Origin of the sequence: Amycolatopsis sp. lyj-108 (assembly GCF_046549005.1) — a bacterium.
Classification (GTDB): Bacteria; Actinomycetota; Actinomycetes; order Mycobacteriales; family Pseudonocardiaceae; genus Amycolatopsis.
In genome coordinates this window covers 1-57189 of record NZ_JAJPWQ010000018.1, presented here as the reverse complement: position 1 = coordinate 57189, position 57189 = coordinate 1, and the positions used below count along the sequence as shown (strand labels likewise).

Here is a 57189-nt window from a genome sequence, read left to right as displayed (position 1 = left end):
CTGAAGCGCGACCGCGTATCCGATGTCCTGTGTGGACGGATACGGACTCTTCAGCCGCTCGGCGACCGAAGTCGGCAGAAGATGCTTCGTCGCCTGCCGCAACAGGCTCTTCTCCCTGCCGTCGAAGGTTTTGAACGCCCACGGAGTGTTGTAGACGTACTCGACGAGCCGGTGATCACAGAACGGGACCCGGACCTCCAGGCCGACCGCCATCGACATCCGGTCCTTGCGGTCGAGCAGCACCCGGACCCACCGGGTCAGGTTCTGGTGACAGATCACGCGCATCCGTTGTTCGAGGGCGTCGTCCCCCGGCATTTGCTCGACCTCCGCGACCGCGGAGGCGTACTCGTCGGCGGCGTAGGCCGGCACGTCGAGCGCCTCGCGGACGTCACGGCGGAGCAGGTTCTCCCGATCACTGGTGACCGCGTTGCGGAACACCAGCCACGGGAACATGTCGGTGGTCCGGGACTCCTCTTCGAAGAACCATCGGTAGCCGCCGAACACCTCGTCCGCCGCCTCCCCCGACAAGGCCACTGTGGACTGCTGCCGGATCGCCTTGAACAACAGATAGAGCGAGAGGTCGACGTCGCCGAGCCCGGACGGCATGTCCCGCGCCGCGACGCAGGCCCGGCGCACGTCGGGATCGGTGAGCTCGGCGGGATCCAACATGACGTTCTCGTGCACCGAGCCGACGAGATCGACGACGTCGCGGATGAACGGCGAATCCGGGGCGTCGCGCATCTCGTCCGGGCGGAAGTTCTCCTCCTGCCCGGCGTAATCGACCGAGAACGTGCGCAGCGGCTCCCCCGACTCCGCGAGCCGCGACGCCGCGATCCCGGTGACCGCGCTCGAATCCAGCCCGCCCGAGAGCAGGACGCACCTCGGCACGTCGGAGACCAGCTGGCGGTGCACGATGTCGGTCATCAGCTCGCCGACCCGCGCCACCGTCGCGTCCTGATCGTCGGTGTGCGGAGCCGTCCGCAGCCGCCAGTAGGTGTGCGAACGGATCCCACGGTCGTCGACGGTGACGATCGTGCCCGGCTCGACCTCGTGCATGTCCTTCCACAGCGACCAGCCGGGTTTCTTCGTGAAGGCGACCAGTTCGCGCAGGCCGTCCGCGTCGACGACACGCGGCGCCCGCGGGTTCGCCAGGATCGCCTTCGGCTCGGAACCGAACAGCACGCCACCGGAGGTCGCCTGGTAGTAAAGGGGTTTCACGCCCATGCGATCCCGGATCAGCACCAGCTTCGCGGTGCGGGAGTCCCAGACGGCGAAGGCGTACATGCCGTTCAGCCGTTCCGCGACCCCCTCTTCCCATTCCAGGTAACCGCGCAGGACCACTTCGGTGTCGCTGTCGGTGTGGAACCGATGCCCCTTGTCCCGCAGTTCCTTCCGGAGCTCGGTGTAGTTGTAGACCTCACCGCTGTAGACCAGCGCCACTTCACCGGCCGGGGTGCCCGCCGACATCGGCTGCACACCGCCGGGCAGGTCGATCACCGCGAGCCTGCGGTGCCCGAGCGCGGCGTGGCGGTCCAGCCAGACACCTCCGGCGTCGGGACCGCGGCAGGACATCGTGGCCGTCATCGCGTCGAGGATCGGGCGCTGGCTCCGCAGGTCGTCCTCGAACGACACCCAGCCGGTGATTCCGCACATTTCGCCTCCCAGTAACCGTGGTGTCAGCCGAAAACGGGTTCCGCGGTCCGCGTCCGCTTCAGCTCGAAGAAATACTCGAATCCGGTGAGTGCCCGGACGCCGTCGAAGATCCGGCCCGCGGCCTCACCGCGCGGGACCTCGGCGAGCACCGGGCCGAAACAGGCACTGCCGTCGATCCGCACGACCGGCGTGCCGAGGTCGGGCCCGATCGCGGTCATCGCCTCGTCGTGGCTCGTGCGGATCGTGGCGTCGAGTGTCGTGTCCGTTCCCGCGCCTGCCAGTCCGGCCGGGAGCCCGGCCGCTTCGAGGGCCAGACCGCTGACCTCGCGGTAGTCCTCGTTCCCGCCGGGATGGATGCGGGTGCCCATCTCGGTGTACAGGGGTTCGACGACCTTCTCGCCGTGGTCACGGGCGGCGGCCGCGATGACCCGCGAGAGGTACCAGCCTTCGCGCATCATCACTTCGTACTTTTCGGGCAACTGGTGGCCTTCGTTCAGCACGGCGAGGCTCATCAGGTGGAAACGCAGGTCGATCTCGCGTACTTCGGCCGCTTCGAGCAGCCACCGCGAGGTCTGCCACGCCCACGGGCAGATCGGGTCGAACCACAGGTCGGCCCGGACGGGGGACTCGGTCATCGCTGTCCTCGTTTCTGGAGACAAGGTGGTTTCGCGTGATTTGGAGACCGGACTGGCGGGGCATGCCGGCCGGGGTGGTCGTGGCCGTGGGGCGGCGGTGTCGCGAAAGCCACTTTCGGGACACCAAGCGTCGCGAAAGTGGCTTTCGCGACGCGCACCTCGACCACGGGTTCGGCGAGAGCCACCATCACTAGGCGAAGGTGGCCGGGGTGTACGCGCCTTCGGTCCGCGCGGCCTGCAGTACTTCCGGGTAGATGACCGACTTCGGGCGGTCTCCCGCCACGATGACGATCATCAGGCTCTCTTCCGCCCCGGGAGCGGCCGCCAGGTTGGTGAACCGGCGCTGGAGCCCGGCAGGCAGGGAGATCACGTCGAACGGGCCGAGGTCGACGTACAGGTCGTCCTCGTCGTTGCAGCGGAATCGCCAGGTGCCGCTCAAGGGGATGAACGTCTCGTTCGTGTCGTGGTTGTGCAGGATCGTGCCGTTCCCCGGCGTTGCCTTGATGTAGGCGAGGTTGAAGCCCTCGGCGATGTCGATCGGCGCGTTGCCCGAACTCTTCGCGCCGATCGGGGAGATCACCTGGTCGTCGTCGGCGCCGTTGCGCTCCGGCGGCCGGAAGCCGATCACGTTGAACATCACCCGCGCGCACCCCGCGAGCACCGTGTCCGGGGCGCCGCCGTCCGTTCCGGCCAGGTCGGTGAACCTGGCGACCCGGGCGCGGAGGTCATTCTCGCTGAACCGGATACTGGCCATGAGGTCGCTGGACATTCCCGTCTCCGATCTTCGAACGTCGGTCGATCACTGGGGTTTTCCCGTTGCTTCCGGATTCGATGGTGGTGAGCACGAGGCTGTGTGCGGGAACCACGACGCCGTCCCCGATGGTCACGGGGCCGAGCACCGTCGCTTTGGCGCCGACGACCACCCGGTCGCCGATACGCGGATGCCGGGCCTCGCCCTCGGCCCTGGCGTTGTCACGCCAGAAGCCGATGGCGCCCAGCGTCACCTGTTGATAGAGGGTCACGTCGTCGCCGATGACGGCGGTTTCGCCGATCACGACACCGTTCCCGTGGTCGATGAAGAAGCGCCTGCCGATCCGGGCACCGGGATGGATTTCCACCCCGGTCAGGATCTTCGCCGCGTTCGACAGCAGCCGGGCGAGGATCCGGTGGCCGCCGCGATGCAGCCGGTGCGCGATCCGGTGACTCCAGACCGCGGGCAGCGCGGGATGACAGAGCGCCTCCAGGCGGGAGGTCACCGACGGGTCTTTGTCCATTGTGGTCGCGAGATCCTCACGCAACCGGCTGAGGGACCGCCGCATGTCATCCGGCCGTCTGCTCGGCCTTGACCCAATCCTCCTCGGGACCGGCGTCGGCGAACAGGGTCACGACGACCTGCTCGGGCCCGAACCGTTCGGCGACCTTCTTCGCGCTCAGCCACGCGGCCGCGGCGGAGGCGCCGATCGAGGTGCCGGTGAGTTTCCGGTAGTCCACCATTCCCCGCAGGGATTCGGCATAGGTGACGTGCAGTTGTTCCGCCTCGGGGAGCTGGGTGTCGACGAACGGCTGACGCAGCCCGTTGCCGAACCCGCCCGCCCCGGCGAACCGGGGCTCGGAATGCGGTGCCCGCTCGGTGCCGTACGGCATTTCCGAGGGCGTGACCCCGGCGACCACGATGTCCGGCCACCGCGTACGCAGCGCACGGTGGACCCCGGCCAGGGTGCCGCCGGTCCCGATTGCACTGACCCAGGCGGCGGGCCGGTGCTCCCCGAGTTGGTCCAGGATCTCTTTGCCGGTACCGAATTCGTGGGCCGCGACGTTGGCCATGTTCCGGTGTTGCACGAGCGGGGTGAGCGAGGGGTCGCCGTCGGCGATCTTCTCGCACACCTTGATCATCCCGAGCAGACCGCCCGCCGCGTCGGCGAGTTCGATCTCCGCGCCCGTCTTCTCCATCGCGGTCAGCAGGCTCGGCGGGATGACGGACGGGACCACGAGCCGGGTGGGGATCCCCGCCAGTTCGCCTAGTCCGGCGAGCGCGCGGGCCATGTTCCCGGCCGAGGCGTCCAGCAGTTTCAGCGGCTCCGGCCCGGTGTGCGCGGCGATCGCCCGGCAGACCAGTGCGAACGCGGTGCGGTCCTTCACCGAACCGAACGGGTTGGCGAATTCGTACTTCGCCAGCACTTTCGCCCCGCCCGGCGGGCCGGGGACCTCGACCAGCGGGGTGTCGCCGAGCCGTCCGGCGAACTCCCGCAACCCGGGATGCCGGGTCAGCGCGACCGCCTGATCCGGTGCCGCGGCGAGTGGTTCTTCCACAGTGAGAGCGATCTCTGGCTGAGCGGTGTCGGTCATGCGAGTCCTTCCCCAGGCGCCACTCGAGCAGCGCGACGATCAGCGCGGCGTGGTGTTCGGGTGCGGATCCCCCTCGGCGGATCCGGATTCTCCGGTGGCGGAAAACGCTCGTACCGGTGGTCCGCGGGGACAGGGCCGCGCGCGGAACCTGGTTCAGGCTAGCAAGTAAACACCTGCTCTGTCGAACATCAGACGTTCAGTCATCCGCTTGCCCGATGGGCGACACGAACGGGTGGTCCGCCTCGCCTCAGTTGATCTCAACCCGGGTTGAGGGTCCAAGGTTAGGCTAACCACACCTGATGGATCGGAGGCGGACATCGGCACCACGTCCCTGCGCCCGCGCACCCTCACCGCCACGGCGGCGGCCCTGCGGGACGGCACGGTCACGAGCATCGGCCTGACCGAGGCGGCGATGGCCGCCGCGGATCGCGGTGACGCGATCTACGGCGCCTACTTGACCCGCCTCGACGAGACCGCGTTCACGGCGGCGAGACGGGCGGACGCCGAACTCGCCGCCGGACTGGACCGCGGGCCGCTGCACGGGATCCCGATCGGCGTCAAGGACATCATCGCCACCGCCGAAGCCGCGACGACGGCGCAGAGCCTCGTGCACGACCGCGGCTGGCTGGCGGGAACGGACGCGACGGTCGCCACCCGGCTCAAGGCGGCGGGCGCGGTGCTCACCGGCAAGACGACCACGATGGAGTTCGCCTGCGGGATGCCGGAACAGGAGCACCCCTTCCCGATCCCCCGCAATCCGTGGCGGACCGCACGCTGGGCGGGCGGTTCGAGTTCTGGCGCCGGGATCGGCGTCGCGACCGGGATGTTCCTCGCCGGGATCGGCTCGGACACCGCGGGCAGCATCCGGGTGCCCGCGGCGTTCTGCGGGGTCACCGGCCTGATGCCCGGATACGGCCGGGTGCCGAGAACCGGCTGTGTGCCACTGGGCTACAGCCTCGACCGGATCGGCCCGCTTGCCCGTTCCGTACGGGATTGCGCGGCGGTGCTCGAGGTGCTGGCCGGGCCGGATCCGGCCGATCCCGATTCCGCGACCGGGCCGGTGCGGCGCCCCGAATTCCGCGGCGATCTCACCGGGCTGCGGATCGGCGTCGTCCGCGACCACCACTTCCCGCCCGGACGCGATCCCGCGTTGGACGGCGTCTTCGCCGAGACACTCGCGGTGCTGGCCGGACTCGGCGCGCGGCTGAGCCGGATCACGCTGCCGTATCCGGCGGAACTGGTGACGGCCGTTCAGGTGACCGTCGCCAGTGAGGCGCTGGCCCACCACCGCGCGGAGCTGTGCCATCGGTGGCTCGACTTCAGCCGCGGGACGCGCGGGCTCCTCGCCACCGGCGCGCTCGTCACCGGCGCCGACTACGTCCAGGCCCAGCGCGTGCGGCGGGTCGCGCAGCGGGCGGTCGACGGACTCTTCACCGAAGTGGACCTCGTCGCCTGCCCGACGGCGTCCGTCGGCGCGCCCCGGTTCGAGTCGCTGCTCTCCCCCGCCGGGCTACCGGAGAACGAAGAACTCTTCGGCGTCATCCACACGCCGTACTGGAACGGGCTCGCCAATCCCGTTTTGGCGCTGCCCATGGGGTTCACCGCCGACGGGCTGCCGCTTTCGCTGCAGCTGGCCGGGCCGGTGCGCGGCGAAACGGAACTGCTGGAGGCGGGCGACGCGTTCCAGTCGGCCACCGGCTGGCATCTGCGGACCCCGCCGGAGCCGTCATGAGCGAGCCGGAGATCCGCGTACTGCTCGCGGCCGCGACCCTGCCCGCCACCGAACCCGAGATCGCCGGGCTGGCCGCGCGCTATTCGTGGCAGCGGGCGGCGATCGACGCGCTGTACGACCTCCCCGCGGCTCGTCACGCGCTGCCCGTCCTCGGCTTCCGGACGGGTGACGAAGAAGCAGCAGGAACAGGAAAGGTTTCATGAGCACGTCTTCTGCCGCCCGCCGCCGCGACCACCTGGTGCTCGCGCTGGCCTGTCTCGGGTCGTTCGTGGTGGTGCTGGACGCCACGATCGTCTCGGTCGCCCTGCCAAGGATCCGCGCCGATCTCGGCTTCTCCGCCGCGACGCTGCCGTGGGTGGTCAACGCGTACACGCTCGCGTTCGCGGGCTGTCTGCTGCTCGGCGGCCGATGCGCGGACGTCTTCGGACGGCGCCGGGTACTGCTGGCCGGGATGGGCCTGTTCGCGGGGGCGAGCCTCCTCGCCGGGCTGGCCACGGATCCGGCGCTTCTGCTGGCCGCGCGCGCCGGACAGGGTGTCGGCGGTGCGCTGCTGATGCCCGCGACGTTGTCCCTGCTGACCGACACCTTCCCGGCGGGGCCGAGGCGTGCCCGCGCGCTGAGCACGTGGAGCGCGATCGGTGCCGTCGGCGCCGCGTCCGGTCCGCTGACCGGCGGCCTCCTGACCGAGTTCGCGGGCTGGCGTTGGGTGTTCTTCGTCAACGTGCCGTTGGGACTCGTCGCGGTCGCCGGCACCTTGGCCCTGCTGCCCGGCGGTTCCCGGTCCGGATCGGCGTACCGGCTGGACGTCGTCGGCGCCGTCCTGGCGACGGCCGGGCTGACCGGCGTCGTGTACGCGGTGATGGAGTCGGAGACCGTGGGCTGGAGCGCGCCGGAGGTCTCCGGTCCGCTGATCGCGGGAATCGTGCTGTGCGGGCTGTTCCTGCTGCACCAGGGGCGCTGGGCGGCGGCCCCGCTGGTGCCGTTGAGCCTGTTCTCCCATCGCGCGGTGCGCGGCGCGAATCTGGTGATGTTCCTGCTGGGCCTGGGCTTCTTCGGCGCTCCGGTGCTGATCTCGTTCGTCCTGCAGTACGTGCACGGCGCCGGTCCGCTCGCCGCCGGGCTCGGTTTCCTGCCGGCGGGCCTGGCGATGTTCGCCGGTGCCAAGGCCGCCGGTCCGCTCACCATCCGGCTCGGTGCCCGTCGCGCGGCGGCACTGGGCTGCGTCCTCGGGGCGGCCGGCCTCGCCGGGGTGGCCGCCTCACTCGGCACCGGCGGTTCGTCCGTGGCGATGATCGTGCTGCCGAGCGTGGTGTTCGGTTTCGGTACCGCGTCGGCGTTCACCCCGTTGACGGTGGCGGCGACCAGCGGCGTGCCCACCACCTCGGGCGGGGTGGCAGCCGCCGTGCTCAACACCGTGCGGCAGACCAGTGGTGCGATCGGTTTGGCCGTGCTGACCACGATCGCCGCGGCCGCCGCGAGCGGGTCTTCGACGCAGGAAGGACTCGCGCACGGGTACGCCTTCGCGTTCGCCGTCTCGGCGGGCTGTGTGGCCGCCGCGGCGGTGGCCGGCATGCTCGTCCTGCCGCCGCGAACCGCGGAACGACTCGCGGCCGCCACCGGTCGGGTCCGGGGACTCGACGGCGACCCGGTGCCCGGCGCGGTGGTGCTGCTGGTGAATCCGGACGGCGGTCGCGTCGTCCGCACCGTCACCGACGAGACCGGCTGGTATCACGCGGCGCCGACGGCTCCGGGCCCGCATCTGGTCATCTGCACCGCGCCCAGCCATCAACCGTCGGTCGGCCGGATCATGGCCGACGACACGCCGGTTCGGCACGACGTCGTCGTCGGACAGGTGGGGTCGTGAACCGCGCGTCATCGTGCCGCCGCGGCGAGCCGCGGCACGATCCGCTCGGCGGTGTACGCGAGGGCGAGCGCGGACGGGAACGCCAGCGCCTGCGCTTCGGCCTTATCGATCGCGAGATAGGAACCCCGGCGTACGGCGGGAAGCCGCGCGAAAAGCGGCTCGGCTTCGAACGTCTGCCGCTGCTGGACCGATTCGTAACTGACCAGCATGATGTCCGCGTCGAGCAGGTCGAGCCGCTCCGGGCCGACCGCCGCGACGCCCTTCGTCGTCGTGGAGCGCAACTGGGTGACCGTCTCCGACAGGCGCAAACCGAACTGCGCCAACGAAACCGCCAGCACGTCCTCGGGTGTGTTCTTGGTGTACACCTGTCCCCCGCCGCTCACCGAGCTACAGCTGAAGGTCCTCCCCACGAGCCCCGCGGTGTCCCTTGCCGTCGCGATCTTGCCCAGCGTGCCGCTGATCAGCTGTTCCGCCGCGGAGTCCTTGCCGAGCGCCCGGCCGATCCGCCGGGTGGTCTCCTGCCACGGATCGAGGTTCGGACCGGCGACGTAGCCGAGCACGGGCGCGATCTCGGCGAGCCGCCGGTATCCGGTTTCGAGGTAGTAGTCGCCGGCGGCGAGGAACAGGTCCGGCCGCAGGGCGGCGAAGTGTTCCAGTGGGCGGTCCGGCCCCGTCCGCACCAGTTCGGGACGGGCGGCCCCGAGCAGCGGCACGATCCACGGCTGGATCCGGTCCGGCGTCGACGTTCCCTCCTGCATGGCCACCGGGATGACGCCGAGCGCCACGGCGGCGTCGGCGTCCTGCCCGAAACCGAGAGCGATCACCCTGGAGGGCAAGCGATCCAGCACGGTGGGGCCGAGTTTTCCGTCCAGCGTCACCGAAAACCCGCCCGTTGGGGCGGTGTCCCCCGCCCTTCCGGGCGTACATCCGGCGAGCACGAAACCGGCCGCACCCGCCAGGAAGAGACGGCGGCCTGGCCTGCCGGCTAGGTCCATCAGCTGCATCTGCGCACTCCACGAAGTCGGACACCGAACGGAGGTTTCCCGGATCACACCGACGCGGCACCGAGGCGACGGGCAAGCGCGACCTACTTAGGTAAGGCTGCCAAAACATCGGTTGTTGCGCTAGTCATACGTCTGCTGTTAGGTTGAATCCTGCCCGCAATCGGGCGTGCTTCCCTTGCGAAAGGCTCACTGTTCGAGCCGATGCAGCGACGGTCGGGTTCCGAGCTTCGGCGGCTGCATGTTTTCGACGTTCGTCATCCACGCACTTGGGGGTGCAAGTGAACGAGGCCGCCGAAAGTACCAAGCCCCGATATCAGATTCCGTCCGCACGACGGGGATCCGTTGTCGACGAAGAAGATTTCGCAGTACTCAGAACGGTTCTGCAGAACGACCTCGCGTTGACGGCGGGGCCCTGGCGAGACCGGTTCGAAGCCCAGTTCGCCGCGTACACCGGCTCTCGTTACGCGTTGTCGGTGACCAGCGGCACGGTCGCGCTGGAGATCGCCATCCGGCTGCTCGACCTCCGGCCCGGCGACGAGGTGATCGCGACCACCCAGACGTTCCAGGCGTCGATCCAGCCACTGCTGGATTCGCCGGCGATCGTCCGGTTCTGTGACATCGATCCCGAAACGCTCAACCTCGATCCCCGCAGGCTCGAGGCGCTGATCACCCCGCGGACCAGGGCGATCATCCTGGTGCACTACGGCGGGAATCCGGCCGACATGGCGAAGATCTGCGCGATCGCGGCGCGGCACGACGTACTGGTGCTCGAAGACTGCGCGCACGCGCTCGGCTCGGCCTATCGCGGACGGCGACCCGGTTCCCTCGGCGACATCGGCACGTTCAGTTTCCATTCCTCCAAGAACATCACCACCCTCGGCGAAGGCGGAATGATCACCTTCGACCGCGACGACTGGGCCGTCCGGGTGGACCGGATCCGGTCGAACGAGGTCGACATGGTCGCCGGCCCGGTCAGCGGGATTCTCGGTTCCCCGCCGGAAACCCTGCCCTGGATGAAATTCTCCGAAGCGGTGTACCGGGAATCGGTCGCCGGGATCCACGGCGCGGGAACGAACGCGACACTTTCCGAGGTCGCCTGCGCCGTCGGCACCGTACAGCTGCGGAAGCTGCCGTCACTGGTGCGAAGGCGGCGCGAGATCGCGGCCAAACTCGACGCGGTGCTCGGCGGATACCCGCAGATCCGGCTGCCGCTCGTCGATCCGGGCGACGAACATTCGTACCACCTCTACACATTCTTCGTCACCGAAGGCGATGACGTCCGCCACGCGCTCGTACGCGCGCTCGATCGCCGCGGTGTCGAGATCCAGTTGCGGTATTTTCCCTTGCACCTCACGCCGGAATGGCAGTCCCGAGGGCACGGCCCCGGAGAATGCCCGACAGCGGAACGGCTCTGGTTCTCCGAGCACATGAACCTCCCGTGTCACCCCAATCTGACCGACACCCAGGTCGCGCTCCTGTGCTCCGCGCTTCGAAGCAGCCTCAACGAGGTCTTCGGCAGGCGAGCCGTGCTCAGCCACAGCTGACCTGATCCCGCCCGAAAAGATCGGAGCGAGTTCCGTCATGCCCTACATCCATGTCCAGATCCTGGAAAACCGCCTCACCGAAGAGACCGAGCCGAAACTGATCGCCGCGATCACCGACGCGGTGGTCGGGACCTACGGCGAAGACATCCGTGAACACGTGTGGGTGGTACTGGACCCGGTACCCGCACACCGCTGGGGCCTCGGCGGAAAACCCGCCGCACCACGGCCTTCCTGACCGGCGCCCTTCCGAACAGCTGGAGTACTGGTGAAATTCGGCTTGAACTTCTTCCCCGTCTTCTCCCCCGACCGCAAAACGGCGGGTGACTACTACCGCGAAGTCATCGATCTGTCCGAACGGGCCGATCGGGCGGGACTCGAACACGTCCAGACCGTCGAGCACCACGGATCCCCTTACGGTGGCTACAGTCCTGACCCGATCACCCTCCTCGCCGCGATCGCGGCGCGGACCGAACGGATCCGGATCACGACCGGCGCGGTGATCCCCGCGTTCCTCCACCCGCTCAAGCTGGCGGGCAAACTCGCCATGCTGGACAACCTTTCCGGCGGACGGCTGGACGCCGGATTCGGCCGCGGCTTCCTGCCGGACGAGTTCGACTGGTTCGGCGTCCCGATGGACGAAAGCCGCCGCCGCTTCGACGAAGGCGTCGACGCCTGCCGCCGTCTTCTGTCCGAAGTGGACGTCAAGATCGAGGGCGAGTTCCACAGCTTCGGCCCGGTGACGCTGTTACCCCGGCCGGTGCAGCAGCCGTATCCGCCGTTCTTCGTCGCCTCCGCCTCGAATCCGGAGTCGTGCGCCGCGGCGGGCGCCGCCGGCCACCACCTCCAGGTGGTCCCGTCGATCGTCAGCCAGGAGACGCTGACCGAGATGATCGAGGGCTACCGCACAGCGTGGGCGGCTTCGGGACGGCGCCCTGAGGACGGCCGGATCCAGATCAAGTACACCTGTTATCTCGCCGAGGACCGGGCGACCGCGCTGGCCTGGGGCGAGAAGTTCGAGAACAACTACATCGAGCAGATGAGCGGCGCGATCGCCTCGTGGGCGTCGACCACGTCGGGCGCGTACCAGGGCTACGAGAAGCTCATCGAGAAGGTCCGCGCGTACGACTTCGAGAAGTCCTTGGCAGAGAACAAGGTTCTCGCCGGAACGCCGGACGACGTCGCCGGGCAGATCGGCTGGATCGCGGAGAACTTCGGCAGCGACCTTTCGGTCAGCGTGCAGCTGAACCCTGGCTATCTCGAGCACGAGCACGCCGTCCGCGCGCTCGACCTGTTCACCTCCGGCGTGGTCCCCCGCTTCGATGCCTGAGCCGGACGCCGACGTCGTCGTGGTCGGGCTGGGCGCTTGGGGCTCGATGGCCCTGTGGCAGCTCGCGAGCCGGGGTGTCCGGGCGATCGGCGTCGAACGCCACGGCCGCGGCCACTCGCTCGGCGCGTCACACGGCGGCAGCCGGATGTTCCGGATCACCTGCCTGGAACATCCCGGGCTGGTGCCATTGGCCCGCCGATCCGGCGAACTGTGGGACCTGCTCGGGCGCCAGGCCGGGAAACCGTTGCTGCACCGGTACGGCGGGCTCCTGATCGGCGCGCCGGATTCGGCGGTGGCGGGCGGAACACTGGCCGCCGCGAACGAACACGGCATCGAGGTCGAACCGCTCAACCGCGCGCAGCTCGCCGAACGGTTCCCCCAGCACACCGCGCTGGCCGCGGACGACATCGGCGTCTGGGAGCCGTCCGCCGGGTTGCTGCGGCCGGAGGAGTCGATCCGGGCCGCGCTCGACGCGGCGGAGACCGCGGGGGCACAGGTCTTCACCGGGACCGAGGTCACCGAGATCTACTCGATCGACGACGGCGTCCTCGTGCACAGTCCGGGACGGACCTGGCCGGCGCGGCGCGTGGTGGTGGCGACCGGGTCGTGGCTGCCGTTCATGACCCCCTTGCCGGAGCTCCGGGTCGTGCGGATGCCGGTCACCTGGTTCGAACCCGACGGCGACGCCGACCGTTTCCGGCTGGCGGAGTTCCCGGTGTTCATGCGGGAACTCGACGGCGGCACGGTGCTGTGGGGCTGCGGCGCGGATCCGCCGTACGACGTCAAACTCGGCCTGGAGCAGTTCGGCGCCACCGCGGTCCCGTTCGATCCGCTGGACACCGACCGATCGGTGACCCCGGCCGACTGGACGGCGTTGCGCGAAGTGCTCGCCGGTCATCTGCCCGGTCTGCGTCCGGAACCCTCACGGGTGGCGGTGTGCATGCTGACGCTCACCCCGGACGGGCAGTTCGTGCTCGGCTCGCTGCCCGAAGCGCCGAACGTGATCGTCGCGGGCGGCGACAACGCACACGGGTTCAAACACGCCACCGGGATCGGCGAACTGCTCGCGGATCTGGCCACCGGCCACGAACCGCGGATCGACTTCTCGTTCATGGACGTCAAGCGATTCTGCTGACGCGAGCATCTTCTGGAGGGAAAGCCGTGGACCTCGACATCTGCGGACTCGGCGCCGTTTCTAGCATCGGCCGCGACCCCGAAACGATCCACGACGCACTGTGCGCCGGGAAAAGCGGCCTGGGGCCGCTGCGGGTCTACGACACGACGAAGTTCCGGGCGCGGACGGCCTACGAGATCGACGACCGGGCCGCTCCCGGCAAGGACGAACCGGGCCGATCGACGAAATGGCTGGTCGACGCGATCTCGCAGGCACTCGAAGGCGCCGGGCTGACCGAGTTGCCGGAGAACTGCCCGGTGCTGGTCGGCACGACACACCGGGAACAACGGTCGATGGAGCTGTGGTGGCGAGGCGAAGCGGAGGCGGATTTCGCCGACCTGCATTTCGGCACGGCGATCCGCGAACGGTTCGGCACGGTGGAAACGCATACCTTCGCGAACGCCTGCGCGGCGTCGCTGACCGTGCTCGGCCTGGCGGCCGACCTGATCGCGGACGGCGAATGCGACACCGTCGTCGTGGCCGGGACCGACGGTCTGACCGAAGCCACCTTCGGCATCTTCGACCGGGTCCAGAGCGGCGTACCGGGCGAAGTGCGGCCCTTCGCGAAGGAACGGCACGGGATGATGATGGGCGAAGGCGCCTCGGCGGTGGTGCTCCGCAGACCGGGCCACGGTGGGCCGGTCGCGGCCCGGCTCCGGTCGGTCGCGCTCAACTGCGACGCCGACCATCCGACGGTGCCCGAGCCGGGCAGTGTCGCGAGGGTGGTGCGGCAGGCGCACGACCGCGCCGGGATCGGTCCGGACCAGATCGACCTGATCGTGTTGCACGGCACCGGAACCGTCCGCAACGACCTGGTCGAGACCGGGATGCTGCACGACGTGTTCGCCGGCGCGAAACCGGCGCTCACCGCGATCAAGGCGTCGACCGGGCATACGCTCGGCGGCTCCGGGCTGCTGAGCCTGATCGTCGCCGCGATCTCACTGCGAAAACGGCTGGCGCCACCGATCCTCGGACTGGCCGAGCCGATGGACGAGGCCGAGGGCCTGGACCTCGTCCGCGACGAACCGAGGGACGGCGAGTTCCGGATCGCCCAGGTCGACGCCTTCGGGCTCAGCGGGATCAACGCCGTAGCGATCCTGGAGGCGGCGTCGTGACCGCCGTCGTCGTGACCGGGGCGGGGATCGCCGTCGACGGTCTGCGCGGACCGGCCGACCTGCTGGAGCCGTACCGGCGCCACGAGAACGGCTTCGATCCGGAGACCGGGTTGCGCGGCAGGCAGTTCCGGCACCGCGACCGGGCCTCGCGCCTGGCTTCCCGTGCGGCCACCACCGCTCTCCGTGACTCGGGCCTGCTCGGTGAGGACGGCTCGTATCGCGGGGAATCGCTCCGGACGGCGACCGTGGTCAGCACGAACACCGGGAACCTGGACAGCATCTGCTCGTTCCTGGACACGATCGCCGAAGAGTCCGCGAGCCTGCTGCCGCCGACCGGGCTGCCGAACACCTCCAGCAACGTGTCGGCGGGCTGGGTCGCCATCGACCACGGACTGCGCGCGCCGAACCTGACGCTGTCGAACGGGCCGACCAGCGGCCTCGACGCCTTGCAGTGGGCACGGCGGCTGATCCGGCACGGCCGGGCGGACGCCGTCGTCGTCACCGGTGTCGAACCCGACAACCGTTATGTACGAAAGCTTCTCGACGACAACGGCGAGACGCACTGGCCCGACGCGGCCGCCGCGGTCGTGCTCGAATCCGCCGGGACGGCCCGGCGCCGCCGTGCCCGCGTCCGTCTCGTGCTCGGCGAGTACCGGCGAGCCGGAACCGCGCGGGCAGCGGCCTCGGCGGTCTCTGGCGAAGCCTCCGCAACCCTGGCAGAACCGGGGATCCGGCCGGGCGAGGTGCTCGACCTTTCGGCTTGGGCCGGACGTCAGTCGGGGGCGCTCGGCGTCCTGCAGTGCGCCGCCGCGAGCGCGCACATCGACGGCGGCGAAGGCAGCGCGCTCGCCGTGTCCTGCGGCTTGCCGGATGCGGCGGCGGCCGCGATGGCGTTCGCCGGACCGGGCGCGGAACAGCCGTGAACGACCGAAATCGGGGAACAGAGACGAAAGAAGGGGCCTTCATGACCGGGAACAAGCTGATCGAGCCGGAACTGGAAGACCTGCGGACACTGGTGGCCCGCGTGCTGGAGGTCGAGTCCGCGGAGGTGACCGACGAGGCGAACCTCGTCGAAGACCTCGGTGTCGATTCGCTGCTGCTGCTCGAAGTCGCGGCGCGGATCCTGCAGCGCTACGGCATCCGGGTGGGCGATGCGGCGATCAGCGAGGTGGAGACGCTCGACGAGATCCATCAGCTGGTCCTCGCCGGACAGAAGGGCTGAGCGGGGATGGCACAGAACGGGGACTGGCCAGGGTGGCCGGACGAGGACGCCCGCCGGTACCGCGCCGTCGGCCACTGGCAGGGCGTGACCTTCGGTGAACAGCTCTCCGGCTGGGCGGTCCGGTACGCCGACCGGGTCGCGTTGGTGGACGGCGACCGCCGGTGGACCTACGCCGCGCTCGACACCGCCGTACGGCGCCTGACGACCGGGCTCACCGGGCTCGGGCTGAAACGCGGCGACAAGGTGATCGTGCAACTGCCGAACCGTGCCGAGTTCGTGCTGCTGTGGTTCGCGCTGACGCGGCTCGGGATCGTGCCGATCCACGCGATGCCCGCCCATCGCCGCAACGAGATCGCGCATCTGGCGGCGATGGCCGAGGCCGTCGCGTACGTCATCCCGGACCGGCACGCCCGGTTCGACTACCGCGAACTCGCCGCCCGCGTCCGCGCCGACGCCGGCATCCGGCACGTGATCGTCGCCGGGGACACCGGCGGGCACGAGGGATTCCTCGCGCTGGCGGATCTGCTGGACAACGAACCCGGACCCGACCCCGTCGACCCGCCACGGGCGAGCGACCTCGCCCTGCTGCTGCTCTCCGGCGGCACCACGGGGATGCCGAAGCTGGTGCCGCGGACGCACGACGACTTCGCCTACAACTCCCGGCGGGCCGCGGAACTCTGCGAGCTGACCGAGGACTCGGTGTACCTCGCCGTGCTGCCCATCGCGTTCAACTACACGATGAGCTGCCCGGGGATGCTCGGTGTCCTGCAGGCGGGCGGGCGGGTCGTGCTCGCTCCCTCACCGGGTGCGCGGACGTCGTTCGATCTGATCGCGCGCGAGGGCGTCACGATCGCGGCCATCAACCCTCCGCTGGTGCCGCACTGGCTCGGGGAGTTCGAGCACGGTGACACGGATCTTTCGAGCCTTCGAATCCTCCAGGTCGGCAGCGCCCGGCTCGCCGACGACCTGGCGGCCGCGGTCACCAAGACCTTCGACTGCCGTCTGCAGCAGGTGTTCGGCATGGCCGAGGGGTTGTTGTGCCTGACCAGGCTCGACGATCCGGACGAGCTCGTGCACACCACGCAGGGCAGGCCGATCTCCGCGGACGACGAGGTCCGCGTGGTCGGCCAGGACGATGCCGAGGTCGGTCCCGGCGAGACCGGCGAACTGCTCACCCGCGGGCCGTACACGCTGCGCGGCTACTTCCGCGCGGCCGAGCACAACGCGCGGGCCTTCACCGCGGACGGTTTCTACCGCACCGGCGACCTGGTCCAGCGGCTCCCGACCGGCCATCTCAACGTCGTCGGCCGGGCGAAGGACCAGATCAACCGCGGCGGGCAGAAGATCGACGCGACCGAGGTCGAAGGCCATCTGCTGGCCTGCCCGGGAGTGCTGTCCGCGGCCTTGCTGCCCGAAGCGGACACCGTGCTCGGCGAGCGATCGGTGGCGTTCCTGGTCTGCTCGGGCGAACCGTCGTCCACGAGCACACTCCAGGCCTTCTTCCGTGACCGCGGTGTCGCCGCGTACAAGGTCCCGGACCGGGTCGCGGTCGTCGACGAACTGCCGTCGACCGCGGTCGGCAAAATCGACAAGAAGGCCCTCGCCCGCCGGTACCTCGGCTGATTCCGGTTGGAGGAAACGATGTTCTTCCCGTTCTCGGCCGAGTCGCCCGAGCAGCTGGCGGCCGAAGCCGCCACCCTCGCGGACCGGGCCGATCCGCTGCCCGCCCTCGCCACCGAACTCGCCGGACGACGGCACGGCGCGTGGCGTGCCGTCGTCGTGGGTGAGGACCGGGACTCGGTGACCGGCCGCCTTCGCGCGGTCGCCGCCGGGGAACCCGCCAGTGGCGCCGCCGTCGGCGAGGCGGTCACGGCCGGGAACGCGGTCTGGGTGTTCTCGGGCCACGGTTCGCAGTGGACCGGGATGGGCAAGGCACTGCTCGCCGGGGAACCCGCCTTCGCCGAGGAGATCGATCACCTTGCACCGCTGATCGCCGACGAAGCCGGCTTTTCCTTGCACGACGCGCTTTCCGGGTCAGCGGAAGGCATCGAACAGGTCCAGCCGTCACTGTTCGCCATGCAGCTCGGGCTGGCGGCGGCCTGGCGGGCACACGGCGCCGCACCGGCCGCCGTGATCGGCCACTCCATGGGCGAGACGGCCGCGGCGGTGGTCGCGGGCGCACTGTCCACACAGGACGGTGTGACCGTGATCTGCCGCCGCTCCCGGCTGATGCGGCGCGTCTCCGGCACCGGCGCGATGGCAATGGTCGCCCTACCCTGGGACACGGTCGAAACCGAACTGGCCGACGTGCCCGAAGTGACCGTCGCCGCGCACTCGGGCCCGACGTCGACCGTCGTCGCCGGCGGACGGGACCGGGTGCGCACCCTGGTGGACCGCTGGGCCGCGAGAGACCTGATGGCGAAACTCGTCCCGGTCGAGGTCGCGTCACATTCACCGCAGGTCGAACCGATCCTGGCCGACCTGAGCACCGAACTGTCCGCCCTGCACCCCAGACCCGCACGCGTCCCCGTCTACTCCACCGTCCTCCCCGACCCGAGATCCACCGCCGCTTTCGACGCCGCCTACTGGACCGCGAACCTGCGCCGTCCCGTCCGTTTCAGCGCCGCCGTGCGGGCGGCCCTCGACGACGGGCACCGCGCCTTCGTCGAGATCTCACCCCACCCACTGCTCGCCCACGCACTGCGGGAGAACGCGGGCGTCGGAAAGGTGGCGGTGCTGTCCAGCATCCGGCGGGGAGGTGACGCGCTGCTGCGTTTCCGGACGCAGGTCGGGGCTCTGCACTGCGCGGGCGCTCCGGTGCGCTTCTAGGGTTCATGCCGCGCTGCGTAGATGAGCCTCGGCTGCCCAGTACGCCGCTCGAAGCTCTTTGGCGACCTCCTCGGGCTCCGACCGAAGACGGCTGGGCAGGGTCTGCAATACGGCGATCCCCGCCGCGGCGTATCTGGCGTTTCTGTCCAAAGTCTTGGCGTAGTCCTCCTTCGCGAAGTGGAAGTCGTACGAGTCGATCTCCCAAACGAGCCGGACCTTCTTGAAGTAGCCATCGGGGGTTCCGAGGTAGCGGCCGCTGACGTCCCTCAATTCGTGGTTCCACAACGGCTCCGGGAGCCCTGTCCGCCGCCATACCGCCATCGCGTCGACCTCGGCCACCGACCGCGCTCCTCGCAGGACGTCGCGCAGCACTTCGCGAGGCAACGCGCTGCCCCGGTCGCTGCCCGCTTCGAGTTCCCTGGTGAGGGCCTCGGGGTTCAGTCGACCTCGCTGAACGGCTTCGGTCAGCAAAGCCCGGACCGGATCGTGCGTGGTGAAGCGGCGGCATTGATCGAGAACCGCCCGGACGAGTGGCGCCATCGCCACCCCGTCCACGACGGCCGGCCGGGGCAGGCGCGTGGTCCGCTCCACGATCACGTACCCCGCGCTGCTCACCTTGCAGGAGGCGGGCACCAGAAGGTGGATTCCGTTCGCCACGATTCCCGATCCCCGCAAGCCCTGGCGGCGGCAAGCTTCGAGACCTGTGACCAGTGCCTGCGTCCCGCCGTAGAGCAGGGCGCCGTCGACCAACTGACGCCGGGTCGGCTTACCCGAACCGAGCAGAAGCACTCCCGGAAGCAAGCGCTGCCACGGCTGCCCTGGCCGGCAGCGCCGGTAACACGTCTTCCTGGGAACGCCGAACTCCACCAGGCGCGCGACAGTGATCACTCCGCCTCGACTCAGTTTCCACAGAGCCTCGCGATCGCCTCGCCATTCGCCGGTTCGCACCACATACGCGATCGTGGATCCCCTGGCCCCTCCGCGCCAGCCCCGATTCGCTCCCCTGTGGACAACTCACCCCACCAGCGCCCCCTGTGGACAAACTCGCAAGGGGTTCCCAATGTCGCATCTGAGTCGCTGAGCGTCTCAAATGCGACATTGGGAACCCTCAAGCGGGCGAGCGAGAGCGGAGCGAGCGAGAGCGGAGCGAGCGAGAGCGAGCGAGAGCGGAGCGCCAGGGAAGCGAAGCGGGGGCGTCAGGGAAGCGGAGGCAGCGCCGGAGCGTCCAGCCAAGCGTCGAAGAAGCCAGCCAGCGACCGACCAGCAAACCGTTCAGCAAGTGCCACGAAAGCAGCCGTGGTCACCAGACCGTGCCGGTTCTCCATCGCCCATGCCTTCACCATCGGGAAGAACACCGCGTCGCCGACGGTACAACGCAAGGCGTGCAACAGAAGCCCGCCGCGTTTGTACACCCGCTCGTCGAACATCCGGGCCACGCCGGGGTCGGAGAGACGTAGATCCTCGGGTTTCGCCTTCATCCTCGCGTGCCAGGTCTTCGCCCACTCGTGCGCGCTCTGCTCGCCGGATTCCTCGGACCAGAGCCATTCCGCGTAGGTCGCGAAGCCTTCGTTCAGCCAGATGTGCCGCCAGTCGGCGACGGTCAGACTGTTGCCGAACCACTGGTGTGCGAGTTCGTGCACGACGAGCCGTTCGTGGGTGCGCCGTCCGTCGACGTGGTTGGCGCCGAAGATCGACATGCCCTGTGCCTCGATCGGGTCGTCGAGGTCGTCGTCGGTGACGACGATGACGTACTCGCCGAAGGGGTACGGCCCGAACAGTCGTTGCAGCGAGTCCATGATCCGGCCCTGCCGCCCGAAATCGCGCGAGAAGGCCCGGCGCAGGCGCGGCGGTACGGCGGCCCGTTGCGGGACCGAGGTGACCACGGTGCCGCCGTCGAGGTTGATCCGGAACGCCTCGACGGAGGGTTGCGAGAACCAGCCGGGCTGGGGGCCGGAGACGAGTTCGACGTCGTCGTACCGTCCTATTTGGACGCTCATCAGGTACGTCGCCGTCGGCTCGGGCCGTTCGAAGACCCACTTCGTGGTGCTCGCGCGCTCGTGTCGGGCCACCAGGTTCCCGGTCACGGCCACGAGATACGGCGACGACGTCGTCAGCGCGACGCGGTAAGTCGCCTTGTCCGACGGGTGGTCGTTGCACGGGAACCACGACGGCGCCCCGACCGGCTGGCTCGCGACGAGCGAACCGTCGGTCAGTTCGTCCCAGCCGATGTCGCCCCACAGCCCGGGAAGCGGCCGCGGGTTGCCGACGTAGTGGACCTCCACCACGAACTCGCTGCCGAGCGCCAGCGACTTCGCCGGCTTCACCTGGAGCTTGTGCGCACGCCGCGTGTACTTGGCCGGTTTCCCGTTGACCAGCACGCGGTTGATGCGGAACTCGCCGAAGTCGAGTGTGAGCCGCGACAGCGCCTGCGTCGCCTCCGCGGTGATGGCCGCGGAGGCCGACAGCCGGTTGGGACCGATCTTGTAGTCCAGCTCCAGATCGTAGTGCCGGACACGGTAACCGCCGTTGCCGTGCCGGGGCAGATAGGAATCACCGGAGGTGTCCGAGCCGGGCGATGGCTGCGCGGAGGCCTTCGAAATCACCCGCGAACGAACCCCGCTTCCCTACTTCGTCCAGGCCGAGATGGGATTGCCCAGCCAGCGCGAGTCGGCGGGAACCTCGTCGCCCCGGGTCACCAGTGAGCCCGGTCCGACGGTCGTCCGCGCGCCGATGCTCGCACCAGGCAGCACGATACCGTGCGGCCCGAGCGTCGCTCCCTCGTCCAGGGTCACCGGTGACATCGTCATGATCCGGTCGTGGAACAGATGCGTCTGCACGACGCAGCCGCGGTTGATCGTCGCGCTGTCGCCAAGGCTCACCAGGTCCGATTCGGGCAGCCAGTACGTCTCCAGCCACACGCCGCGGCCGATCTTGACGCCCATGGTCCGCAGCCACGCCGGAAGCAGCGGCGTGCCGCCGAGTGAACCGATCAGCCACGGCACGGCGAGCGCCTCGACGAAGGTGTCGGCGAGTTCGTTGCGCCAGACGAACGAGCTCCACAAGGGATGGTCGACCGCGCGGAACCGGCCGACGAGCAGCCACTTCATCGCGGTCGCTGTCAGCGCCGCGACGGCACCGGCGGCGAGCAGCAGCGGCCCGCCGAGCAGCAGCGCGACCAGGAAGCCATACGACGACGCCAGCGCGAAGATCCCGGCGGCCACCAGCACGGTCAGCGCGACACCGCACATCACCGGCACGATGCGGCAGAGTTCGATGAGCGCACGGGCCGCCTTCAGCCGCAGCGGCGGCGTGTACGTGCGGCTCGTGTCCGCCGCACCGACCGACCGGCGGACCGGCAGCGGCGGCATCCCGAGGTACGAGGAGCCCTTCTTCGCCTTGAGCGGGGCCGACGACAGCACGCCGACCAGACCGCGCTTCGGCACCGAACGTCCCGGCGCGGCCATCCCAGAGTTACCCAGGAACGCCTGTTTGCCGATCCGCGCCGGCGCGACGTGCAGCCAGCCGTGGCCGAGTTCGTAGGTGGCGACCATGGTGTCGTCCGCGAGGAACGCGCCACTGTCCACCTGGGTCATCTTCGGCAGCGCGAGGACGGTCGACACCTCGACGTTGCGGCCGACCTTCGCCCCGAGCATCCGCAGCCACACCGGGGTGAACAGGCTGGCGTACAAGGGGAACAGCCCTTCACGCGCCATGCCCATCAGCCGTTCGGTCGCCCAGACCTGCCACGCGACGCGGCCGTGCACGGGGTGGTAACCCTCGACCATGCCGATGCTCAGCGAACGGACGCCGGCGAGCACGAGCAGGGCATAGGTGACGAAGTACGCGATGGTCGCGAGCGGTGTGAACAGCAGCGCCTGGCCGAGCGCGGCACCCAGCGACGGAGCACCGGCGATCGCGTGACCCAGCAACGCGACAGCGGGCAGGGCGGCGACGGCGGGCAGCAGACCCAGCGCGACCGAGGTCGCGCCATAGACCGAAGACCAGAACCGCGACCGCGGCGGGCGGCTCGACGGCCACTTGAGCGAGTCCTTGGCGGCACGCGCCGCGGGCGCACCGGCCCAGCGCTGTCCGGCGGGCACGTTGCCGCGCACGGTCGACCCGGCCGCGATCTCCGCGCCCTTGCCGATCCGCGCGCCGGGGAACAGCGTGCTGCGCGCGCCGATCCGCGCGTCGGCGCCGATCCGGATCTTGCCGATGTGCACGAGATCGCCGTCCACCCAGTGCCCGGTCAGGTCGACCTCGGGTTCGATGGCGGCGCCGCGGCCGAGTTTCAGCATGCCGGTGACCGGCGGCGGCGAATGCAGATCGACGTCCTTGGCGATCCGCGCGCCGAGTGCCTTGGCGTACGTCGTCATCCAGGAAGCGCCCGCGACACTGTCCGCACCGCTGAACTCGGCGAGCTTCTCGGCCGTCCACAGTCGCAAGTGGACGCTCCCGCCACGCGGGTAGCTGCCGGGGCGGACGCCGCGCAGCAGCAGCCGCGCGCCGGTCGCCGAGATCGCGATGCGGCCCGCGGGGCTGAACAGCGCGATCCACGCGACGGCGATCCACGCCCAGCTCAGCGTCGGCGCCCAGGCGAAACCGGCCAGCGACAGCACGTTCGACAACGTCGCGGCGATCGTCGTCCAGCGCAGGCCGACCAGGCCCATCAGCGGGATCATCAGCAGTGACTGGATGATCCCGGCCTTACGCGGGGTCGGCGCGATGTCGCGGCGTTCGGTCTTCTCGCCGCTCAGCGCGTCCAGCAACGTGGCCAGCGCGCCGAGCTTCGGGTTGGCGTAGATGTCGTTCACCGACACCTGCGGATGCCGGGTGCGGATCCGCGCGATCAGTTGCGCGGCCGTCAGGCTCCCGCCGCCGTTGGTGAAGAAGTCGGCCTTCGGGTTGTCGACCGAGACGCCGAGGATCTCGGCCCAGCCTTCGGCGAGCCAGCTCTCCGTCGGGGACAGCCCGGATTTGGCGGCGTCCACAGTGGACAGCGGCCAGGGCAGCGCGTTGCGGTCGACCTTGCCGGAGGTCCGTGTCGGCAGGTCATCGACCAGCGCCAGCAGCGGGACGAGCGCGGCGGGCAGCTGCTCGCGCAGCCGGGTCGCGGCCTCGTCGTGGTCGAACTTCGTTCCTTCGGCGGGCACGACGTACCCGACGAGCACCTGGTTGCCCGCCTTGGTGCGGCGAACCGCGGCCGCGGCGCCCTGCACTCCGGGCAGCGCCTGGAGCGCGGCGTCGACCTCGCCGAGTTCGATCCGGCGGCCGCCGAGTTTGACCTGCTCGTCGAGCCGCCCGAGGAACAGCAGCCCCTCGGCTTCGGCGCGGACCATGTCACCGCTGCGGTACGCGCGGCGCCAGCCCAGCGAGGGCAGCGGCGCGAACTTCTCGGCGTCCTTCTCCGGGTCGAGGTAGCGGGCCAGGCCGACGCCGCCGATGACCAGCTCGCCGGTCTCCCCCATCGCGATGGGCTCGCCCGCCTCGTTGACGACGGCGAGCTGCCAGCCGGCGAGCGGCAGGCCGATGCGGACCGGGCCCTCGCCGGTCATCTGCGCGGCGCAGGCGACGACGGTGGCCTCTGTCGGGCCGTAGGTGTTCCAGACTTCGCGGCCTTCGACGGCGACGCGTTCGGCCAGTTCCGGCGGGCAGGCTTCGCCGCCGAAGATCAGCAGGCGGACGTCTTCCAGCGCGTCGGCGGGCCACAACGCGGCCAGCGTCGGCACGGTCGAGACGACGGTGATGCCCTGCGCGACCAGCCACGGGCCGAGGTCGACACCGGTCCGCACCAGCGAACGCGGCGCCGGGACCAGGCAGGCGCCGTGACGCCAGGCGAGCCACATCTCTTCGCAGGACGCGTCGAAGGCGACGGAAAGACCGGCTAGCACGCGGTCGCCGGGGCCGATCGGCTCCTCGGTGAGGAAGAGCTGGGCCTCGGCATCGACGAAAGCCGCGGCGGACGCGTGCGAGACGGCGACGCCCTTCGGCTTACCGGTCGAACCGGAGGTGAAGATGATCCAGGCGTCGTCGGCAGGCGCGGGGCCACCTTCGACGCCACCGGGCGAACCGGCGACGGTGATCGCGCCGCCATCGCTGACGACGGCGGCGACGTCGGCCTCACCGAAGACCAGCTCGGCGCGCTCTTCCGGGTCGTCCGCGTCGACCGGCACATAGGCGGCGCCGACGGACAGGATGGCGAGGATCGCGACATACAGCTCCGCGGTGCCGGAGGAGATCCGGACGCCGACGCGGTCGCCGACGCCGACACCGTTGGCGGTCAGCTTGCGGCCGTAGTCGTCGATCTCTTCGACGAGCTTGCGGTAGGACAGCGTGGTCTCGCCGTCGTCGATCGCGCCCGCGTTGGGGTGGCGGGCGGCGGTCTCGGCGAGGATGTCGATCAGGGTGCGCTCACCGGCACCGAGGCCGGACCAGAAGAGGGCACGGTCGGCGATCGGCGTGGCGGACGGGGCGACGGTGACATCGGCGACGCAGGCGATCGGCCGGGAATCGGCGGTCAGGGTCATCGGGCGGTCACCACGGGCAAGACGGAACCATGGGCGCTCAAGCCCATCACACACCTTTCGCGAAGTGCGTCATTCGGGCTCGCTCTCCGAATGAGGCGCCCGCTAGCAGACCATTGACTTTACCGCAGGTGTACGACATATCTCGGGAGGGTCTCGGCAGAGTGTCGAACCTCACCGGTGGACACGCCGAAACCCGAGGTCATCGGCGTGTCCACCCAGTGAAATATTCACCTACATCGTGAGAATCAGCGCGCTTTCGGTTTACCCTGTGGTTTTCCGGCCGCTTTTCCGCCGACCTTGGGCCTTTGCTTCTTTTCCCGCACTCGGATATTCACCCGGACGGGGGTGCCTTCGAATCCGAAACGCTCACGGAACTTCCGTTCGATGAACCGCCGGTAGCCCGCCTCGAGGAAGCCGGTGGTGAACAGGACCAGCGTCGGCGGCCGGATGCCCGCCTGGGTCGCGAACAGCACCTTCGGCTGCTTGCCACCGCGCACCGGCGGCGGGGTCGCGGCGATGAGGTCGGCCAGCCAGCCGTTCAGCTGACCGGTGGGAACCCGCTGGTCCCAGGACTTCAACGCGGTCCGCAGCGCGGGCGCGAGCTTGCGCACGGACCGGCCGGTGAGCGCGGAGATGTTGACCTTGTCCGCCCACGGCACCCTCACCAGGCCGCGGTCCAGTTCGCGGACCATGGCGTGGCGGCGGTCCTCGTCGACGAGGTCCCACTTGTTGAAGGCGAGCACGCAGGCGCGACCGGCTTCGACGACCATGGTCAGCACCCGCAGGTCCTGCTCCGAAAGCGGTTCGGCGGCGTCCAGCAGCACGATCGCGACCTCGGCCGCGTCGATCGCGGTCTTGGTCCGCAGCGACGCGTAGTACTCGGCGCCGTTGGCCGAATTGACCCGCTTGCGCAGACCCGCCGTGTCGACGAACCGCCAGATGTCACCGTCCAGTTCGACCAGCGAGTCGACCGGGTCGACGGTGGTACCGGCGACCGAGTCCACCACGGACCGCTCCTCGCCGGAGATCTTGTTCAGCAGGCTGGATTTGCCCACGTTCGGCTTGCCGACCAGTGCGACGCGGCGCGGGCCGGTGGTGGCGCGGTCGCCGTCGCGCGGCATCTCCGGCAGCGCCTTGACGATCGCGTCGAGCAGGTCGCCCGAGCTACGCCCGTGCAGCGCGCTGACCGGATGCGGTTCGCCGAGGCCGAGTGACCACAGGGACGCGGTGTCGGCGAGCAGGCGGTCGTCGTCGACCTTGTTGGCGACGAGCAGCACCGGCTTCTTCGAGCGGCGCAGCACCTTCGAGGCGGCCTCGTCGGTCGCGGTCGCGCCGACACTGGCGTCGATGACCAGCAGCACCGCGTCGGCGGTGGCCATCGCGATCTCGGCCTGCGCGGCGACGGAGGCCTGCAGCCCGGTCGCGTCCGGCTCCCAGCCGCCCGTGTCGACCAGGGTGAACCGGCGGCCCGCCCAGAAGGCGTCGTAGGCGACGCGGTCCCGGGTCACGCCGGGAACGTCCTGCACGACCGCCTCTCGGCGGCCGAGGATGCGGTTGACCAGGGTGGACTTGCCTACGTTGGGCCTGCCGACGACGGCGAGGACCGGTTGCGCGAGCTGCGCCTCCTCCTCGGCCTCGCCCGCGGCGATCTGCGCGTCCAGCGTGGTGAATTCGGACTCATCGGACCAGGAGCCGTCGATCTCGCCGACTCCGTCAAGCTCAGACATTCGTTACTTCACATTCTGTCGCGTGTCTTGGAGCCCGTGCTCCAAGCGCCATTCGTCCAGTGCCTTCACGAGGTCCGCGAGCGCGAGACGAAGCCGCTCGGTTCCCTCCTCCAGCCCTGTCCTTCCCTTCCCGATCGCGGGAGTGAAAGGTTCGCCGACCATGATGTCGACGCGTGGCCGCCAACGCCTCTTGGCGCCGGCGGGTTTGTACGTCCCCCGAGTGGCGACCGGAACCACGGTCGCGTTCCCGGCGCGGACCAGGAAGGCCGCGCCGCGCTCGAAGTTTTCGGCGTCACCGAGGCCGCGGGTGCCTTCGGGGAAGATCCCCACCGCACCGCCGTCCTCGAGCACCTTGACCGCCATCATCAGCGGTTTGCGGTCCACCGCACCCCGTTTCACCGGGATCTGGCCCAGTTTCGGGAAGAACCAGCCGACGAAACCCTTGAAGAGTTCCGCCTTGACCAGGAACGCGGTACGCCGCGAGAACATTCCGAACAGCAGCGCGGGTTCCGCCATCGAGCTGTGGTTGGCCATGAACACCACCGGCCCGGACGCCGGCACCCGCTCGGCGCCGTGGACCCGGACCCGGAACGCGGGCCGGACGATGAATTTCGAGATCCCCCGGCCGAAGGTGTGGAACGGGTCGCTCGCGCCTTCGGGCAGTCCCTTCGCGCTCACCTGGCGGCCTCGGCGGGGCAGCCTTCGAGGAGACCGCGGTGCAGCGCCAGTTCCGCCAGCGCGACGATCACCTGGTCGATGTTGAGCGCCGAGGTGTCCACCTCGACGGCGTCTTCGGCCGCGCGCAGGGGCGAAGCCGCCCGCGTGGAGTCCAGGCGGTCACGCCGTTCCACCGCCGCCTTCGCGACGTCGTGCGTGGATTCGCGACCGGCGGCGGAATCCTGTGCGCTGCGGCGTGCGGCGCGGACTTCGGCCGAAGCGGTGAGGAAGATCTTGAGCGGGGCGTCGGGTGAGACGACGGTGCCGATGTCGCGGCCTTCGACCACGATGCCGCCGACGCGGCCGAGCACTTCGGCGATGATCTCGCGCTGCCGGGCGACCAGCAGTTCGCGGACCGCGGGGACGGCCGAAACGGGCGACACCGCCGTGGTGACGTCCGCACCGCGGATCTCGGCGGCGACGTCTTCACCCGCGAGGGTGACCGTCGCGTCGTCAGGGCTGGTTCCGATGCCGAGTTCGGCCTTCCGCGCGACGTCGGCGACCGCGACCGCGTCGACCGGGTCGGCCCCGGCGCGCAGGACGGCGAGGGTGACCACGCGGTACATCGCGCCCGTGTCGAGGTAGCCGGCGCCGAGTTTCGTCGCGAGCTTCCGCGAAACCGTGGATTTCCCGGTTCCGGACGGGCCGTCCATCGCGACCACACCACGCAGGGCTCCCGTCACCGAAACTCTCCTCAGCTCATTCGTCGCTCATCTGATCGATGACCATTCTGCCTGGTGGCGCGCGACACGCCTCAGCCGCCCACGGCGAACCGGTCGACGAGCATGCCGATCCGTTCCGCGCGCGCGGCCGCCGGCAGCCGTCGGCTGCGCTCGAGGGTGACGAGGCCGTGCAGGGCGGCCCAGAACGTCTCGGTGTAGAGGCCGGGGTCGTAATCGCCCGCCACCGGGCCCACGGTTTCGAGCAGGGCGCCGAACGCGTCCTTCAACGGCTCGGGACTGTCCGGACTGGCGAAGTCCAGCTCACTGGCGAGAGTGAAGATCGCGTCATAGAGCGCGGGTTTGCGGTCCGCGAAGTCGAAGTAGTTCCCCGCCAGCCTCCGCAGGGCGCCACGCGAGTCTTCCGCCGTACCGGCTCCCTTCCGCATATGGGCGGCCATTTCGGTGCAGCCCTCGAGGGCAGCGGCCGCCATGATCGCCCCCTTGCCGGAGAAGTGGCTGTAGAGGACCGGCTGGCTGTACTCGATCTTCGCCGCCAGCCGCCGGGTCGTGACCGCGTCCCAGCCTTCTTCTTCGGCGATCTCGCGGGCGGTGGTGACGATCAGCTGTTCGCGCTGTGAGCGGTCCCGCTCGCGCCGGGGGTTCGTGACCATACGAATATCCTAGCATCGCTAGACAAGCTAGCGGTGCTAGCGCTACGTTCATAGCGTTCCTAGCACTGCTAGATTTTGGAGTCGGAGATCATGACCAGAATCAAGATCGCTTACGTCCTGTCCGCCGCCCTCGTGCTCTTCGTCCTCTACTTCGGGAGCGGCTACGTGTTCTTCCCTTCAACCCAGACGGGCGGTTTCGGCCTGCCGGTGATGCCGTCCGATGGCGACCCGATCCTCGCGGTCAAGGGCGTCCGCGACATCGGCACGGCGCTCGTGGTGCTCGCGCTGCTCCTGTTCCGGAACGCCCGCGCGCTGGGCTGGGCGATGCTCGCGCTGGCGTTCATCCCGTTCGGCGACATGCTGATCGTGCTGACCCACAACGGTTCCGTGGGCACCGCGCTCGGCATCCACGGCGCGACGTGCGCCTTGATGGTCGTGATCTCGGCGCTGTTCCTGATCCGCCCGAAGCGAACCGGACGGTGAGTTACTGTTGACGTCGTGAACGTCGAAGTGACCCCGCTCCCTGGAATAGGCGTCCGCAAGGACTTCGCCACCCGCAACGGCCGCCGCGTCGGCGTGGTGACCCATCGCGATGGACACGTCGAGCTGATCGTGTCCAAAACGGACGATCCCGACGCCTGCCTGGCCTCACTTCCGCTCACCACCGACGAAGCGGGCGCGCTGGCGAACCTGCTCGGCGCGCCCCAGCTGGTCGCCCAGCTCACCGAAGAGCACCGGGACCTGCCCGGCATCAACACCAAGCAGCTGCCGATCAAGGCGTCGTCGCCGTTCGACGGCCGGACGCTGGGCGACACCGCCATGCGGACCCGCACGAGCGTCTCGGTCGTCGCGGTGATGCGGGCCGGGCAGGTCCACCCCTCCCCCACACCGGACTTCAATCTCACCGCGGGCGACGTGCTCGTCGCGGTCGGCACCTCGGAAGGTCTCGAGGCCGCCGTCAAGATCTTGAAGTACGGCTGATCGCGGATGGATCACACCGCACTGTCCTTGATCGAACTCGGGGCGGTCTTCTTCGGGCTGGGCGCGCTCGGCCGCCTCGCCGGAAAGATCGGGATGTCCCCCATCCCGCTGTACCTGATCGGTGGCCTGTGCTTCGGCCAGGGCGGGCTGATCCCGCTCGGCGACATCGGCGACTTCACCCACCTCGCCAGCGAGATCGGCGTCGTCCTGCTGCTGCTCCTGCTGGGCCTGGAGTACTCGGCGGCCGAGCTGTTCACCGGACTGAAACGCTCGTGGATGGCGGGGCTCGTCGACATCGTGCTCAACGCCGCGCCGGGTGCGATCGTCGCGCTCATCCTCGGCTGGGGGCCGATCGGCGCGATCGTGATGGCGGGCGTCACCTACATCTCGTCCTCCGGGATCATCGCGAAGGTGCTCGGCGACCTCGGGCGGCTCGGTAACCGGGAAACGCCGGTGGTGCTGTCGATCCTGGTGTTCGAAGACCTGGTGATGGCGCTGTACCTGCCGATCCTCACCGCGGTGCTCGGCGGTGTCAGCTTCCTCGGCGGCATGAAGGCGGTCGGGATCTCGCTGATGGTGATCACGGTCGTACTGGTGATCGCGCTGAAGTTCGGCCGGTACGTCTCCGCGGCGGTGGACAGCCCGGACCGCGAGGTGTTCCTCCTCAAGGTCCTCGGTGCGGCCCTGCTGGTCGCCGGCCTGGCTTCGGCGATGCAGGTGTCGGCCGCGGTCGGCGCGTTCCTGCTCGGCATCGCGATCTCGGGTTCGACGGCGGAGAACGCGACACACCTGCTCGAACCGCTGCGAGATCTCTTCGCGGCCGTGTTCTTCGTCGTGTTCGGGCTCAACACCAACCCCGCGTCGATCCCGCCCGTGCTCGGCTGGGCGGTCATCCTGGCGGTCGCGACGACGCTCACGAAGGTCGGCACCGGCTGGTGGGCCGCGCGACGGCAAGGCATCGGGAAGATGGGCCGGGCTCGTGCCGGAGCCGCACTGGTCGCACGAGGCGAGTTCTCGATCGTCATCGCCGGACTGGCGGTGGCGGCGGGCGCGGTGACCGGCGAACTCGCGGCACTCGCGACGGCGTACGTGCTCCTGATGGCGATCCTCGGCCCGACGGCCGCGCGGATCGTCGAACCGGTGGCGCGGGCTCTGCAGCGAAGGCCCTTCGGGTCGAAGAGTGCGGCCTCGCAGGCCGGCTGACCCCGCCCCACACGCGCCATGAAAGGTCCTTTCCTTGCAAAATTTGCAAGGAAAGGACCTTTCATTGCATCGGTCAGCCGCGCTCGAGCAACTGTGCGGCCAAGAGTTCCTCCACCCAAGACTCCCAGTCGCCGACAGCCCAGGCGCGGTCACGGGTCAGGATCAGGAACGACTCCGGACTCAGCACGGCATAGAGGATGTCCGCCGCCTTCTCGACCGTGAGATCGGTCCTGACGCCGGGCTTCTCCAGCAGAGCCTTCGCCGCCGCCGTGTGCACGGTGTGGCGCGGGTCTTCGCGATCAGGCCAGAGCTCACGCAAATCGGGGTGGGCGGCGGTCGCGGTACGCACCATGTCGTTGACGGCGGCGACCCGTTCGAGCACGGCGCGGCTCCCCGTGACGAGGGCGGTGAGGGCCGTGCGCGCGTCCGGCGCGTCCAGCACTTGCGCGAACCATGGCCGCTCCATCGTCGCCACCGGACTGTCGTCGCCGGCGATCGCGACGTCGACCAGTTCCTTCAGCAACGTCGGCTTGTTGCGGAACGTGAAGTAGATGGTCTGGACGGCCACCCCCGCCCGGTCGGCGACCTGCTGAAGCGTGGTCGCCCCGTAGCCGTCGGCGAGGAAGAGTTCCCTGGCGGCCTCGATGATCCGCCGCCGCGTTTCCGCCGCCCGCTCGGCCCGGGCACCCTTGACACCACTCATGACTGGAGTCTATCTCTAGAGTCAACCACTAGAGTTCGACTCTAGTAACGACGACGATGAGGTGTCCCATGGTGGCGATCGCCAACCCGCAGCAGGCCGAAGCGTGGAACGGCTGGGAGGGAAGGCTCTGGGCGGATCACCCGGAGCGCTACAACGGAATGATGGAAGCCTTCGACGCGCCGCTTTTCGCCGCCGCGAACATCGAAGACGGTCACGCGGTCCTGGACGTGGGCTGCGGCGCCGGACTCACCACCCGGCTGGCCGCGAGAAAGGCCGGCAGCGGGCGCGCGCTGGGGATCGACATTTCGGCGCCGCTGGTGGAGCGGGCCCGCTTGGACGCGGCGGCCGATAACCTCACCAATGTCGAGTTCGTCCAGGGAGACGCGCAGGTACACCCGTTCGAAGGGCCTGGCTTCGACGTCATCATGAGCAGGGGTGGCGTGATGTTCTTCGCCGATCTGGTCGCGGCGTTCGGTCACCTCCGCGGCGCGCTCGCGCCCGGCGGCCGGCTGGCCTTCCTGGGGCCGCGGTCAGGCGACGTCGACAGCGCCTACGCCCGGGCGACCGCGGCGCTCGCCCCCTACCTTCGCGAGCCATCGCCCGCCGCCCGCGGGATGGGTTCCCTGCTGGCCCCCGAACGGATCACCGAAGTGCTCACGGCGGCGGGTTTCCGCGACATCGAGATCAGCCCGGTGGACGCGGACATGGGCTTCGGCGCGGACGCTTCCGACGCGACCGACTTCGTCTTCTCGATGGCCCCGATCCAGCACAACCTGCGGACCGTGGACGCGGACTCGATCACCGGCCTCCGCGACCGGGTACGGGACGCGCTCGGCGAGTTCGAGACACCGCACGGGGTACGAATCCCAGGCGGGGTCTGGATCGTCACCGCCGGACGTTGACGCCATGAAAGGTCCTTTCCTTGCGAAATTTGCAAGGAAAGGACCTTTCATAGCATCAGGTCAGCCGCGCTCAAGCCCCGAAACGGTCGCGGGCGCGATCTGCGCCGGAGCCGCCGGAAGCGGAGCCGGCACCGCCGACGGTCCCGCACCCGAGACGGGCAGAGCCAGCGAAGTCTTGCCGAGGTCCACAGTGATCTTCGGGTACTGCGAAGGACCCGAGATGAACGAACCATCCGTCCCGCCGATGATCAGCGCCAGCTGATGTCCTTGCGGGACAACATGATCCGTACTCGCCAGCCGGAACGTCATCGTGTACGGCTGCCCCGGCGTCAGCGGCGATTCCTGGCTCAGCGATTGGTGGTTGGCCAGGTCGGCCCAGCCACGGCTGATGATGTTCAGCCCGACCGAGACCGCGTCGGTGCTCGTGTTCAGGTAACAGGCGTCATTGCCGGAAGCGCTCGCGCCCCAGCACGACTGCGTCAGCTCGTTCTTGATGCCTTCCTTCGGCCCGGTGTAGTTCCGGATCGTCGCCGGGCCGTAATCCACGAGGATCGCCGAAAGCCGCGCTGTGGACGTCGACGGCGTCGCGGTCACGGTCACCTTCGCCGTCCCGGACACGTGCAGATCCTTCGCCAGCGCGCCGGTGCTGAACAGCAGGCGTCCGTTCGAGGTCTCCGTCGGACGTGCGGCCCAGCTGTTCGAGAACTGACCGGAGGAGTCCGTGAACGACGCCGTACCCGTCCCCGCGGTGGTGCCGAGCGTGCCGACGCCCGGGGTGCCGCCTGCCGCGGGACGCAGGGTGACCGCACTGCCCGCGGGCCACGCCGCCTGGTCCACCCAGACGTCCGGCTCGCGTTCCACGCTCGCGCCCGGGGTCTTCTCGATGCCGTTGTCCACGCCGAGCAGGTAGTGGTCGAACCACTTGTGCAGGGTGTCGACCCACGCCGACCGCCGGTAGTCGAACGGGTCGACGTGACCGGCCTGCGTCAGCCAGATCTTGCGCTCGACGTTCAGCGCTTCCCACCACTGCCCGAAGTTGATCGTCTTGACGTTGAGGTCGCCCAGCCCATGCGAAGCGAGCACGCTGGCTTTCACCTTCGACGCGCTCTGCACGTGGTCACGGTCGAGCCAGAACGCGTTGTAGTCGCCGTTCGCCGTCGCGCCCGCGGTGAGCTTTTGGTTCGCCGCGCTGCAGTTCTGCCCGCCGTTGCGGCGGGACACGGTCTGCGCCAATCCCGCCGGGCTGCCCTGGCGCAGGTTCGCGCCATCCGAGCGGTAGTAGTCGTACCAGGAGCTGATGGCACCGATCGGCACGATGGTCTTGAGCCCGTCGACACCGGTCGCGGCGACGCCGTTGGCGACCGTGCCGTCGTAGGACTTCCCGATCATGCCGACGGCGCCCGTCGACCAGGTCGCGTTCGTCCTGGCCGGTCCGGTCGCCGTCGTGTAACCGTTCGCGCGCCCGTTCAGCCAGTCGACGACCTTGCGCGCCGAGTTGACGTCCGAGGGCCCGCCGATGTCGGTGCAGCCGCGGGATTTGTTGGTACCGGCCAGATCCACCAGCACCACGGCATAGCCACGCGGGACGAAGAAGTTGTCGTAGTAGAGCGGGAACCCGACCGGCCTGCCCGCCGAATCGTAGGTCTTGAGCTCGCTCTCGTTGCCCCGCCCGCAGCACGAGTAGTACGGGCTGGCGTCCATGATGACCGGGACCTTCTTGCCCTGCGCCGCCGGTTCCTTCGGGCGGATGATGTCGGCGGCGACCCGGTCGGAACGGCCGTCGCCGTCCCCGTCGAGGCCGATGTCCACCCAGGCCGTCTCGCGGACGGCCTGGGCGAAGTCGTAGACCGGTTCGCTGCCCCGCGGTTTCGCCGCGGCCTGCGGCGCCGCGACCACGGCCGCGGCGACCGCCAAGATCCCTGCCAGCACAACTGTTTTCACGGTTGAGCCCTTCCCCGTCGGCTGAAAGCCCGTCAGGGAGAGCTAAACGCGATGATCACCTGTGCAGTAGAGCGGAAAGTCTTACAGATCGACCGCGCGGTAGAGCGAACCGACCTCGCCGCGGTTCAGGCGCCGGATCGAGCCCGACCGCTGGGCACCGAGCTGGACGTCGCCGAGCGCGGTCCGGACCAGTTTGCGCACGGGGTGCCCGGTGGCCGCCATCAGCCGCCGCACGATGTGCTTGCGCCCCTCGTGGATGACCAGTTCGATCTGGGTGCGACCGGCCAACATGTCCTTGACCCGGAACTGGTCGACCTTGACGATGCCGTCCGGCAGTTCGAAACCGGCCCGCAGTTCCTTGCCGAGGCCGCGCGGGACGATGCCCTCGACCTCGGCGAAGTAGGTCTTGAGCACCTGGTACGACGGGTGCATCAACCGGTGGCCGAGGTCGCCGTCGTTGGTGAGCAGCAGAAGGCCTTCGGTGTTCTCGTCGAGCCTGCCGACGTGCACGATGCCGGGCGTCTCCTCGTACCGGCCGCGCAGGTAGTCGCCGACGCACGGGCGGCCGCGGTCGTCGCTCATCGTGCTGTGCACGCCCTTGGGCTTGTTCAGCAGGAGGTAGACGAGGTCCTCGCGGACCTGGACGCGGGTGCCGTCGACGTGGATCACGGAGTTGTCCGGATCGACCCGGCGGCCGAGTTCGGTGACCACCTTGCCGTCCACGCTCACGCGACCGCGCACGATCAGGTCCTCGGCGGCGCGCCGCGAGGCGACGCCGGCCTGCGAAAGGACCTTCTGCAGCCGAATGCCGTCGGGATGCGGGTCAGATGTCATCGATGGTGTCCACTTCGGGTAGCAACGGAGCGATGGGCGGAAGGTCGGCCAAGGACGAGAGGCCCAGTCGCTCCAGGAACAGCTCGGTCGTCACGTACAGCGTGCCTGTGGTTTCGGGGTCGGTCCCCATCTCCTCGATCAGGCCGCGTGCCAGCAGCGTCCTGATCACCCCGTCCACGTTCACCCCTCGGACGGCGGCGACCCTGGCCCTGGTCACCGGCTGCCGATAGGCGATCACGGCGAGGCTCTCCAGTGCGGCTCGCGTCAGCTTGGAACGCTGGCCGTCGAGCAGAAGCTTCTCCACGAACGGGGCATAGACGTCCCTAGTGTAGAACCGCCACCCTTCGCCGACTCGGCGCAGGTCGATTCCGCTGGTCCGCTCGGTGAACTTCTGCGCCATCGTGCGCAGCGCCACGGTGACCCGCGACACGGATTGCCCGACGGTGTCGGCGAGCGATTCCTCGTTGATCGGCGAGTCGACGACCAGGAGCAACGCCTCCAGGGCCGCTTCGAGCGCCTCGTCGGAGGTGAGGTCGGGATAGTCGCCGTCACCCGCCGCCACGAGCCCCTCGTCGGCAGGCGGCTCCGCTTCGACGGCGGAGGCCTCGGCCTCGGCGGCAGGGGCCTCGGCCTCCGGCGGGCTGAAAGCGTCCTTCGCCTCGTCGGACTCGGTGATGGGAGCTTTCGGCCCATCACCGGTCTCGGGGGTTTCTTCAGTCTTCTGGGTCTCTTCGGGGCTCACCCGTACTCCTCGTCCTCCGCGGCGGCGAGGTCCTGTTCGGCCGCCACCGACGCCTGCGCCACGGACCCGCCGGTCCAGCGCACGTGCAGTTCGGCGAGTGCCTCCAGCTGCTCGAACTGGACCGTGGCCTCCCGGTACAGCTCCAGCAGCGCGAGGAACCGCGCCACGATCTCGACGGTGTGTTCGCAGTCCTCGACCAGCTCGCTGAAGGTCGCTTCGCCTCGTTCCGCGAGCTTGAGCCGCAGCAGCGCGGCGTGTTCGCGCACCGAGACCCGGCCCATGTGGATATGTGCGATCGACACCGTCGGCGGCGGCTTCGGTTTGAAGACCGCGACGGCGATCTCGGCGAACTTCGCCGGGTCCACGCCGAGCATCACCTCGGGCAGCAGCCCCATGAACCGGTCTTCCAGCGCGACCGACCGCGGATACCGCCGCAGCGCACCGGCCTCCAGCTCACCGAACAGCGCCGCGACCTGCTTGTACGCCCGGTACTGCAGCACGCGCGCGAACAGCAGGTCCCGCGCTTCGAGCAGGGCGAGGTCGTCTTCGCTCTCCACCTCGGCGGCGGGCAGCAGGCGTGCCGCCTTGAGGTCGAGCAGAGTCGCCGCGATGACCAGGAACTCGGTCGTCTCGTCGAGGTTCCACTCCGTGCCGAGCGCGCGGGTGTAGGCGATGAAATCGTCCGTGACCTGGTGCAACGCGACTTCGGTGACGTCGAGCTGGTGCTGCGAGATCAGCTGGAGCAGCAGATCGAAGGGGCCCTGGAAATTCGACAGGTTCACCTTGAACTTGGACGTGCTCAGCTCTTCACTGGCCAGTCCTTCTGGGACCATCCCGCCGTGCACGGTCTCGTGCACGGCGGGGGTCTCGTCTGCCTCTGTCCGCTCGACCGGCTCTGAGCCGCTGGGAGCAGCCGCGGCCGGGTCGTCCATCAGCTCTCGGTCTCTTTCCCGTCCTCGCTGCCCGCCCGCAAGCGCTGGACGAGCACCGACTCCTCGCCCGCCGCGTCGAAGTCGGCCAACAGGACGGCCACCGCCTCGCGGACCAGTCTGCCGCGGTCGAGCACGAGCCCGTGCTTCGCCCGCAAGTTCAGCCTGGCCTGCTCCATCGCCAGCAGTTCGTCGCCGGAGACGTAGACGGTGATCTTCGCGTCGTGCTTGGTCCGCCCGGAACCGCTTCGCGCGGCACGGGACAGCTGTTCCTTGTGCGCGGGCCCCGTCTCGTTCCCGGATCCGTTCCCGTTGCCGTTCCCCGTCGAGGGGGCGGGCTGTTCGGGCGCGGGCGGGAGATCGAGGGCGGGGCTGGAGGTGATCCTGAAAAGTTCGGACGCTCCGGGCAGGGAAGCTCGCCTGCTCACCGGGCGATCACCTCGCGTGCCAGCGCGCGATAGGCGGCAGCGCCTGCTGATTTGGGGGCCCACGTCGTGATCGGCTCGCCCGCGACGGTCGTCTCGGGGAACCGCACGGTGCGGTTGATCACCGTGTCGAACACGATGTCGCCGAATGCCTCCACCACTCTCGCCATGACCTCCTTCGAGTGCAGGGTTCTCGGGTCGTACATGGTGGCGAGAATCCCGGTGATGTCCAGTTTGGGGTTGAGGCGTTCCTGCACCTTCTCGATGGTGTCGATCAGGAGCGCTACGCCTCGCAGACTGAAGAACTCGCACTCCAGCGGGATGATCACACCGTCCGCGGCGGTCAGTGCGTTCACCGTCAGCAGGCCTAGCGAGGGCTGGCAGTCGACAAGAACATAGTCGTAGTCGTTCATGACCGGACGAAGGACCCGTAACAACGTGTGTTCGCGCCCTACCTCTGCGACCAACTGGACCTCGGCCGCGGACAGGTCGATGTTGCTCGGCAGCAGGTCGACGCCGTCCACCCGGGTCTTCCGGATGGTGTCGGTGATGCTGACCGAGCGCTCCATGATGACGTTGTAGACCGTCTGGTCGAGCTCGTGCGGCTGAATGCCGAGACCGACCGAGAGCGCGCCCTGCGGATCGAAGTCGACCAGCAGTACCCGGCGGCCGCATTCGGCGAGCGCCGCACCCAGGTTGATGGTCGAGGTGGTCTTGCCGACGCCGCCCTTCTGGTTGCACATGGCCATCACGAGTGCGGGGCCGTGCCGTTCCAGCGGCGGCGGATCGGGGATCTCGCGGTACGGACGGCCGGTGGGGCCGATACCTTCCCTCTCGAGTTCTTGCTGTTTGGTTTCTTTGGCGCGCTTGGCCTTGCGGCCGCGGGAAGAGATCGTGTCCTCCGACGGTTCGTCGCCGTCGTGTTCGGCGGGGGTTGCGATGGTCACCTGGCTGAGGCTCGCCGCGGCCGAACCGGCGGACGCGGACGGCTTCGCCGGCTCGTTCGGTGTCGACATAACGCGAAAGCTCCTCTTCGGCAGGATCCTCGGCAGCCTATGCGCGATTCACGAGTCGAGCCAACGAGGCACGCCGGGACCGACCGGGTCGTTTAGCCGAGCGCGCGGGGATGTGCTGTCGCGTAAACCTCGCGGAGCGTGTTCACCGTGACCAGCGTGTACACCTGCGTGGTCGTCACCGAGGCGTGGCCGAGCAGTTCCTGCACGACGCGGACGTCGGCGCCGCCTTCGAGCAGATGCGTGGCGAAGGAATGGCGCAACGTGTGCGGGGAAACGCCCGCCGTGATTCCCGCGGATTCCGCGGTGTCCTTGAGAACCTGCCACGCGCTCTGCCGGGAAAGCCTGGAGCCGCGGGCGTTCAGGAACATCGCCGGTGTCCCCCTGCCGTGGGTGGCGAGTGCCGGCCGCGCGCGGACGAGGTACGCGTGCACCGCTTCCAGCGCCGGACGGCCGATCGGCACGATGCGCTGTTTGCCGCCCTTCCCGTCGAGCAGCACGGTGCGTTCGGCGTCGTCGATGTCGTCGACGTCGAGCCCGACGGCCTCGGAGATCCGCGCGCCGGTGGAGTAGAGCAGTTCCAGCAGCGCCCGGTCCCGCAGCGGCCGCATCCCCTCGGGCGGCGGGGTTTCGAGCAGCTTCAGCACGGCGTCCACCGGCAGCGCCTTGGGCAGCCGTTTGGCCGCGGCGGGCGGGCGGACCTCGCGGGCCGGGTCGTTCTCGGTGATGCCGTCGGCGTGCGCGAACTTGTGCAGCCCCCGCACGGCGACCAGTGCGCGAGCGGCTGAGGACGCGGCGAGCGGCTGATGCTCTTCGTCGCCTTCGCGCAGCGCCGCGCCGAACGAGGTGATGTGCGCCGAGGTGACGTCGGTGAAACGTTCGACGTCGGCGCCGTGGAGGTACGCGGTGTACCGGCGCAGGTCACGGGAGTAGCTGTCGAGGGTGTTCCTCGCGGTTCCGCGTTCGACCACCAGATGGTCGAGGTATGCGGCGACCACCTGGGCGACTCCGATACCACCGGCCTGTGACACACGGACACTCTAGAACCACGACGACCCGTTCGGGGGTTCGCCGCGCGTACCGCGTCGCGGGTGTGAAACGGGCTACCTTGGGAGCATGTCCCAGCAACCGGACCCGGACGAGATGCGCGCCGGCACCGCCGAGCGCGAGGAGGCGGCGCGGCTGCTCGCCGACCACTACAGCCAGGGCAGGATCACGCCCGACGAGTACGAGGGCCGGGTCCTCGCCGCGTACGAGGCCGTGACGCTCGGCGAACTCCGGCCACTGTTCCAGGACCTGCCCGCCCCGCATCCGACGTACCTGGCGCCGCGGTTCGACCCGCCGCCGTTCGTGCCCGTGTACCAGCAGCCTGCCGCGGTCATGCCGTACTCACCGAAGTCGAAGATCGCCGCCGGAGTGCTGCAGCTCGTGCTGCCGTTCGGGACCGGGCGCTTCTACACCGGGCATGTCGGGCTCGCTTTGGGGCAGCTGGCGGTCGTGGTGGTCACCTGCGGCATCGGGGTGGTCTGGCCGATGGTCGACGGGATCGTGCTGCTGGCGAACGGCGGCACCGACGCTCAAGGCCGCCGCCTCCGGGACTGAGCACGGCACGTCACCGGCCCTCTGACTCCTCTCCCGGATGCTATGAAAGGTCCTTTCCTTGCAAATTTTGCAAGGAAAGGACCTTTCATAGCACGCGCAGGAGGATCAGTGACCGCGCGAAGCGAACTTCGTCGGCCGATCTTCCCAAGGCGCGTCCGCGGGCCGCGCCGAAGCCGCCCCCGAAAGCACCGCGTGCGCGGCGAGCACGCCACCGACGGTCGACCCGTTCACCAGCTCACCGGCCAGCGCCATCCGGACCGCTTCGTCGAGCGGGAACTTCCGCACGACGAGGTCCGCCTCCTCGTCGCCGAGGACCTCCCTGTCCACTTCGGACAGTCCACGGGCGAGGTAGACGCGGACGACCTCGTCCGTGAAGCCGGGCGACGCCGCGACGTCGACCAGGGTCTCCCAGCGTTCGGCGCTGAGCCCGACCTCCTCGACCAGTTCCCGTTCGGCCGCGCCGACGGGGTCCTCCCCCGCCTTGTCGATCAGCCCGGCGGGCAGTTCCCACAGCCGTCGCCCGATCGGGTGCCGGTACTGGTGGATCAGCGTGACCGCGCCGTCGTCGTCCAGCGCGACGACGGCGACCGCGCCGAGGTGCTCGACGACCTCACGGCGGGCGGTGCCACCGCCGGGCATCACCACCTCGTCGACCCGCAGCCCGACGACTCGTCCGATGTGGACGTCCCTTGTGGACGCGACGGTGAACTCGTGCTTGCCGGGTTCGGTCACCGGGCCACCGTCTGCGGGGCCTCGGGCAGCTCGACCGGCAGCCGCTCGGCGACCTTGCGGTCCACGACGGCCTTCACGAACGCGCTGAACAGCGGGTGCGGGCGGGTCGGGCGGCTCTTGAGCTCCGGGTGCGCCTGGGTTCCGACGAAGAACGGGTGCTTGTCGGCGGGCAGCTCCACGAACTCGACCAGGTGGTCGTCGGGCGAGGTGCCCGAGAACACCAGACCGGCCTCGGAAAGGCGCTTGCGGTAGGCGTTGTTGACCTCGTAACGGTGGCGGTGCCGCTCGGAGACCTCGGTGCTGCCGTACGCCTTCGCGACCTGCGAACCCGGCTTGAGCTTGGCGACGTAGGCGCCGAGCCGCATCGTGCCGCCCATGTCGCGCTCGCCTGCGACGACGTCGCGCTGGTCGGCCATCGTGGAGATGACCGGGTTCGCACCCTCGTCGTCGAATTCGGCCGAGTTCGCGTCCTTGATCCCGGCCAGGTTCCGTGCCGCGTCGATCACCATGCACTGCAGGCCGAGGCACAGGCCCAGCAGCGGCAGTCCCTGGGTGCGGGCGTAGGCGATGGCGCCGACCTTGCCCTCGATGCCGCGGATGCCGAATCCGCCGGGGATCAGCACACCGTCCACATCGGACAGCGCGGCCGCGGCACCGGCCGGGGTCTCGCAGGAGTCCGAGGGGACCCAGGCGATCTGGACCTTGGCGCGGTGGGCGAATCCGCCCGCCCGCAGCGCTTCGGTCACCGACAGGTACGCATCCGGCAGGTCGATGTACTTGCCGACGACCGCGACCCGCACCGTCTCCGACGGGTTGTGCACCCGGTCGAGCAGGTCGCCCCACACGGTCCAGTCGACGTCGCGGAACGGCAGCCCGAGACGGCGCACCACGTAGGCGTCGAGCGCCTCACGGTGCAGCACCTTCGGGATGTCGTAGATCGACGGCGCGTCGGGGCAGGCGATGACGGCCTCGGTGTCGACGTCGCACATCAGGCCGATCTTGCGCTTGAGATCCTCCGGCAGCTCGCGGTCGGCGCGGCAGACGAGCGCGTCGGGCTGGATACCGATGTTGCGCAGCGCGGCGACCGAGTGCTGGGTCGGCTTGGTCTTCAGCTCGCCCGACGGGGCGAGGTACGGGACCAGCGAGACGTGGAGGAAGAAGCACTGGTCACGGCCGACGTCGTGGCGGACCTGACGGCAGGCCTCCAGGAACGGCAGCGACTCGATGTCGCCGACGGTGCCGCCGACCTCGGTGATCACGACGTCCGGGCTGTTCCCGTCCTCGTCGGCGCCCGCCGCGGCGGTGATCCTCGCCTTGATCTCGTCGGTGATGTGCGGAATGACCTGCACGGTGTCGCCGAGGTACTCACCGCGGCGCTCCTTGGCGATGACCTCGGAGTACACCTGCCCGGTGGTGACGTTCGCCTTGCCGTCGAGAGCCCGGTCGAGAAAACGCTCGTAGTGCCCGATGTCCAGATCGGTCTCGGCGCCGTCGTCGGTGACGAACACCTCACCGTGCTGGAACGGGTTCATCGTGCCTGGATCGACGTTGAGGTACGGATCCAGCTTCTGCATCGTGACCCGGAGCCCACGTGCGGTAAGGAGCTGACCCAGGCTGGAAGCCGTGAGTCCCTTACCCAGAGAGGAGGCAACGCCTCCGGTGACAAAGACATACTTGGTAGCCCGCGACTGAAGTCCCACGGGCTTCCACCTTATCGCACGCCCGCCGGAGCGCTCACCGGCCACGCCGCAAGCGTCCGATGGAGTGGAAAACCGCTACCCTCGCGGCGTGACAGACGCGCACGACACCTGGACCGCACCGGTCGCGGAAGGCCCGCTCGACGCGGACATCCGCGTCCCCGGCTCGAAGTCGATCACCAACCGGGCCTACGTCCTCGCCGCGCTCGCCAGCGCGCCGACGCGGGTGCGGACCCCGCTCGACTCCCGGGACGCGCGGCTGATGCTCGGCGCCCTCTACACGCTCGGCGCGCACTCGCAGGGCAGCATCGGCGGCTATCTCGTGCACCCGCTCGGCCCCGGCCGTGTCCATCCCGAAGAGACCGTCCGGGTGGAACTCGGCAACGCGGGCACGGTCGCCAGGTTCACGCCCGCGCTCGCCGCGCTGGGCACCGGCCCGGCGCTGTTCGACGGCGACGAGGCGATCCGCCGCCGTCCCATCGGGCCGCTGTTGAAGGCGTTGCGCGGCCTCGGTGCCCGCATCGACGACGACCGCCGCGACGCGCCGCCGTTCACCGTCCACGGCGAAGGCGGCCTGCGTGGCGGCAAGGTCGACCTGGATTCGTCGGCGTCGAGCCAGTTCCTGTCCGCGCTGCTGCTCGCGGGGCCGTCGTTCCAGCAGGGTGTCACCGTGCGCCTGGTCGGCGGAGAGGTGCCGAGCGAACCGCATATCGCGATGACCGTCGAAATGCTCCGCCGCTTCGGGGCCACTGTGGAGCGCGAGGGCGACGAGTTCCACGTCGCGCCGACAAGGCTTTCCTGCCCCGAGTACATCGTCGAGCCGGATCTCTCGACGGCCGCCCCGTTCGTCGCCGCTGCGGTCGCGACCGGCGGCACGGTGCGGATCGCGGGCTGGCCGCAGCGGACGACCCAGCCGGGCGACTGGCTGCGCAGCCTGATGCCCGTCCTGGGCGCCACCGCCGAACTCGACGCGGGCGGCCTGACGGTCACCGCAAGCGGCACGATCCCCGGCGTCGAACTGGACTTGCACGATGTCGGCGAACTGACACCGGTCATCGCGGCGCTCCTGTGCTTCGCCGAGGGACCGTCGGTCATCTCCGGGGTGGCGCATCTGCGCGGCCACGAGACCGACCGGCTGACCGCGCTCGCCACCGAACTGTCGTCGCTCGGCGCCGACGTCCGCGAGACCGAGGACGGGCTGCGGATCACGCCGGCGCCGCTGCACGGCGGGAAGTTCCGCACCTACGACGACCACCGGCTGGTGATGGCGGCCGCGGTGCTCGGCCTGAAGGTCGAAGGCGTCGAGGTGGAGAATCCGGGGACGGTCGGGAAGACCTTCCCCGGATTCGGCGAAGCCTGGACCTCGATGCTCGGCTAGGCGAGCCCTCCCGCGAACGGGGTTTCCCGCCACTGGTCGATCATCGACTTGAGGCCGTCGACGAGCATGGGCAGGTCGGGCGCCATCGCCAGGCACGCGATCACCTGAAGCAGGCCCACCGCTTCGAAGGTCCGCAGCAAGCCTTCGTCGACCTCGCGCAGCCCGAGTTCCCTAGCGGCGGCGTTGTAGGCATCGATGCCTTCGGGGCCGTTGAAGGCGAGGTCACGTTCGATCGGGCCGCGGTTGACGAGCTCGAAGTCGGAGTAGAGCTCGCCTTCGGTGGTGACGATCAGGTTGTAGCCCGGCGCGTCACCGTGGACCGGCTGGACGGTGGCCCCAGGGAACGCCTCGGCGAAGGCCTCCTCCGAGGCCAGCAGCGGCCGGAAGACCTCCCATTCGCGGCGGGCGCGGTCGAGATCGGCCGGGGCGAGCAGCTCCGGCCTGCCTTCGAGCTGGGCGAGGCCGTCGGGGATGAACGGGTCGAGACCGTTCAGGAACGCCAGGTCGCCGGGATAGTCGCGGAGCGCGGCGTGCAGCTTCGCGACGAGCTCGGCCGAGCGCTCTGCGGTGAGGTTCGCGTCCTCGACGGACTCGATGAGCTCCCAGAAGGTCATCGAGAAACCGTCGCGCTGCACGGGCTCCGCCGGGACCAGCGGGCTCGGCTTGACGACCGGGAGCCCCTTCTCGGCGAGCCAGGCGGCGACGGCGAGTTCACGCCGCTGGTCGGTCAGTTGCGTCTCCAGTGTGGTCGTGCGCGGCAGCACGGTCGGCACGCGCACGACGACGGGCGACGGCGACAGCCGCACGATGACGGAGAAAACGTCGTACAGGACCTCGGGTTCGGTGACCGTCAGTCCGAGGTCGCGGCCCGCGGAAACCGCGGCGGCCACCGCCCGCGCGGTGCGGGCGGCCCGTTGTTCGTCGGTGATCATGCCGCGAGTCTGACATCTCCGGTTCACCCGGCGGAGCGTTCTCCGTCATCTTCGGGGAACAACGCCTTCAGCGTGACCGCCCGGTTCACCCGCACATGTTCGACTGCGTGCGACCGCGCCAAGTCGGCGTCGCCTGAAGCGATCGCGTCGTAGAGGCGGCGGTGCTCGTCGAGCAGTTCGCCCCAGTGCTCGTTCTGGCTGGTGAGCCAGCGCAGCCTGCCCTCGAGCGGGCGGAGGATCTCGTGCAGGAGCCCGTTGCCCGCCAGCGCGACGATCTGGTCGTGGAAGCGGGTGTTGAGCAGGGTGATCCGGGCCGCATCGCCGCTTTCGGTCGCGCGGGCGGCGTCCGTGAGCAGCCGTTCGAGTGCGCGGAGTTCCGCTTTGCCCGCCCGTTCGGCGGCCAGCCCGGCGGCGAGCCCTTCGAGTGCTTCACGGACGTCGAACAGCTCCTCGACGTCGGCCCTGGCCAGCTGGCGCACGACGATGCGCCGCGGCGACTGGACGGTGAGGAACCCTTCGGCCTCCAGGCTGCGGATGGCCTCGCGCACCGGGACCCGCGAGACGCCGAGGCCCTCGGCGAGTTCCCGTTCGACCAGCCTGTCCCCCGGCTTCAGCCGTCCGTCGAGGATCCGTTCGCGCAGCTCGTCCCGGACCCGTTGCCGGGTCGCGGCCAGCGGCTGACGCGGTCCTTCCTCGGCCACCCGACCCCCTCGTTCAACACTGCCGTAACAGCTCGTAACCCGAGTTTATCGGCAGGAACCTTGACGGCGGGCCACCGCGGGGTGATATTTGGGATGCCAAATTTTGGGATACCAAATCGACCGGACGTCCCGTCGATCGGAGGCCCCGCATGACCGCCGCCCCAGCAACCCGGTCCGAAGCGCCTACCACCGAGAACGCCGATCCCCGGCTCTGGAACGAAGATCTCGCCCCGGCGAAAGAACGCCGCTGGAAGGTCTACGACATCTTCGCGCTGTGGATGTCGGACGTGCACAACCTCGGCAACTACACCTTCGCGGCGGGCCTGTTCGTCCTCGGGCTCTCGGCGTGGCAGGTGTTCACCGCGCTGCTGACCGGGTTCGTGCTCATCTACTTCGGCATGAACCTGATGGGCCGGATCGGCCAGAAGACCGGCGTCCCCTTCCCCGTGGTCGCCCGCATCAGTTTCGGCACCTTCGGCGCGAACCTGCCCGCGCTGATCCGCGCCATCATCGCCATCTTTTGGTACGGCATCCAGACCTACCTCGCGTCCGTGGCCATCACGCTGCTGGTGCTCGCGATCGATCCCGGGCTCAAACCGTTGACAGAGGTGGGTTTCCTCGGCCTGCACGCACTCGGCTGGATCTGCTTCATCGCGTTGTGGCTCGCGCAGGCGCTGGTGCTCACCCGCGGGATGGAGGCCGTGCGCAAGTTCCAGGACTGGTGCGGTCCCGGCATCTGGGTCGTGATGATCGCGCTCGCGGTGTGGATCCTGGCCGCCGCCGACTGGAACATCTCCTTGACCAGTAACCCGAAGGCACTGTCCACAGGGGAGCAAGTACGGCAGTGGTTCGGCGCGGTCGGCCTGATCCTGTCCATCTACGGCACCCTGATGCTCAACTTCTGCGACTTCTCCCGGTTCTCCCCGAACCAGAAAACGGTGCGGCGCGGGAACTTCTGGGGTCTGCCGATCAACTCGACGGCGTTCGCGCTGCTGTCGGTGCTGGTGACCGCGGGCAGCCTCCAAGTGTTCGGCGAGGCCATCACCGACCCCGCCGAACTGCTCGCCCGCATCGACAACACACCCGTGCTGATCATCGGCGCGCTGACCTTCGCGATCGCCACCATGGGCGTGAACATCGTCGCGAACTTCGTCTCCCCCGCCTACGACCTGGCCAACATCTGGCCGAAACGGATCACCTTCACCATCGGCGGGATGATCAGCGCGGTCGCCGCGTTGTGCGTGCTGCCGTGGAAGCTGTACTCCTCCCCCGCGGTGGTCAACTACTTCCTCGGCGGCCTCGGGGCGTTCCTCGGCCCGCTGTTCGGCATCATGATCGTGGATTACTACCTGGTGAAACGCGGCCGGATCGACGTGGACAAGCTGTTCGTGGCCGGACCGGATTCGCCGTACCATTACAAACGCGGGTTCAACCCGCGGGCGATGGTCACCTTCCTGCCCACGGCGGCGTTGTCCGCGATCATCGCCCTCGTGCCGTTCTTCGCCTCCGCCGCGCCGTATTCGTGGTTCATCGGCACCGCTTCCGCGGCGGCGCTGTACTTCGCCGTGTCGCGGAAACAGCGGGTCGCGTGATGCGGATCCTGGTCACCAACTGCAACACCACCGAGGCGATGACCAAGGAGATCGAGGCGGGCGCGCGCGCCGCGGCGAGCGCCGGCACCGAAATCCTGGCCAGAACACCGTTGTGGGGACCGGAATCCGCGGAAGGCTGGCTGGACAGCTTCCTGAGCGCCGCGGCCGTCCTCGACCTTCTCAACGGGCTGGACGAGCCGTTCGACGCGCTCGTGCTGGCCGGTTTCGGCGAGCACGGGCGGGAAGGCGCGCGGGAACTGCTGGACGTCCCGGTCGTCGACATCACCGAAGCGGCCGCGCATCTGGCCTGTCTGCTGGGAAGACGCTATGGCGTGGTGACCACATTGGACCGGACGTGCGGACTCATCGAAGACAGCCTGCACACCGCGGGGGTCGCGCAGAACTGCGTCGGCGTCCTCGGTGCCGGGCTCGGCGTGCTCGAACTGACCCACGAACGCCGGACGGAATCCGCGCTGCTGACCGCCGGACGGCGCGCCCGCGACGCGGGTGCGGAAGTCCTCGTCCTAGGCTGTGCCGGGATGACGGGCCTCGATCGCCGGATTTCGGCGATGCTCGACATCCCGGTGATCGACGGCGTCGCCGCCGCCGTCCGCCTCGCCGAATCCCTGGTGGCGCTGAACCTCAAGACCAGCCGGGCAGGCTCCTACGCCCGCCCGCTCCCGAAAACCCGCCTCTGGCCCACGCAATTCGGCACCTGATTGCGATGTCTCACGATCGCAACCAGGTGCCGAATTGCGAAGGGAGCTAGTTGCCGGCGGCGGCGATACCGGGTGCGGGAGCCTGGGCGTTACCCGCGATACCGTAGCGCCCCGCGCCGCCTTCGAGCTGCTCGCGCAGCGCCATGATCGTGGTGACCCGGCCGGCGGCGGTCTCCGCGTTGTCCACAGTGGACAGGATGGAGGTCGACGAGGTGTCGGCGCGGACGACGCCGATCGCGCCGGTGCCGTCCGCGGACCCCGCGTCGCCCGCCAGGACGGTGCCCGCGCCGGAACGGTCGAGCTGCGCGGCGAACCGCGCGACGGTCGAGGCACGGTCACCGGCGCCGTCCCCGGTGTACTTGGAGCCGGTGAGCACGATCGCGAGCTGCGCCGGCTTCACCTCCCCGCCGGTCTTGAGGAAACCGCCGTCGGTCAGCCCGCCGAGCGCGGCCGCCAGCTCCACCGGAGTGGACTGCGGCTGCGCGTTGTCCTTGTTCAGCAGCGCCACCGAGCCGAGCAGAGCACCGGCGAGGGTGCCGGGGTCGCCCGCGGTCGGGAACTGCACACCGGCGGGCTGCAACCGCGAGACGACGTCACGCAGCTGATCCGACCGCATCGGGTCGGAGAACGCCTCGGTCAGCTGGATCTCGCCGGTGACGGCGGCACCCGCCTGCCCGATGAGTTGCTTGAGCGCGTCGCGGTCCGCGGGCTTCGCGTCCTCAGTGGTCACCAGCACCACCGAACGCTTGTCGAGCTGCCCGGCGACGACCTTCGGCCCCATCGCACCGGCGAACGCGTCCGCGTCACCGAGCCTCGCGTTCAGCGAGTTGCGCTGCGCCTCCAGATCCGCGACCTGGGAACCCAGGTCCTCCTTCTGCCCGGCCAGCCCGGCCAGCAGCGAACCGTTCAGCGCCGTGGATCCGAGCACCACCCCGATGGCGAGCGCCAGGAAGCAGGCGGCGATGGAAACGATGTGGTACCGCAGTGAAATCACGTGAAAAGTCCCTTGCCCCAGGCGATGAACGAGTTCCAGGTGTCGCGGATCCAGTCGAGGTAGACCGAACCCACGTCGGACACCAGCAGCGCGGCCGCGACGGCCACCAGGGCCGCCAGCACCAACAGGACGATGGCGCCGATGGACACCCGGCTGCGGTGCAGGGTCGCGACCGCCTTGCCGTCGACCAGCTTCGTGCCGAGTTTGAGCCTGGTGAGGAACGTGGACGGATTCGACCCGGACCGGCCGTGGTCGAGGAATTCCCGCAGCGTCGCCTGGAAGCCGACGGTGACCACGAGACTCGCCTCGTGCGCGTCGGCCAGCAGCAGCGCGAGGTCCTCGGCGTTACCCGTCGCGGGGAAGGTGACGGCGCCGATCCCGAGGTCCTGGATGCGCTCGACACCCGGCGCGTGCCCGTCCGGCTGCGCCGGCACGACGACCTCGCCACCGCTGCGCAGCGTCTCGGCACCGATTCCGTGCGGGTCGCCGACGATGACGTCCGGCTGATATCCCTGCGCGCGCAGGGTGTCGGCCCCGGCGTCGACACCGATCAGCACCGGACGGTGCTCGGAGATGTACTTCTTCAGTTTCTTGAGGTCTTCGGCATGCCCGTTGCCACCCGCGACCACGAGGGCGTGCCGGTCCTTGAGCGGAACCCGGATCTCCGGGACGCCGACACCGTCGAGGATGAGACTGCGTTCCCGGCGGAGGAATTCGATCGTGTTCGCGGAGAACGCCTCCAGCTGGGTGGACATCCCGGCCTTGGCCTCGATCATCTGGTCCGCGACGCTCTCGCGCGTCTGCTGGACCCCCGATCCGAGCTGCCGCTCACCGATGTAGACGACGCCCTCGTGCAGGCGGAGTTTCGTGCCGTCCTTCACCTTGCGCAACAGTTCGCCGCCGACCGAATCGACCAGCGGGATCCCGGCCTCGAGCAGGATCTCCGGGCCCAGGTTCGGGAATCGGCCGGAGATCGACGGCGAGGCGTTCACCACCGCCGCGACTTCGGCCTCCACCAAGGCATCCGCCGTCGACCGGTCGAGATCGAGCTGGTCGAGGACGACGATGTCGCCAGGGCTCAGCCGGCGGAGCAGCTCACGCGTACGCCTGTCGACCCTGGCGACGCCGGTGATCCCGGGGAGGGTCTCTTGGTTACGCGAGAGCAAGCCGGTGAGCTTCATGCGACCGATAGTGACAAATCCGCGCGGCCTTCCGTGTCCGCCACGCCGATGGAAACACGCCGATTAACCCACACCGGATCGGGCTACCCGGTCGTGACAGGCACTACTTCGCTTTCTTTCGCTTTCCGCCACGACGGGCCTTGGGCTTGTCCGGCGCGCTCTTGTCGGCCTCGGCGACGGCGAGCAATTCCTCCGCGTGCGCCCGGCCGGTCTCGGTGCTTTCCATTCCGGCGAGCATGCGGGCGAGTTCGACGACGCGCTCCGATTGTTCGAGCACGCGCACGCCACTGCGGGTCACCCCGCCGCTGGTCCCCTTGTCCACCACCAGATGCTGATCGGCGAACGCGGCCACCTGCGGCAGGTGCGTGACCACCAGGACCTGGTGACTGCGCGCCAGCCGCGCGAGCCGCCTGCCGATCTCGACCGCGGCCCGGCCGCCGACCCCGGCGTCGACCTCGTCGAACACGAGCGTCTGCACGGTGTCCGCATGCGCGAGGACGACCTCGATCGCCAGCATCACGCGGGAAAGCTCACCGCCGGAAGCGGCCTTGTGCACCGGAAGCGGCGGTGCGCCGTTGTGCGCGCGCAGCAGCAACTCGACGTCGTCGACCCCGTCGGGGCCGGCGTGCACCAGCCTGCCTTCGACCTTCACCGCGTGCGGATCGCTTTCGTCCACGGTGCGCCGCTCGACGGTGATCTCGATCTCGGCCTGTCCCATGGCGAGCCCGGACATCTCGGCGGTGATGGCCTCGGCCAGTTCGGCGGCGGCTTCGACGCGCGCCTCCGACAGGGTCAGTGCGTGTTCCGCCAGCGTGACGGCGAGTTCGTCGCGGCGCTTGGCCAGTTCGGCCAGCGCTTCCTCGGAGGTGTCCATCGTGGACATCCGGCGGCGGGCGTCGTCGGCCCAGGCGAGCACGCCGTCCACGTCGGCCGCGTATTTGCGCGTGAGCCGCTTCAGATCGGCCTGGCGCGCTAGCACCTTCTCCAGCAACGCCGGGTCGGCGTCGAGCGTTTCGAGGTAACTGCCCAGCTCGGTGCCCACTTCGGACAGCAGCACCGAAGCTTCGTCCAGGCGGGGCCCGAGTTCCCGCAGCACGGCGTCCTCGGAACCGTTCAGGTGGCGGGTCGCCTCCCCGATCAGCCCCAGCGCGCCGGGCGCGTCCGGATCCCCGTCCGCCGAACCGGCGACGGCGGCGTGCGCCGCACTGGCCGACGCCCGCAGCTCGTCGACCGCGGCGAGCCGCTTGATCTGTTCGGTGAGTTCGGTGTCCTCGCCCGGTTCGGGCGCGACGGCGTCGATCTCGGTGAGCCCGTGCCGCAACAGGTCCGCCTGCTGGGCCATCTCACGGGACCGGGTGGACCGCTCGGTCAGTTCGGCGACGACGGCGAGCCATTCGTCCCGCACCGCGCGATAGCGCTCGAGCGGTGCGGTGACGGCTTCACCGGCGAACCGGTCGATCACCGCGCGCTGCTCGGCGGGCCGCAGCAGCCGCAGCTGATCGTTCTGCCCGTGGACCGCGATCAGCTGCTCGGACAGATCAGCCAGCACACCGACCGGCACCGAACGGCCGCCGAGGTGGGCGCGGGACCGGCCGTCGACCGAGACCGCGCGCAGCGCGATGACGCTGCCGTCCTCGTCGACCTCCGCCCCGGCGTCGGTGACGATCCGGGTGGCGCCCTCCGCGCCGCCCAACTCGAATCGGCCTTCCACGAAGGCCTTCAGCATTCCCGTCCGCACCTTGGACACTTCGGCTCGGCCGCCGGAGAGCAGGTGCAACCCGCTGACGACCATGGTCTTGCCCGCACCCGTCTCACCGGTGACGACGGTGAAGCCCGCGTGCAGTTCCAGCAGGGCGTCCTCGATGACTCCGAGGCCCTGGATGCGCATCTCGGCCAGCACGACGCCCACCGTAGCGGCCCACCCCGACCATTCCCGCACCCGGCACGTCATGAAAGGGTCGTTCAAGACGTTTTTTGTCCTGAACGACCCTTTCCTGACATCCGTCAGCGGGCGTGTCGTTCCCGCCAGCCCTTGATCGGCAACGAGAACTTGTGCACCAGCCGGTCGGTGAACGGGCCTTCCCACAACCGGATCAGCCGCACCGGCACCCGGCCGCAGGTGACCCGTACGGCCGCGCCGGCGGGAAGATCGAAGGTCCGCGATCCGTCGCAGGTCAGGACGGCGGGTGAGCCGTCCGGATCGATGGCGACGGTGATCTCCGAATCGCGCGAGACGACCAGCGGCCGGGAGAACATCGCGTGCGCGTTGCTCGGGACCACCAGCAGGGCCTGGACGTCCGGCCAGATGATCGGCCCGCCCGCGGAGAACGCGTACGCCGTCGAGCCGGTCGGTGTGGCACAGAGGACGCCGTCGCAGCCGAAGGACGACACGGGCCTTCCGTCGACCTCGATGAGCGCGTCCAGGACGCGCTCACGCGAGCTCTTCTCGACACTGGCTTCGTTGAGCGCCCACGTGTTGACGGTCTCCTCACCGTCGACGGTCACGACGACGTCGACGGTCATCCGCTCTTCGACCTGGTAGTCACCGTCGACGGCGCGCTGGACGGTGTCGGCGAGCTTGTCGGAATCGGCCTCGGCAAGGAAGCCGACGCGGCCGAGGTTCACCCCCAGCACCGGAACGCCGTTCGGCCTGGCCAGTTCCGCGGCCCGCAACAGCGTGCCGTCGCCGCCGAGCACGAACACCAGCTCGGTCCCGGCGGCCGGATCCTGTTCCGGCGCCATGACCGTGCAGGGCCCGCCGATCCCGCCGTCCGCCTCCAGCATCTCCTTCACGTCCTCGTCGAGCACCCGCAGCCGCACACCGGCCTTGGCGAAACGGGCCGACACCTCACGTGCCGCGTCCCGGGTCGCGTCCCGGTCCGGGTGCACGACGAGCAGCACCTCGCGATCGCTCATTGGGGTCCCTCCAGGACTGCGGTGCGGACGAGCCGCTCGGCATCGGTGCCGACGGTCTCCCCCGCCCCGCGGGTAAGCCAGACGAAGTATTCGACGTTCCCGGACGGCCCGGGAAGCGGGCTCGCCACGACGCCGCGCAGACGCAGGTCCAGCTTCTCGGCCTCGGCGAGCACGCCGAGCACGGATTCGACCCGGAGCTCCGGGTCACGGACGACGCCGCCACTGCCGAGCCGGTCCTTGCCCACTTCGAACTGCGGTTTCACCATCGGCACCAGATCGGCGCCGTCCCGCGCGCACGCGGCCAGCGCGGGCAGCACGAGTTTGAGCGAGATGAACGAAAGGTCCCCGACCACGAGGTCGACCTGCCCGCCGAGATCTTCCGGCGTCAGGTTGCGGACGTTCGTCTTGTCGAGCACGACCACGCGGTCGTCGGTGCGCAGCCGCCAGTCCAGCAGGCCGCGGCCCACGTCGGCGGCGATCACCGTGGCGGCGCCGTTGCGCAGCAGGACATCGGTGAAGCCACCGGTCGAAGCGCCCGCGTCGAGGCAGCGCTTTCCTTCGGTGGAAAGGCCTTGCGGGGTGAAGGCTTCGAGCGCGCCGAGTAGTTTGTGCGCGCCGCGGGAGGCCCAGCCGGGGTCGTCGCTGTCGCGCACCACGATCGGCGCGCCGGATTCGACCCCTGTCGCGGGTTTGGTGGCCACCATCCCGCGCACGCTGACCTTGCCATCGGCGATCAGCGCGGACGCCTGCTCCCGGGAACGGGCGAGACCCCGCCGGACGAGCTCCGCGTCCAGGCGGGCGCGTTTGGGCACGCGGTCAGACCTTGTCGATGGTGGACAGCGCCACCGTCAGCTCGGTGTGCACGGCTTCGAAGCGGTCGACGTGCTCCGAGAGCGGAAGCGCGGCGAGGTCGTCGAGACCCGCCACGGCTTCGTCGATCCCGGCTCGGGGATCCGTGTCCTGCTGCTCGAACTGGTCAACCTGGACCGCCGGGGGTCCAGGCACCGGCGGAGGGCCTGGTACCGGCGGTCGCGGCACGGGGTGGAAGTGGTCTTGCACCCCACCAAGTTAGCAGCGCTGGTCAGGCGAGGCGCAGCTCGCCGAGCGCGGCGCGGGCGGTGTCGCCCACACCACGGACCTCGGTGATCCCCGACTCCCAGGCCGCCGCGCACAATGCGCGCAACAGGTCGAGGGAGTCGCCTTCACCGTCGGCTTCGAGCACGTCACCCTGTGCGGTGACACGCCAGCCGTCCTTGGGTCCGATTTCGAGCAGCTCCGCGCGGCTGCTCAACCCGGACAGATCCCACGAGAGATAACGGGGACGCTCCTCGGGCCTGGCCTTGATCAAGGACGCCGCGTCGGCGACGCCGGTCAGGACGCAGAGCGCGTCGATCCCGGCCGCGACCGCGCCCTCGATGTCGGTGTCCAGCCGGTCGCCGACGACGAGCGCCCGCTCCGCGCCCGCGTCCCGCGCCGCCGTGGTGAACAGCAGCGGCGCCGGCTTGCCGGCCACCAGCGGTTCGACGCCGGTGGCGGTGCGCAACGCGGCCACCATCGACCCGTTGCCCGGCAGCAGCCCGCGTTCGGTCGGCAGGGTGGCGTCGACGTTGGTCGCCACCCACAGCGCGCCCGCTCGGATGGCGAGGCACGCCTCCGCGAGCGCGGCCCAGGTGTTCTCCGGGGAATGCCCCTGGACGACGGCGGCCACGTCCGGACCGGCTTCCCGGACCGTCCGCAGCCCGGCCGTTTCGATCTGGGCGGCCAGTGAGTCCGTGCCCACGACGAGCACCACGGAGCCCTGAGGCAGCCGCTCACCCAGCAGGGTGGCGGCGGCCTGAGAGCTCGTGTGGACTTCCTCGGGGGTGGCCGGGAGTCCAAGTGCCTCCAGGTGTGCGGAGACCTCCGCGGGCGCCTTGGAGGCGTTGTTGGTCACCCACCGGACGGCGGTGCCGTGGTCCCGAAGCGCCCGGAGTGCTTCCGGTGCGCCCGGGACCACGATGCCGCCGTGGTAAACCGTGCCGTCGAGGTCGAACAGGACCGCGTCGTACCCGGCCGACAGAGCGTCAGCCATTCGTGAGCTCCGCGGCGCGCTCGGCGGCGTCGGTCTCGTCCTCCTCGTCGGCCTCTGCCGCGTTCAGGAACCAGCGGATCGCCTCGTCCTTGCGGTCGGCGGCGGCGAGGTTGTCGGCGTAGGCGTAGAACAGCCGGGCGCTCCACGGGTCGCGCTTCTCCGCCTTGAGGTCGTCGCCCTGGAGGGAGACGACGGCGGCGTCCAGCTGGCCGAGGTCACGCCGGGCGCCGGCGGCGACGATCGCGAGTTCGATCTGGGTCGCCTTGGCCAGGCGCTCCTTGTCGACCTCCTTCGCGAGGTCGAGTGCCCGCTCCGGACGGCCGATGGCGCGCTCCGCGTCGGCGATGATCGCGATGTGTTCGTCGGTCCGGGTCATCCGGCGGACGGCCCGCAGCTCGGACAGTGCCTCGGACCAGTTGCCCGCGTGGTAGGCGACCAGGCCGAGCGCCTCACGGACGATCGGGACCCGCGACGCCTTGGCCTTCGCGTACTTGGCGTGCTCCATCGCGGCTTCGGGGTCTTCGTCGACGAGGCCACCGGCCGCGACGAGGTGCTTGCCGACGGTTTCCGCGAGTGCCTTGGGCAGCGTGCGGAGTTCCCGGCGGACCTCCTCGTCGAGATCCGAGAACTCGATGCCTTCCGGCAGCTCCGGAGCCGCGAGCAACTCACGCGCCAAGGTCTCGTCGTCGACCGGCTTGTCCTCGGTGCGAGGCGACGAACGGAAGTCCTTCCGTCCTTCGGAACGGTCACGCTGGGGACGGTCGTCGCGCTTGCGGTCGAAGCCGCCGCGCTTGTCGTCGTAGCGCTTCTCCGGCCGGTCGGACGAACGACTGACAGGACGGTCACCGGACGGCCGGTAGGCACCGCGCTTGTCGTCGCCACGCTTGTCGCGGTCGCCGAAGCTCTTGCGCTCGTAGCCACCACTGCTGGGACGGCGGTCGCTCGAGGACGGACCACGACGGTCGCCGCCGCTGTAGCCACCGGAACGGGACCCACCGCGGTCGTCGCGGTAGGACGGACGCCGATCGTCGCCGCGCTTGTCGTCACTCCGTTTGTCGTCACCGCGGTTGTCGCGGTCACCGTAGGACTTGCCCTGGGGGCGTCCTTCGTAACGGCTGCCGGACGGGCGGTCGTCGGAACGGCCGCGGTTGTCCGAGCCGTAACCGGAACGAGCCGGGCGGCTGTCGGAGCGCTTCTCGTACCGGTTCTCGGAACGGCTGTCGGAGCGATTGTCCGAACGGCTGTCGTAGCGACGCTCGGGACGGCTGTCGGACGAGCGGTGACCGCCGCGGTCGCCACCCCGGTTGTCGGACCGGTAGCCCCCGCGGTTGTCACCGCCGCGACTGTCATTGCCACGGTTGTCGCCGCCGCGGTATCCACCGCGATCGCCGCCACGGTTGTCCCGGCTGTCGCGGTTGTCGGACCGGTAACCACCGCGGTCACCGCCGCGACTGTCGCCACCCCGGTTGTCGGAGCGGTAGCCGCCACGGCTGTCGCCGCCACGATTGTCCGAACGGAAACCGCCGCGGTCGGCGCCCTTGTTGTCACGGCTGTCGCGCCGGTCGTCGGAGCGGTAACCGCCACGACGGTCGTTGTCGCGGCCACCCGACCGGTCGCCGGCACCGGGGCCACGACGGTCGTCGCTGCTGTTGTTGTAGCGCGGGCGGTTCTCGTCACGCCCCTGGCCTGCGAACCGGCTGCCACCGGGGCGCTGGTCACGGGGACCGTCGCCACTGCGCGCGGGCTTGCCGGGATAGCTGCCGCCGGTACCGCGTGCGCCGCGGTCGTCACGACGCGGGCGACCTTGGTAGCCACCATCGCGGCCGCCCCGGTCCTGCCCGCCGCCGGCGGAACCGCGCCGGTCACCTCGCTGCGCGTCAGACCGGCCTCCGCGGGGACTGTCGTCCCGGCGACCCGACCGGCCGGACGCGCCATCATCTGAGTCACGTCGACCGAACTCGGACACCTGGCCTCCTGCCACTATTGAAAAGTTTCGACACTTGCGCCCACCCGTCAGGTGGGCCAACGGACCATTCTAGTCGGTCCATGGACATGAAAAGAGACAGGGCCCTGACCCGGGGAGAACCTGTGGGGTTCTCAACCCTGGTCAGGACCCTGTCCTGAAGTTAGTCCGGCGGTGTCCTACTCTCCCACAACCCTTCGGTTGCAGTACCATCGGCGCTGTCAGGCTTAGCTTCCGGGTTCGGAATGGGACCGGGCGTTTCCCTGACGCTATAACCACCGAAACACTA

53 protein-coding genes and 1 rRNA gene (1 of these 54 only partly in view) are annotated in these 57189 nt (G+C 69.6%); 20 read left to right on the top strand and 34 right to left on the bottom strand.

What is annotated here, in order from left to right; all coding sequences use genetic code 11:
* The 5 genes from asnB to ACLJO0_RS42290 all read right to left on the bottom strand — a co-directional run.
* Nucleotides 1-1653, bottom strand: the 5' portion of a protein-coding gene (asnB, locus tag ACLJO0_RS42310) for an asparagine synthase (glutamine-hydrolyzing) (RefSeq protein WP_410585534.1). The gene continues 189 nt to the left of window position 1, outside the view; 1653 of the gene's 1842 nt are visible here — the first part of the coding sequence; it begins with the start codon at nt 1651-1653; its stop codon lies beyond the left edge, outside the window.
* A 23-nt stretch (nt 1654-1676) separates the two neighbouring features.
* The gene (locus ACLJO0_RS42305) at nt 1677-2288 is read right to left on the bottom strand and encodes a disulfide bond formation protein DsbA (RefSeq protein ID WP_410585533.1); all 612 of its coding nucleotides are present in this window, start codon (nt 2286-2288) and stop codon (nt 1677-1679) included.
* A gap of 190 nt (nt 2289-2478) precedes the next feature.
* Nucleotides 2479-3057, bottom strand: a complete 579-nt coding sequence (locus ACLJO0_RS42300; protein ID WP_410585532.1) for a hypothetical protein — start codon at nt 3055-3057, stop codon at nt 2479-2481.
* Entirely contained in the window at nt 3014-3607 is a 594-nt protein-coding gene (epsC, locus tag ACLJO0_RS42295) for a serine O-acetyltransferase EpsC (RefSeq protein WP_410585531.1), read from the bottom strand. The genes ACLJO0_RS42300 and epsC overlap by 44 nt, the downstream gene beginning before the upstream one ends.
* Nucleotide 3608: 1 nt before the next feature.
* The gene (locus tag ACLJO0_RS42290) at nt 3609-4634 is read right to left on the bottom strand and encodes a pyridoxal-phosphate dependent enzyme (protein WP_410585530.1); all 1026 of its coding nucleotides are present in this window, start codon (nt 4632-4634) and stop codon (nt 3609-3611) included.
* Nucleotides 4635-4950: 316 nt separating this feature from the next.
* Here ACLJO0_RS42290 and ACLJO0_RS42285 point away from each other — a divergent pair, with 316 nt between their 5' ends.
* The 3 genes from ACLJO0_RS42285 to ACLJO0_RS42275 are packed head-to-tail and all read left to right on the top strand — an operon-like array spanning nt 4951 to nt 8230.
* Nucleotides 4951-6366, top strand: coding sequence for an amidase (locus ACLJO0_RS42285; protein ID WP_410585579.1), 1416 nt, complete (start codon nt 4951-4953; stop codon nt 6364-6366).
* Nucleotides 6363-6569 carry a hypothetical protein gene (locus ACLJO0_RS42280; protein WP_410585529.1) on the top strand — a complete coding sequence of 69 codons (207 nt, stop codon included), beginning with the start codon at nt 6363-6365 and terminating at the stop codon, nt 6567-6569. The genes ACLJO0_RS42285 and ACLJO0_RS42280 overlap by 4 nt, the downstream gene beginning before the upstream one ends.
* Nucleotides 6566-8230, top strand: coding sequence for an MFS transporter (locus tag ACLJO0_RS42275; RefSeq protein WP_410585528.1), 1665 nt, complete (start codon nt 6566-6568; stop codon nt 8228-8230). The genes ACLJO0_RS42280 and ACLJO0_RS42275 overlap by 4 nt, the downstream gene beginning before the upstream one ends.
* 8 nt (nt 8231-8238) lie before the next feature.
* On the opposite strand, the gene ACLJO0_RS42270 is transcribed toward ACLJO0_RS42275, so the two are convergent.
* Complete coding sequence (locus tag ACLJO0_RS42270) at nt 8239-9234, bottom strand: ABC transporter substrate-binding protein (RefSeq protein ID WP_410585527.1); 996 nt, start codon at nt 9232-9234, stop codon at nt 8239-8241.
* A 272-nt stretch (nt 9235-9506) separates the two neighbouring features.
* On the opposite strand from ACLJO0_RS42270, the gene ACLJO0_RS42265 reads away from it, so the two are divergent.
* The 9 genes from ACLJO0_RS42265 to ACLJO0_RS42225 are packed head-to-tail and all read left to right on the top strand — an operon-like array spanning nt 9507 to nt 18445.
* Entirely contained in the window at nt 9507-10778 is a 1272-nt protein-coding gene (locus ACLJO0_RS42265) for a DegT/DnrJ/EryC1/StrS family aminotransferase (RefSeq protein WP_370311037.1), read from the top strand.
* A 37-nt stretch (nt 10779-10815) separates the two neighbouring features.
* Nucleotides 10816-11013, top strand: coding sequence for a tautomerase family protein (locus ACLJO0_RS42260; protein WP_125797235.1), 198 nt, complete (start codon nt 10816-10818; stop codon nt 11011-11013).
* Nucleotides 11014-11043: 30 nt separating this feature from the next.
* Nucleotides 11044-12105, top strand: coding sequence for an LLM class flavin-dependent oxidoreductase (locus ACLJO0_RS42255; protein WP_410585526.1), 1062 nt, complete (start codon nt 11044-11046; stop codon nt 12103-12105).
* Entirely contained in the window at nt 12098-13240 is a 1143-nt protein-coding gene (solA, locus tag ACLJO0_RS42250; protein WP_410585525.1) for an N-methyl-L-tryptophan oxidase, read from the top strand. The genes ACLJO0_RS42255 and solA overlap by 8 nt, the downstream gene beginning before the upstream one ends.
* 26 nt (nt 13241-13266) lie before the next feature.
* Nucleotides 13267-14394 (top strand): beta-ketoacyl-[acyl-carrier-protein] synthase family protein, encoded by a 1128-nt coding sequence (locus tag ACLJO0_RS42245; protein ID WP_410585524.1) that lies wholly within the window; start codon nt 13267-13269, stop codon nt 14392-14394.
* Entirely contained in the window at nt 14391-15317 is a 927-nt protein-coding gene (locus ACLJO0_RS42240; protein WP_410585523.1) for a beta-ketoacyl synthase N-terminal-like domain-containing protein, read from the top strand. The genes ACLJO0_RS42245 and ACLJO0_RS42240 overlap by 4 nt, the downstream gene beginning before the upstream one ends.
* A gap of 41 nt (nt 15318-15358) precedes the next feature.
* Nucleotides 15359-15616 (top strand): acyl carrier protein, encoded by a 258-nt coding sequence (locus tag ACLJO0_RS42235; RefSeq protein ID WP_125786296.1) that lies wholly within the window; start codon nt 15359-15361, stop codon nt 15614-15616.
* A gap of 6 nt (nt 15617-15622) precedes the next feature.
* The gene (locus tag ACLJO0_RS42230; protein WP_410585522.1) at nt 15623-17239 is read left to right on the top strand and encodes a (2,3-dihydroxybenzoyl)adenylate synthase; all 1617 of its coding nucleotides are present in this window, start codon (nt 15623-15625) and stop codon (nt 17237-17239) included.
* An 18-nt stretch (nt 17240-17257) separates the two neighbouring features.
* Nucleotides 17258-18445: an acyltransferase domain-containing protein gene (locus ACLJO0_RS42225; protein WP_410585521.1), complete on the top strand. Its 1188-nt coding sequence runs from the start codon at nt 17258-17260 to the stop codon at nt 18443-18445.
* A gap of 3 nt (nt 18446-18448) precedes the next feature.
* On the opposite strand, the gene ACLJO0_RS42220 is transcribed toward ACLJO0_RS42225, so the two are convergent.
* The 7 genes from ACLJO0_RS42220 to ACLJO0_RS42190 form a co-directional block, all read right to left on the bottom strand.
* On the bottom strand, nt 18449-19333 hold the full coding sequence (locus ACLJO0_RS42220) for a hypothetical protein (RefSeq protein WP_410585520.1): 885 nt from the start codon (nt 19331-19333) through the stop codon (nt 18449-18451).
* A gap of 308 nt (nt 19334-19641) precedes the next feature.
* A complete protein-coding gene (locus ACLJO0_RS42215; protein ID WP_410585519.1) occupies nt 19642-21048 on the bottom strand; it encodes a M1 family metallopeptidase in 1407 nt (468 codons plus the stop codon).
* Nucleotides 21049-21069: 21 nt separating this feature from the next.
* Entirely contained in the window at nt 21070-24972 is a 3903-nt protein-coding gene (locus tag ACLJO0_RS42210) for a Pls/PosA family non-ribosomal peptide synthetase (protein ID WP_410585518.1), read from the bottom strand.
* Between the two features lie 245 nt (nt 24973-25217).
* Complete coding sequence (der, locus tag ACLJO0_RS42205; RefSeq protein ID WP_125797225.1) at nt 25218-26699, bottom strand: ribosome biogenesis GTPase Der; 1482 nt, start codon at nt 26697-26699, stop codon at nt 25218-25220.
* A 3-nt stretch (nt 26700-26702) separates the two neighbouring features.
* Nucleotides 26703-27377 carry a lysophospholipid acyltransferase family protein gene (locus tag ACLJO0_RS42200; protein WP_125797224.1) on the bottom strand — a complete coding sequence of 225 codons (675 nt, stop codon included), beginning with the start codon at nt 27375-27377 and terminating at the stop codon, nt 26703-26705.
* Nucleotides 27374-28078 carry a (d)CMP kinase gene (cmk, locus tag ACLJO0_RS42195; RefSeq protein WP_410585578.1) on the bottom strand — a complete coding sequence of 235 codons (705 nt, stop codon included), beginning with the start codon at nt 28076-28078 and terminating at the stop codon, nt 27374-27376. Before cmk ends, ACLJO0_RS42200 begins: the two co-directional genes overlap by 4 nt.
* 92 nt (nt 28079-28170) lie before the next feature.
* On the bottom strand, nt 28171-28749 hold the full coding sequence (locus ACLJO0_RS42190; protein ID WP_410585517.1) for a TetR/AcrR family transcriptional regulator: 579 nt from the start codon (nt 28747-28749) through the stop codon (nt 28171-28173).
* 90 nt (nt 28750-28839) lie between these two features.
* Here ACLJO0_RS42190 and ACLJO0_RS42185 point away from each other — a divergent pair, with 90 nt between their 5' ends.
* From ACLJO0_RS42185 to ACLJO0_RS42175, 3 genes are read left to right on the top strand one after another with little or no spacing between them, the layout of a single operon-like run.
* The gene (locus ACLJO0_RS42185) at nt 28840-29232 is read left to right on the top strand and encodes a DUF4267 domain-containing protein (RefSeq protein ID WP_410585516.1); all 393 of its coding nucleotides are present in this window, start codon (nt 28840-28842) and stop codon (nt 29230-29232) included.
* Nucleotides 29233-29247: 15 nt separating this feature from the next.
* Nucleotides 29248-29730, top strand: coding sequence for a cation:proton antiporter regulatory subunit (locus ACLJO0_RS42180; protein WP_125786286.1), 483 nt, complete (start codon nt 29248-29250; stop codon nt 29728-29730).
* A gap of 6 nt (nt 29731-29736) precedes the next feature.
* Nucleotides 29737-30933, top strand: a complete 1197-nt coding sequence (locus ACLJO0_RS42175; protein WP_410585515.1) for a cation:proton antiporter — start codon at nt 29737-29739, stop codon at nt 30931-30933.
* A gap of 73 nt (nt 30934-31006) precedes the next feature.
* Here ACLJO0_RS42175 and ACLJO0_RS42170 read toward each other — a convergent pair whose 3' ends face one another.
* Nucleotides 31007-31636: a TetR/AcrR family transcriptional regulator gene (locus tag ACLJO0_RS42170; protein WP_410585514.1), complete on the bottom strand. Its 630-nt coding sequence runs from the start codon at nt 31634-31636 to the stop codon at nt 31007-31009.
* Nucleotides 31637-31704: 68 nt separating this feature from the next.
* On the opposite strand from ACLJO0_RS42170, the gene ACLJO0_RS42165 reads away from it, so the two are divergent.
* The gene (locus ACLJO0_RS42165) at nt 31705-32538 is read left to right on the top strand and encodes a class I SAM-dependent methyltransferase (RefSeq protein ID WP_410585513.1); all 834 of its coding nucleotides are present in this window, start codon (nt 31705-31707) and stop codon (nt 32536-32538) included.
* A gap of 60 nt (nt 32539-32598) precedes the next feature.
* On the opposite strand, the gene ACLJO0_RS42160 is transcribed toward ACLJO0_RS42165, so the two are convergent.
* The 7 genes from ACLJO0_RS42160 to xerD all read right to left on the bottom strand — a co-directional run bounded on the left by ACLJO0_RS42160 (nt 32599) and on the right by xerD (nt 39420).
* The gene (locus tag ACLJO0_RS42160) at nt 32599-34467 is read right to left on the bottom strand and encodes a Xaa-Pro dipeptidyl-peptidase (RefSeq protein WP_410585577.1); all 1869 of its coding nucleotides are present in this window, start codon (nt 34465-34467) and stop codon (nt 32599-32601) included.
* Nucleotides 34468-34560: 93 nt separating this feature from the next.
* On the bottom strand, nt 34561-35313 hold the full coding sequence (locus ACLJO0_RS42155; RefSeq protein WP_125786284.1) for a pseudouridine synthase: 753 nt from the start codon (nt 35311-35313) through the stop codon (nt 34561-34563).
* Nucleotides 35303-36055, bottom strand: a complete 753-nt coding sequence (gene scpB / locus ACLJO0_RS42150) for an SMC-Scp complex subunit ScpB (protein ID WP_410585512.1) — start codon at nt 36053-36055, stop codon at nt 35303-35305. The genes ACLJO0_RS42155 and scpB overlap by 11 nt, the downstream gene beginning before the upstream one ends.
* The gene (locus tag ACLJO0_RS42145) at nt 36052-36987 is read right to left on the bottom strand and encodes a segregation and condensation protein A (protein WP_199746680.1); all 936 of its coding nucleotides are present in this window, start codon (nt 36985-36987) and stop codon (nt 36052-36054) included. The genes scpB and ACLJO0_RS42145 overlap by 4 nt, the downstream gene beginning before the upstream one ends.
* Nucleotides 36987-37412: a cobyrinic acid a,c-diamide synthase gene (locus ACLJO0_RS42140; protein WP_125797217.1), complete on the bottom strand. Its 426-nt coding sequence runs from the start codon at nt 37410-37412 to the stop codon at nt 36987-36989. The genes ACLJO0_RS42145 and ACLJO0_RS42140 overlap by 1 nt, the downstream gene beginning before the upstream one ends.
* Nucleotides 37409-38425, bottom strand: a complete 1017-nt coding sequence (locus ACLJO0_RS42135; RefSeq protein WP_125786281.1) for a ParA family protein — start codon at nt 38423-38425, stop codon at nt 37409-37411. Before ACLJO0_RS42135 ends, ACLJO0_RS42140 begins: the two co-directional genes overlap by 4 nt.
* 92 nt (nt 38426-38517) lie before the next feature.
* Nucleotides 38518-39420 (bottom strand): site-specific tyrosine recombinase XerD, encoded by a 903-nt coding sequence (gene xerD, locus ACLJO0_RS42130; protein WP_410585576.1) that lies wholly within the window; start codon nt 39418-39420, stop codon nt 38518-38520.
* Between the two features lie 118 nt (nt 39421-39538).
* Between xerD and ACLJO0_RS42125 the strand changes: the two genes are divergently transcribed.
* A complete protein-coding gene (locus ACLJO0_RS42125) occupies nt 39539-40024 on the top strand; it encodes a DUF1707 domain-containing protein (RefSeq protein WP_125797216.1) in 486 nt (161 codons plus the stop codon).
* Nucleotides 40025-40129: 105 nt separating this feature from the next.
* Here ACLJO0_RS42125 and ACLJO0_RS42120 read toward each other — a convergent pair whose 3' ends face one another.
* Nucleotides 40130-40756: an NUDIX domain-containing protein gene (locus ACLJO0_RS42120; RefSeq protein WP_410585511.1), complete on the bottom strand. Its 627-nt coding sequence runs from the start codon at nt 40754-40756 to the stop codon at nt 40130-40132.
* The gene (locus tag ACLJO0_RS42115; RefSeq protein ID WP_125786278.1) at nt 40753-42456 is read right to left on the bottom strand and encodes a CTP synthase; all 1704 of its coding nucleotides are present in this window, start codon (nt 42454-42456) and stop codon (nt 40753-40755) included. Before ACLJO0_RS42115 ends, ACLJO0_RS42120 begins: the two co-directional genes overlap by 4 nt.
* 88 nt (nt 42457-42544) lie before the next feature.
* Here ACLJO0_RS42115 and aroA point away from each other — a divergent pair, with 88 nt between their 5' ends.
* A complete protein-coding gene (gene aroA / locus ACLJO0_RS42110) occupies nt 42545-43831 on the top strand; it encodes a 3-phosphoshikimate 1-carboxyvinyltransferase (RefSeq protein WP_410585510.1) in 1287 nt (428 codons plus the stop codon).
* Here the strand turns inward: aroA and ACLJO0_RS42105 are convergent.
* Nucleotides 43828-44763, bottom strand: a complete 936-nt coding sequence (locus ACLJO0_RS42105; RefSeq protein WP_410585509.1) for a phosphotransferase — start codon at nt 44761-44763, stop codon at nt 43828-43830. The genes aroA and ACLJO0_RS42105 overlap by 4 nt on opposite strands.
* A 23-nt stretch (nt 44764-44786) precedes the next feature.
* A complete protein-coding gene (locus tag ACLJO0_RS42100; RefSeq protein ID WP_410585508.1) occupies nt 44787-45464 on the bottom strand; it encodes a GntR family transcriptional regulator in 678 nt (225 codons plus the stop codon).
* Nucleotides 45465-45613: 149 nt separating this feature from the next.
* Here ACLJO0_RS42100 and ACLJO0_RS42095 point away from each other — a divergent pair, with 149 nt between their 5' ends.
* Together ACLJO0_RS42095 and ACLJO0_RS42090 are read left to right on the top strand one after the other, a co-directional pair.
* Entirely contained in the window at nt 45614-47056 is a 1443-nt protein-coding gene (locus ACLJO0_RS42095; protein WP_410585507.1) for an NCS1 family nucleobase:cation symporter-1, read from the top strand.
* The gene (locus tag ACLJO0_RS42090; RefSeq protein WP_410585506.1) at nt 47056-47775 is read left to right on the top strand and encodes an aspartate/glutamate racemase family protein; all 720 of its coding nucleotides are present in this window, start codon (nt 47056-47058) and stop codon (nt 47773-47775) included. Before ACLJO0_RS42095 ends, ACLJO0_RS42090 begins: the two co-directional genes overlap by 1 nt.
* Nucleotides 47776-47821: 46 nt before the next feature.
* On the opposite strand, the gene ACLJO0_RS42085 is transcribed toward ACLJO0_RS42090, so the two are convergent.
* From ACLJO0_RS42085 to rrf, 9 genes are all read right to left on the bottom strand, one after another.
* Nucleotides 47822-48769: a copper transporter gene (locus ACLJO0_RS42085; protein WP_125797209.1), complete on the bottom strand. Its 948-nt coding sequence runs from the start codon at nt 48767-48769 to the stop codon at nt 47822-47824.
* A complete protein-coding gene (gene steA / locus ACLJO0_RS42080) occupies nt 48766-49950 on the bottom strand; it encodes a putative cytokinetic ring protein SteA (protein ID WP_125786271.1) in 1185 nt (394 codons plus the stop codon). Before steA ends, ACLJO0_RS42085 begins: the two co-directional genes overlap by 4 nt.
* A 103-nt stretch (nt 49951-50053) precedes the next feature.
* Nucleotides 50054-51901, bottom strand: a complete 1848-nt coding sequence (gene recN, locus ACLJO0_RS42075; RefSeq protein WP_125786270.1) for a DNA repair protein RecN — start codon at nt 51899-51901, stop codon at nt 50054-50056.
* A 53-nt stretch (nt 51902-51954) separates the two neighbouring features.
* Nucleotides 51955-52866 carry an NAD kinase gene (locus ACLJO0_RS42070; protein ID WP_125797207.1) on the bottom strand — a complete coding sequence of 304 codons (912 nt, stop codon included), beginning with the start codon at nt 52864-52866 and terminating at the stop codon, nt 51955-51957.
* Entirely contained in the window at nt 52863-53678 is an 816-nt protein-coding gene (locus ACLJO0_RS42065) for a TlyA family RNA methyltransferase (protein WP_410585505.1), read from the bottom strand. The genes ACLJO0_RS42070 and ACLJO0_RS42065 overlap by 4 nt, the downstream gene beginning before the upstream one ends.
* A gap of 4 nt (nt 53679-53682) precedes the next feature.
* Nucleotides 53683-53904 carry a hypothetical protein gene (locus ACLJO0_RS42060; RefSeq protein WP_410585575.1) on the bottom strand — a complete coding sequence of 74 codons (222 nt, stop codon included), beginning with the start codon at nt 53902-53904 and terminating at the stop codon, nt 53683-53685.
* A 43-nt stretch (nt 53905-53947) separates the two neighbouring features.
* Nucleotides 53948-54937, bottom strand: coding sequence for an HAD-IIA family hydrolase (locus ACLJO0_RS42055; protein WP_410585504.1), 990 nt, complete (start codon nt 54935-54937; stop codon nt 53948-53950).
* Nucleotides 54930-56903: a hypothetical protein gene (locus ACLJO0_RS42050; RefSeq protein ID WP_410585503.1), complete on the bottom strand. Its 1974-nt coding sequence runs from the start codon at nt 56901-56903 to the stop codon at nt 54930-54932. Before ACLJO0_RS42050 ends, ACLJO0_RS42055 begins: the two co-directional genes overlap by 8 nt.
* Nucleotides 56904-57066: 163 nt before the next feature.
* A 5S ribosomal RNA gene (gene rrf / locus ACLJO0_RS42045) occupies nt 57067-57183 on the bottom strand.
* Nucleotides 57184-57189: the final 6 nt, after the last annotated feature.

Bases quoted from the DNA above. Each gene is read 5' to 3' on its own strand.
- ACLJO0_RS42305 (WP_410585533.1), bottom strand. From the start codon at position 2,288: ATGACCGAGTCCCCCGTCCGGGCCGACCTGTGGTTCGACCCGATCTGC.
- ACLJO0_RS42300 (WP_410585532.1), bottom strand. From the start codon at position 3,057: ATGTCCAGCGACCTCATGGCCAGTATCCGGTTCAGCGAGAATGACCTC.
- epsC (WP_410585531.1), bottom strand. From the start codon at position 3,607: ATGCGGCGGTCCCTCAGCCGGTTGCGTGAGGATCTCGCGACCACAATG.
- ACLJO0_RS42290 (WP_410585530.1), bottom strand. From the start codon at position 4,634: ATGACCGACACCGCTCAGCCAGAGATCGCTCTCACTGTGGAAGAACCA.
- ACLJO0_RS42280 (WP_410585529.1), top strand. From the start codon at position 6,363: ATGAGCGAGCCGGAGATCCGCGTACTGCTCGCGGCCGCGACCCTGCCC.
- ACLJO0_RS42275 (WP_410585528.1), top strand. From the start codon at position 6,566: ATGAGCACGTCTTCTGCCGCCCGCCGCCGCGACCACCTGGTGCTCGCG.
- ACLJO0_RS42270 (WP_410585527.1), bottom strand. From the start codon at position 9,234: ATGCAGCTGATGGACCTAGCCGGCAGGCCAGGCCGCCGTCTCTTCCTG.
- ACLJO0_RS42260 (WP_125797235.1), top strand. From the start codon at position 10,816: ATGCCCTACATCCATGTCCAGATCCTGGAAAACCGCCTCACCGAAGAG.
- solA (WP_410585525.1), top strand. From the start codon at position 12,098: ATGCCTGAGCCGGACGCCGACGTCGTCGTGGTCGGGCTGGGCGCTTGG.
- ACLJO0_RS42235 (WP_125786296.1), top strand. From the start codon at position 15,359: ATGACCGGGAACAAGCTGATCGAGCCGGAACTGGAAGACCTGCGGACA.
- ACLJO0_RS42230 (WP_410585522.1), top strand. From the start codon at position 15,623: ATGGCACAGAACGGGGACTGGCCAGGGTGGCCGGACGAGGACGCCCGC.
- ACLJO0_RS42225 (WP_410585521.1), top strand. From the start codon at position 17,258: ATGTTCTTCCCGTTCTCGGCCGAGTCGCCCGAGCAGCTGGCGGCCGAA.
- ACLJO0_RS42210 (WP_410585518.1), bottom strand. From the start codon at position 24,972: ATGACCCTGACCGCCGATTCCCGGCCGATCGCCTGCGTCGCCGATGTC.
- der (WP_125797225.1), bottom strand. From the start codon at position 26,699: ATGTCTGAGCTTGACGGAGTCGGCGAGATCGACGGCTCCTGGTCCGAT.
- ACLJO0_RS42190 (WP_410585517.1), bottom strand. From the start codon at position 28,749: ATGGTCACGAACCCCCGGCGCGAGCGGGACCGCTCACAGCGCGAACAG.
- ACLJO0_RS42185 (WP_410585516.1), top strand. From the start codon at position 28,840: ATGACCAGAATCAAGATCGCTTACGTCCTGTCCGCCGCCCTCGTGCTC.
- ACLJO0_RS42175 (WP_410585515.1), top strand. From the start codon at position 29,737: ATGGATCACACCGCACTGTCCTTGATCGAACTCGGGGCGGTCTTCTTC.
- ACLJO0_RS42170 (WP_410585514.1), bottom strand. From the start codon at position 31,636: ATGAGTGGTGTCAAGGGTGCCCGGGCCGAGCGGGCGGCGGAAACGCGG.
- ACLJO0_RS42165 (WP_410585513.1), top strand. From the start codon at position 31,705: ATGGTGGCGATCGCCAACCCGCAGCAGGCCGAAGCGTGGAACGGCTGG.
- ACLJO0_RS42155 (WP_125786284.1), bottom strand. From the start codon at position 35,313: ATGACATCTGACCCGCATCCCGACGGCATTCGGCTGCAGAAGGTCCTT.
- ACLJO0_RS42145 (WP_199746680.1), bottom strand. From the start codon at position 36,987: ATGGACGACCCGGCCGCGGCTGCTCCCAGCGGCTCAGAGCCGGTCGAG.
- ACLJO0_RS42135 (WP_125786281.1), bottom strand. From the start codon at position 38,425: ATGTCGACACCGAACGAGCCGGCGAAGCCGTCCGCGTCCGCCGGTTCG.
- ACLJO0_RS42125 (WP_125797216.1), top strand. From the start codon at position 39,539: ATGTCCCAGCAACCGGACCCGGACGAGATGCGCGCCGGCACCGCCGAG.
- ACLJO0_RS42105 (WP_410585509.1), bottom strand. From the start codon at position 44,763: ATGATCACCGACGAACAACGGGCCGCCCGCACCGCGCGGGCGGTGGCC.
- ACLJO0_RS42095 (WP_410585507.1), top strand. From the start codon at position 45,614: ATGACCGCCGCCCCAGCAACCCGGTCCGAAGCGCCTACCACCGAGAAC.
- ACLJO0_RS42090 (WP_410585506.1), top strand. From the start codon at position 47,056: ATGCGGATCCTGGTCACCAACTGCAACACCACCGAGGCGATGACCAAG.
- steA (WP_125786271.1), bottom strand. From the start codon at position 49,950: ATGAAGCTCACCGGCTTGCTCTCGCGTAACCAAGAGACCCTCCCCGGG.
- recN (WP_125786270.1), bottom strand. From the start codon at position 51,901: ATGACGTGCCGGGTGCGGGAATGGTCGGGGTGGGCCGCTACGGTGGGC.
- ACLJO0_RS42070 (WP_125797207.1), bottom strand. From the start codon at position 52,866: ATGAGCGATCGCGAGGTGCTGCTCGTCGTGCACCCGGACCGGGACGCG.
- ACLJO0_RS42055 (WP_410585504.1), bottom strand. From the start codon at position 54,937: ATGGCTGACGCTCTGTCGGCCGGGTACGACGCGGTCCTGTTCGACCTC.